This is a genomic window from Candidatus Pantoea communis, from assembly GCF_011752685.1.
Taxonomy (GTDB): domain Bacteria; phylum Pseudomonadota; class Gammaproteobacteria; order Enterobacterales; family Enterobacteriaceae; genus Pantoea; species Pantoea communis.
Window position 1 is genome coordinate 1 of the sequence record NZ_VWXC01000006.1, and the last position, 57,671, is coordinate 57,671.

A 57,671-nucleotide genomic window follows, 5' to 3' on the forward strand; every position below is an offset into this window, starting at 1 on the left:
GAATCGTAACGAGAGACGATATCAAGGGCCTGACTGAGCTGCATAAAAAAATCCGGAAACGAAGCGTTTCCGGATTCTTACACAGCCACTGGATCGTTCAACTGATCCTTAACTGATCGGCATTAGGTATCACCGGCCCATTTTTTTAAGCAAGGAACAACTTACGCAACGTATGCGGCACCGCATCTTCGGCGTTGCTGCCAATGACTTCCAGCGTCGGCAAGGTATCTTTCAACCGCTGATGCGCATTACGCATGATGCAGCCTTTACCCGCCATACTCAGCATTTCCACATCATTCATGCCATCACCAAAAGCGATGCACTCTTTCAGTGAGAAGCCAAGCTGCTTTGATACTGCTTCTAGCGCGTGACCTTTCGATACGCCACCCGCCATCACTTCCAGACAGGTCGGCAGTGAGAAGCTGACGTTAACGCGATCGCCCCAGCGCGCTTCGATCGCCAGCTCCAGCGGCACCAGACGTTCGGGATCGTCGCAGGTAAAGAACACCTTGCTGATGCCGTCGGTTTCAAGCATGCCCGGCTGATAAACCTGATAGTTGAACACTGACTCACGGAAATAGTCCTGCTCCTCCGGGCGATGACGGCTCATATACCACTCATCGTCGCGATACACGTGCGTCAGGATATGCTCATCGTGGTACTGCAGACCGTAAAGCTCGCTGGCGATGTCGGCGTCGAGGTTATGGCTAAACACCAGTTCACCGTCTGCGTTGTGCACGCGAGCCCCGTTGGAAGTAATCATGTACGCCGGAATGCCAAGGTTATCGCGCATCTGGCCTACGTCGATATAGTGGCGGCCGGTGGCGAAAACGAAGTGGACATCTTGCGCCACCAGTTCCTGCAGCGTGGTACGGGCAAAAGGTGTCAGGCGGTGTTCCGGTGAGAGCAGCGTGCCATCCAGGTCGGATGCGACGATGTGGTACATGTAAACCTCTGGTATTGATGTCGGAAAATGAGTTAAACGTGGCGCTCGAAAAAATCGACCACCAGGTTGAGCGCTTCAGCGCGCATGGCGTCTGTTTCGAACAAAATCTCGTGACGCGCGCCTTGAATCACATACGGCACGGTGCCTTCGCAGGGATGTCCCGCGTCAGCCATCGCCGTACAAAAAATATCTTGTGCGCGGTTATCCACCACATCGTCTTCGCTGGCCTGTAACACCAGGGAAGGCGTGGTGATTTTCGCCGCCTGGCTGATGATACTGCGTCCGGCATAGACGCCTTCGCGCACCCAATGATAGGTCGGGCCACCGACGCGTAGTCCTGGATCGTCCGCGTAAAAACGCAGGTTGCTCCGATAGCGCTCCCGGCTGTGCGTCAGGCGATTAATGCCAAACGGGCTGGCGCGCCAGCGGCCGGTGCCAAGCGCATAGCGTTCGCGAATGGCAGGCAGTTTTTCCGCCCAGTCCAGAATCGGGTGCGCCATCCAGTCAGGCAACGGCAGCACAATGCCAAACATCGGTGCCGAAAATACTGCGGCATGGAACGCCTGCGGCTGACGCGCCAGAAACAGCGCTAAAATCGCGCCGCCCATCGAATGCGCCAGCACGTAGCGTTGCTGATAATGGTTGCTGACCATCTCTTTCAGATACAGCGTTTCTAAGTCGTCAACATAGTGGCTGAACTCCACCACATGGCCGCGATGCGAATCCGCCAGCAAGCGATCGGAGCGGCCCTGCCCGCGATGGTCAATAATCACCACGTCATAGCCGCAGTGAAACAGATCGTAAGCCAGTTCCGGGTATTTGATATAGCTTTCGATGCGGCCTGGAACAATCAGGATGACACGGCGATGTTGCGGTGAGGTGAAACGAACATAGCGAATCTTCAGGTTACCGACACCGGTGAATTCGCACTCTTCACGACGACGCCAGAAGTCGAGCAGCGGACCGGTAGCAAAGGCGGAAAAGCCTTTCTCTCGCCCGAGCCAACGCTGTTTGTGATGCTGCATCCGTCCCCCTGAAAAAAAGCCTCATCGCGCGTCTGTACGCCATAGCGCACCGCGATATTCTGGCGTATTGTGTCACACTTCGTTCACTTCAGGGAATGTCACACATGACCATTGAATGGTGGTTAACCTACCTGTTGACTACAACTATCCTCAGTCTTTCACCCGGTTCCGGTGCCATCAACACCATGAGCACCGGCATCAGCCATGGCTATCGCGGCGCTGCGGCTTCCATCACTGGCTTACAGCTTGGGCTGGCGATTCACATTGTGCTGGTGGGTGCCGGTTTGGGTGCGCTATTTTCACAATCGATCATGGCGTTTGAAGTGCTGAAGTGGGCAGGCGCCGCCTATTTGGTGTGGCTGGGCATTCAGCAGTGGCGTTCCGCAGGCGGTATTGATTTGGATGCCGTGGCAAAAGCGATGCCGCGTCGTCGTTTGTTCAAACGCGCCATTCTGGTGAATCTCACCAACCCGAAAAGCATCGTGTTTCTCGCCGCGCTGTTCCCGCAGTTTATTCAGCCACACCAGCCGCAGTTGATGCAGTATCTGGTGCTCGGTGTCACCACCATCGTGGTCGATATTATCGTGATGATTGGTTACGCCACGCTGGCAACCCGTATTGCGGGCTGGATTAAAGGGCCAAAGCAGATGAAGCTGATGAACCGCACCTTTGGTGGGCTATTTATGGCCGTTGGTGCGTTGCTGGCGAGTGCGCGCAGAATCGCGTAAGACGTTTTAAAAACTGCGGCACCAAGGTGATAAACCTTATTGCCGCAGCTATTTCGAGGTGGTCAGTGTGCAAGTTCTGAAGCACAGATGCTGAACGTAAAGCGCGCGAACACTGCCCGGTGCCGTAATGGCAAGTAAACCCGATTTAACGCGAGATAATCAGGTGAATGCCGAATCCGGCAAACAGCACACCCGCCATCCCATCGACCCACTTCGCCATACGCTGATACTTATCACGCATCCACGGTAGTGCAAAAATCGCCGCGACCAGTGTGAACCAGGCAAAGGTCTCGCCGATAATCAGCAGAAACAGGCCCCAGCGTTCCATCGCGCCCACATCGTTGCCGACAAACAGTGAGAACACGCTGCCGAAATAGATAATCGCTTTCGGGTTCGACAGATTAGTCAGAAAACCTTTCAGGAAACTCATGCCTTTTTTTGGCAGCTCCACCACCGGCGCATCAACCTGCGGGGCTTTATGCTGCTGACGTGCCGAGCGCAGGAGTTGCCAACCCATCCACAGCAGGTACAAACCACCGCCCACCATGATGATTTCATGCAGCCAGGCCATTTTTTGCAGGATCAGATGCAAGCCCATCAGCGCCACACCGGCCCAGATTACGATTCCCAGCGTAATGCCCAACACGCCCATCATCGCCTCTTTACGTGAACGGCTGGCCGCCGTTTGCGACACAAAGAAGAAGTCCGGGCCGGGACTCATCAGCGCAACCAAATGCACCAGCGCGACGGTGGCGAATAACATCAACATGGTTTCTTTCCTTTACTCTTCATCGACATGTTCTTTGATCATCACCAGGAACGGTTTACCAAAACGTTCCAGCTTGCGATGACCGACACCGTTCACGCTCAACATTTCTGACGCGGTAATCGGCATTTGCTCCGCCATCTCAATTAATGTGGCATCGTTAAACACCACATACGGCGGAATATTGGATTCGTCGGCAATCGCCTTACGCAATTTACGCAGTTTGCCAAACAGCGTGCGATCATAATTACCGCTGTGCACTTTTGGTGAACTGCTGCGGCTCTTCACCGTGACGATACGCGGCACCGCCAGCATCAGCGGCACTTCGGCTCGCAGTACCGGACGCGCTGCCTCCGTCAGCTGTAAAGCGGAGTGCATGGCGATATTTTGCGTCACCATACCAAGGTGGATCAGCTGACGCAGCACGCTGACCCAATGCTCCTGGCTCTGCTCACGACCAATGCCGTACACCGGCAATTTGTCGTGCCCGTTATCGCGAACGCGGTGGTTAGTGGAACCGCGCAGCACGTCGACAATATAGCCCATACCGAAGCGCTGGCCGGTACGATAGATGCTGGAAAGCGCCTTCTGCGCCTCCACCAAACCATCATAGCGACGCGGAGGATCAAGGCAGATATCGCAGTTGCCGCACTGCTGCTGACGCCCTTCACCAAAGTAGTTGAGCAGCACTAAACGACGGCAGGTTTGCGCTTCGGCAAACGCGCCCATCGCATTGAGCTTGTGACGCTCAATGTCCTGTAACGGGCCCGGCGCTTTCTCCTCCAGACATTTACGGAGCCACGCCATATCCGCCGGATCGTAAAGCATCATCGCTTCTGCGGGCAGGCCATCACGCCCGGCGCGGCCGGTTTCCTGATAGTAGGATTCGATATTGCGCGGAATATCGAAGTGCACCACGAAACGCACGTTAGGTTTGTTAATGCCCATACCAAACGCCACGGTGGCGACCACGATTTGTAAGTCATCGCGCTGGAAGGCTTCCTGCACGTGCGCACGCTGAGCGCTGTCGATACCGGCGTGATACGCGCCGACACTCAGCCCACGGCTTTGCAAACGCGCAGCCGTGTCTTCCACCTTGGCACGGCTGTTACAGTAAATAATGCCGCTCTTACCGCGCTGCTCTTGCACGTAGCGCAACAGCTGATCGGTGGGTTTGAATTTCTCCACCAGCGTGTAGCGAATATTCGGGCGGTCAAAGCTGCTGATTTGAATCAGCGGATCGTCCATCTGCAACAGATGAGCGATGTCATTACGCGTGGTTTCGTCAGCGGTTGCCGTCAGCGCCATCACCGGCAGATCCGGGAAACGCTGACGCAGTTGACCAATCGAGCCATATTCCGGGCGGAAATCATGGCCCCATTGTGAGATACAGTGCGCTTCATCCACCGCCAGCATCACCGGATTCCACTGGTGCAGGCTGTCGAGGAAGTTATCCATCATCAGGCGTTCAGGCGCGATATACAGCAGTTTCAGCTTGCCAGTACGGCAATCCGCAAAGACCTGTTGCTGCTGCTCACGCGTTTGCGTCGAGTTAAGACACGCCGCTGCCACGCCGTTGGCCAGCAATTGATCGACCTGATCTTTCATCAGTGAGATCAGCGGTGAAACCACCAGCGTCAACCCTTCGCGCACCAGCGCCGGGATTTGATAGCACAGCGATTTCCCGCCGCCGGTCGGCATCACCACCAGACAATCACGCCCGGCAAGAGCGGTTTCGATGATGGTTTGCTGACCGGGACGAAATTGCTGGTAGCCGAAGGTATCTTGTAATACCTGCTGCGCCAGCATTTCCTGATTAAGCACTGCCGATGTTGCCACGGTAATCCTGTTTTTCTGACTGGTTAGAACAGATCGTTAAGTGTTACGCCCACGCCAAAACGTGTCTGGCGGTGGTTATAGTCGATAAGCGATTCACCATACCCGCTGAACAGCTGGGTGTAAAAGCGCACATGTTCAGAGATAGGATAGCTCCAGGCAAAAGTCGCGCCGCCGTAGCCGCTGTTCCAGTTGTAATTACCTTCCACACTGAAAATACTTTCACCCATTTCATAACCGAGCTTGGCGCGATAGTAGCCCATGTACTTGGTGATGTCGGGGTTATCATCGTTATTTTCATTTTCTGGAATGCGATACCAGGGTTTGATTTCCGCGAGGAAGTTACCGTTCTGTGCCATCAGACGCGCATAGACGCGGTTCCAGCTGCGTGAAGTCGGATCGCTGCGGCCGTTCGACTCGTGGTTCAGACCGGTTTCAATATCACGCAGTGTCCAGCCGGCAAAGGTGTAATCCGTTGCCCAGCCAAGGAAAATCTGCGGCTCATAGTTGGTTTCACGGAACGGCGATGAGGCTCCACGGTTAGAGAGCTGCCACCATGAACGTTGCGTATAGGATGCGGCCAGTACCGAATTATCACCCAGAATGCCACGCCACAGCGGGAACGCCAGGCTGAGCTGAAATTTTACTTCATCGTTTTTTGCTTTGTCCGCCCAGTTGTACGAAGAGATCGCCTCTTTGTTCATGTCGCTGGTGTAGGTGTAGAGCAAATAGTTGTTTTCGTAAGGATAAAGCACGAACGGGTTATCGTGTTTCTCCAACAGGTTCGCAATAATACTGCCCTTCACTGCCGGGGCGTCATGCACCTCTTTTATGGTGGCTTCATCAGCCTGTGCCAGCGCAGGTATCATCAAAGCTGCGGTCAGCAACGCGTATAGCTTACGCATAACATTCTCCAGGGAACTGCGTGTTGTCATTATTAGGCCCATGTTCAAAAAGCACGCCATTCTACACGCAAAGAGACAGGTTGATCAGTGCCGATTTCTGAAACTGGAAAGCCGCGCGAACGCGGCATAATATACACAACTCTTTAACATCTTAAGGCAGAAAACATGTCATCCCCGTTGCTGTCACAGCAGGAAGCTCGCCGCTTGATTGGCGAAATCTTTGTTTATCACATGCCCTTCAACCAGGCGCTGGGTTTAGAGCTGGATCGACTCGAAGCGGATTACGCCGAGTTGGGCTTTGCCAACAAAACCATGCTGGTCGGCAATGCGGCGCAGCAGATTTTGCACGGCGGCGTGATTGCCTCAGTACTGGATGTCGCCGCCGGTCTGGTGTGCGTCAGTCATGCACTGTCGCGTCAGGAAAGCATCAGCGAAGAGGAACTGCGTCAGCGTCTGTCGCGCATGGGCACTATCGATATGCGCGTTGATTATTTACGTCCCGGACGCGGCGATCGCTTTGTCGCCACCAGCAGCCTGCTGCGCGCCGGCAATAAAGTGGCGGTAGCGCGAGTGGAACTGCACAACCAGCAGGGCGATTATATCGCCACAGCAACCGCCACCTATTTGATTGGCTAGTTACCTTTTTTGGAAAGCATGATGGATACGCAACAAACGCGTCAGGGCATTGGCTATGCGCTCGGCGCTTATTTTATCTGGGGCATTGCGCCAGCCTACTTCAAGCTGGTGAAAGAAGTCCCGCCAACAGAAATCATGACGCATCGCGTGATTTGGTCGGCACTGTTTATGCTGGTGCTGATTACCCTGAGCCGCAGCTGGCAGCAGGTACGCACAGTGCTGGCTCAACCAAAGAAAGTGCTGCTGCTGGCCGTCACTGCCGTCACCATTGGCGGCAACTGGCTGCTGTTTATCTGGGCAGTGAATAATCAGCATATGCTGGAAGCCAGCCTCGGCTACTTTATCAACCCGCTGATCAACGTAGTGTTTGGCATGCTGTTCCTGCGCGAGCGCTTCCGCCGCTTGCAGTGGCTGGCGGTGTTGCTGGCAACGATTGGCGTACTGGTGCAGCTGTGGCAATTTGGCTCGCTGCCGATTATTGGCCTGGGACTGGCGCTAAGTTTTGCCGTCTATGGTTTGCTGAGAAAGAAAATTCAGGTGGATGCGCAGAGCGGCATGCTGATCGAGACCGCATGGTTATTCCCGCTGGCGGCCATCTACTTGTTTGGCTTTGCTGACAGCGCCACCAGCCACCTCAGCGCCAATCCAATGAGCCTCAATTTCAAGCTGATCGCGGCGGGCATCGTCACCACGATTCCGCTGATGCTGTTTGCCGCCGCCTGTGCGCGTCTGCGTTTGTCGACCGTGGGCTTTTTCCAATACCTCGGTCCCACGTTGATGTTCCTTTTGGCCGTGCTGTTCTACGGCGAGAGCCTGACGCCGGACAAGATGGTCACCTTCGGCTTTATCTGGCTGGCACTCGCCGTATTTATCGCTGATGCAATCGCGTTCTCAGCTCGCACCCGCGTGCGCGTAGCGTGAGATAAAGCGCGCGATAGCCGGGCCGGTCAGCAGGATGGTGAACAGGCGTAAGGTCTGCAACGCCATCACAAACGCGATATCGACCCGGCTGCCCGCCGCAATAATCGCCACGGTATCCAGCCCGCCCGGGCTGGTTGCCAGATACGCCGTCATCAGATCGACGTGCAGCACCTGCGTCAGCATCCACGCCAATCCACCACACAGCAGCATCAAGCCGAAAATCGACACCAGCATTTGCGGAAGGGTGCGCAGCGCCAGCAGGAAGATCGGGCGCGTAAAGCGCAAACCCACGCTCCAGCCAATCAACGCATAGGCCAGCGCCAGCAACCACTCCGGCACCTGCAAAGTGGCGACATCGGTGCCGTGGAGCGTCGCACCAATCAGCGCGGGCAGCAGCAGCGCACCCGAAGGGATATGCAGTTTTTGTCCCAGCCAGGCGCCCGCGAACATCACCACCAATGTCAGGATGAAGCTGCTTTGTAAAGCAGGGAACCATACCAGCTCCACTGCACCACCGTTGGTGCCCAGCCCAATGCGCGCCACCACTGCCGCCGCAGTCGCCACAAACAGCACGCGCAGATACTGCATAAACGCCACTAAGCGCACGTCCGCACCGAAATCACCGGCCATCGCCACCATCGCAGAAGCGCCGCCGGGAGACGATCCCCACGCACCGGTTGGCCCTGGAAGGTTGCTAAAGCGCACCAGTAGAAAACCTGACAAACCGCTGGCCGCCAGCGTAAGCACCAACACCGCCAGCACCACCGGCCAATCCGCTAACAGCGGTGAGAGAATAGCCGGTGACAGTGTTTGCCCGATCATGCAACCCAACACCGCTTGTGCGAGCACAAACAAACGTTTGTCGATGCGTACGGTGGCGCCAGAAAGGCCCATGACGGTTCCGACGATCATCGGACCTAAAAGCAGTGCAGCAGGAAGGTGAAACAGCTGGAGAATGATCCCCAGTACTAACGAAGCAATCAGCAGAATGGTCCACTGCTGTCGCAAAGAAAAACGCGCCATAGGGTGGAAATCAGAAAGTGAGAAGTGACAACAGCCTACGCAGAATTGTGATGCAGCGCCAGTTTAAAGGGCCGCAAATGCGGCCCCGAAAAGGTTACAACCAGTTTTTCCGTTTGAAATAGAGGTACGGCGCCAGACCGGCAAGGATCATCAGCGTAATCGCGCCAGGATAACCAAAACTCCATTTCAGCTCAGGCATAAACTCGAAGTTCATCCCGTAGCTGGATGCCACTAGCGTGGGTGGCAGGAACACCACCGACACCACTGAGAAGATCTTAATGATGCGGTTCTGCTCGATGTTGATAAAGCCCATCGCCGCCTGCATCAGAAAGTTGACCTTCTGGAACAGCGATTCGTTGTGCGGCAGCAGGGATTCGATATCACGCAGGATCTCACGCGCCTGCTCCAGCTGATTGCCTGGCAGACGGGCTTTACGCACCAGGAAGTTCAATGCACGTTGGGTATCCATCAGACACAAACGCACTTTCCAGCCGATATCCTCCAGCTCCGCCAGACGCGACAGCGCCTGATCGTACTCTTCGCCCTGTTGCCCTTCCATGATCACGCGGCTGAGTTTTTCCAGCGCGCTATAGATGTTCTCGATCTCATCCGCCAGCTGTTCGATTTTCGTCTCAAACAGATCCAGCAACAGCTCGTAGGCGTTGCCATCGGTCAGCGTCTGGTTGCGCGCACGCATACGATACAGACGAAAAGCCGGCAGCTCGCGCTCGCGTAATGTATAGAGGCGATCTTCACGGATGGTGAATGCCACGGTGGAGTTGCCAGCGTGGTCTTCCGCATCTTCAAAGAAGAAGAAGGAGTGAATGTGCAGACCATCTTCATCTTCGAAGAAACGTGCGGAGGCCTCGATGTCTTCCAGCTCCGGACGCGTCGCCAGGCTTTGACCCAGCTCGGATTGCACACGATCACGCTCAGTGTCGTCGGGCTCGATGAGATCGACCCACACCGAGGTGTTGAGTGTGTCGTTGTTATCTTCCAGTTCGATGCGCGTCAGGCGATCGCGTTCGAGTTTAAAAGCGCTCAGCATAGCAATACTCCCCATTGCAGACTTAATGGGACAAGGCGGCACACCGTGATGCCGAAGGCAAAACGGGCACGGCAAAGCCTGAACGCGGAAACTTTCGCTTCAAGGGTAAATCAGTGCTGACTCGTGCGACGAGAGTGTAAAGGGAGGTCGCTGATAACCGCTAAGGCTACCCGCGTATAGAGGTAGCCTTAGATGTTATTCCTGTTAAACAGGCGGTTGAGCCAGCATCGACTGGGCGCGTCCAAGGCATTGTCCTCTCATGATAATAGTGCGCGCATGTTACGCTGAGACGAAAAAGTCGTCAAGGTAACGCAACGGCGCTACACCGTTTCCAGACGCGCGTACGCCGCCACCAGCCACTTGATGCCCTGGCCCTGAAATGCCACCTGCAAGCGGCTGTGTTCACCGCTGCCTTCGAGGTTGATGATGGTGCCTTCACCGAATTTGGCATGGCGTACACGCTGGCCCAGCGCGAATCCACTGTCGTTTTCCGTGATTGGCGTGCCCATGCGTTGATGGCTCACCGGACGGCTGACGCTGGCGCGCAGACGCACTTCCTCGACGCACTCTTCCGGCAATTCGCCGATGAAGCGCGATGGACGGTGATACACTTCTTTACCATAAAGGCGGCGAGTTTCGGCGTAGGTCAGCGTGAGCTTCTCCATCGCGCGCGTGACGCCAACGTAGGCAAGACGACGCTCCTCTTCCAGACGTCCGCCTTCATCCAGCGACATCTGGCTTGGGAACATGCCCTCTTCCATACCCACGATAAATACCTGAGTGAACTCAAGACCTTTCGCCGAGTGCATGGTCATCAGCTGTACCGCATCCTGCCATTTGTCGGCCTGACCTTCACCGGCCTCCAGCGCCGCATGCGACAGAAACGCCTGCAGCGGCATCAGATCTTCGTCCTCGTCCTGATAGCTGAACTGACGCGTTGCCGTCACCAGCTCCTCTAAGTTTTCGATACGTGCCTGGCCTTTTTCGCCCTTTTCCTGCTCGTACATGATCCACAGGCCGGAATCCTTGATCACGCGATCGGTCTGCACATGCAGCGGCATGTCGGCAGTTTCCGTAGCCAGTGAATCCACCAGCTCGCAGAAGCGTTGTAGCGCGGAAGCCGCACGTCCCGCCAGGGCTTTGTTTTGCAGCAGTTCACGCGTCGCTTGCCACAGCGTTAATTGCTGTTCGCGCGCGGTCTGGCGCACCACATCCAATGTGCGATCGCCCACGCCGCGCACTGGCGTGTTCACCACGCGCTCAAACGCGGCATCGTCATTGCGGTTCGCCATCAGACGCAGATACGCCAGCGCATCTTTGATCTCCTGGCGTTCGAAGAAGCGCATGCCGCCGTAAATGCGGTACGGCATGCTGCCTTGCAACAGCGCTTCTTCCAGCACGCGCGACTGGGCGTTGCTGCGGTAAAGAATGGCGCAATCCTGCAGCGCGTTGCCATTCTCATGCCAGGTTTTGATGCGGTTGACCACGAAGCGCGCTTCGTCTAATTCGTTAAACGCGCAGTAGAGGGATATCTTTTCGCCGTCACTGCCATCGGTCCACAGCTCTTTACCGAGGCGACCATTGTTATTGGCGATCAGCGTGTTGGCCGCTTTCAGGATGTTATTGGTCGAGCGGTAGTTTTGCTCCAGGCGAATGGTTTCCGCGCCAGGGAAATCCTGCAGGAAGCGCTGGATGTTCTCGACCTGCGCGCCACGCCAGCCGTAAATCGACTGATCGTCATCCCCGACGATAATCACGCGACCAGTATCGCCCGCCAGCATACGGATCCACGCGTACTGGATGTTGTTGGTATCCTGGAATTCGTCCACCAGCACGTTGCTAAAACGCTCGCGGTAATGATTCAGGATATGCGGCTTGTTCAGCCACAGCTCATGCGCACGCAGCAGCAGTTCGGCAAAATCCACTAAGCCCGCGCGATCGCAAGCCTCCTGATAAGCCTGATAGATGCGCAGCCAGGTTTGTTCGATCGGATTACCGTAGCTTTCGATGTGTTTTGGACGCAGCCCTTCATCTTTTTTGCCGTTGATGTACCACATGCCCTGGCGTGCAGGCCACTGTTTCTCATCAAGGTTCATGGCTTTGATCAGACGCTTGAGCAGGCGCAGCTGATCGTCGCTATCGAGAATCTGGAAATCCTGCGGCAGATTGGCATCAAGATGATGGGCACGCAGTAAACGGTGCGCCAGGCCGTGGAAGGTACCAATCCACATACCGCCCTGACTGGTGCCGATCAGTTGATCGATACGATGGCGCATTTCAGCCGCCGCTTTGTTGGTAAAGGTCACCGCCATGATCGAGTAAGGCGAGCAATTCTCTACCGACAGCAGCCAGGCAATGCGATGCACCAGCACGCGCGTTTTGCCACTGCCTGCCCCGGCCAGCACCAGCAGATTGCTGCGCGGCGCGGCGACCGCCTCGCGCTGTTTGTCATTCAAGCCGTTAAGCAGATCAGAAACGTCCATAAGCACCGTTTTGCCAAAATAATAAAAGGAGGATTGAGAAATGCGGTTTCTCAGCATTCAGTCAACGCACCATTTGTAGCGGCGCTATTCATCGCAAAATGAAGGGTGCCGCTACGATTTGTGCGTCAGGAAATGCCTGCCATCATCCAGCCATTAGCTGGATGAACATACAGCATTATAGCAGCGAGGTCAGCGATGCCAACTGATGAATTTCGACGTGCGGCAGCAAACGCGCATCATCAATCTTCATCAGATTGCCATCGCGTAGGTTGATCCAGCAGGCTTGCATGCCCGCGTTTATTGAACCGACCACATCGGTGGTGAGATCGTCGCCCACATGAAGAATATGCTCAGGTGCGATGTTCAAACGCTCAGCCGCCAGCTGATACATATCCTGCCACGGCTTAGCACGGCCGTGCGGGCCGGCGCGCAGGGCGAACTGGAAGTAATGGTTGATCCCCAGTTTTTCCGGACAGGCATTGCCGTTGGTGATCGCCACCAGCGGGACGCGCTCGCCCAGCCACGTCAGCGTTTGGTGCGTCTCATCTGGCATCTCGACTTCGCTGCGCCACTGATGGAACACGCCCATCACTTCGCTGGCACCGGCGCGGGCTTCAGCAGCGGATAAGCCAATATTGATCATTGCCAGCTCAACCGAGCGGCGGCGCCACTCAGACACGTCGTGGTAAATTTCCGGCTCACGCGCCAGCAGTTCGTCACGTAGCGCCTGATAATCAGCGGGGGTGAATTCACGCAGTGCCGGATGGAAGGCCTGCAACGCGGCGTGGGATTCGGCGGTGGTTTTACGGATCACCGGATGGTTGTCATACAGCGTATCGTCGAGATCGAAAGTGATCGCTTTGATCGGGCCCAGCGGGCGGTAGAACTTCATTCAGACTTTCCTCGTTTAGCACGTGGATGCGCCGCGTCGTACACGGTCGCCAGATGCTGGAAATCGAGATGGGTATAGATTTGCGTGGTCGACAGATTAGCGTGCCCGAGCAGTTCCTGCACCGCGCGCAGATCGCCACTCGATTCGAGTAAATGGGTCGCAAAAGAGTGGCGCAGTTTATGCGGATGAATATGGTTGGCCACGCCCTGCTTAATGCCCCACTCGGCAAAGCGCTTTTGCACGTTACGCGCTGAAATACGCGTGCCGCGACTGGAGACAAACATCGCATCATCCTGCGGCGCGAAGCTTGCACGCAGTGGCAGCCAGTGTTGCAGCCAGGTCACCGCCGTGCCACCAATCGGCACACGTCGCTCTTTACTGCCTTTCCCCAACACCCACACTTCACCGGCGTCAAGATCGACATGACGACAATCCATGCCCACCAGCTCCGACAAACGTAAACCGCCGCCGTACATGGTTTCCAGCATCGCTCGGTCGCGCACCGCCAGCGGATCGTTCAGGTCGATCTCCAGCAGTTGGTTAACCTCGTCGACATCCATATTTTTTGGCAGATGACGAGCATTGCGCGGCGTGGAAATGCCTTTGGCTGGATTGGCACTCAACATGCCCTGGCTGACCTGCCAGTCAAGAAAACTGCGCAGTGCTGACATACGTAATGCCAGACTGCTGGGCCCGAGTCCGGCACGACGGCTGCGAGCCGCCAGCTGACGAACCTGTGCGGGCTCCAGTTGTGCCCATGAGGCGATCTTCATCTCATCGGCCATCGCGGTCATCGTCTGCAACTGGCGGGTGTAATTCTTTTGCGTCAACGGGCTGAGCTGGCGTTCGACTTTCAGATAACGCAGAAAGCCCTCAACGGCTGGCTGCAACGGGCTGACGTCACTCATGCGCGTTCAATCCAGCGAGACAGCAGATCCGGCAGCATTTGCGCCAGATGCTGTAACAGCAAAGTGCCCATGCCCGCTTGATAATGCTGGTTGTCGCGGCTGCTGAAAATTAGTACGCCAAGCTCGCCGCGTTCGCCCATCAGCGACATCGCCACCGACCCGATGGCTTTCGCCTGAGGCAACAACAGCAGTAACTCCGGGCCATTCAGGCTGCCAAGGTAATGATGTTCAGCACCAAAGCGTTGAATACGCAGCGGCTCAAAAGCCTGACGAGAAAGACCCAACTGGGTGAAATCAGAAGGTGCGCCGATGTGCCAATGGTCGTTGAACACCCGCACATTGGCGCCGGCCAGACCCAACTCACGCGCCCAACGGTGCAGACGCGTTAACATTTCCTGCAGGCTGTCCGCCGCGGCAAGATGGCCTTGTAACCCCAGCAGACGATCGAACAGTTGATGGTTGGCCGTAGCCTGCTCCATCAACAGCGTGATTTCCTCTTCCAGCTGCTGGATGTGGTTGCGCTGACGCGCCATGTGCCACTCTACCAGCGATACGCTGCCGCGCACCGGGTGCGGCACCATCATCTGTTCAACCTGGCGCGCATTGCGAATAAAGAAATCGGGGTTCTGGCGCAGGAAGGCGCTTACCGACTGATCGTCCAGCAAAACCGCGCTGTCGGTTTGCTCTTCGACATTTTTCATAGATGAATAAACCCATCGTAGACGTGTGTGGCTGGCCCGGTCATAAACAGCGGCTGACCCGCTCCTTTCCAGGCGATATGCAGCGTTCCGCCAGGCAAATCAACGCGAACTTTTTCCGCCAGAATGCCTTGCTGAATGCCGCAGGCAACGGCTGCGCAAGCGCCGCTGCCACAGGCCTGGGTTTCACCCGCGCCGCGTTCATACACGCGCAGACGAATGTGTTCAGGATTAACCACTTCCATAAAGCCCACGTTGACGCGCTCCGGGAAGCGTTCGTGGCTTTCCAGCAGCGGACCGAGGGTTTCCACGGCGGCCGTTTTCACACTCTCAACCTGAATCACACAGTGCGGGTTGCCCATCGACACCGCACCAAACATCACGGTCTGCTCCGCAACACGTTGCAGATACAGGCTTTCCGCTTTATTGGCGCGCAGCGGCACCTGTTGCGGATCGAAGTTGGGTTCACCCATGTTGACACGTACCAGCTCATCGCTGGTCACGCTCAGCACCATGCGACCGGTTTGCGTACTCACGCGAATGTCGCTTTTGTTGGTCAGCCCTTTCAGGCGCACAAAGCGAGCAAAACAGCGCGCACCGTTACCGCACTGAGCCACTTCGCTGCCATCGGCGTTGAAAATTCGGTAATGAAAATCGAGATCCGGATCATAAGGCGGTTCGACGATCAGCAGCTGATCGAAACCGATCCCCAGATGCCGATCCGCCAGACGGCGAATCAGTTCCGGCGAAAAAAAGACGTTTTGCGTCACGGCATCCACAACCATGAAATCGTTGCCGAGACCGTGCATTTTCGAGAACTGCATTTTCTGCTCCGCCGGATTACTCATAGAGATTAGTTCGCCTGTGAACCCGATTTGCTGGTGACCAAACCGTTAACGTCAGCATTCTGTGCCGCTTTTTGCTGCTGTTCGGTGACCTGCTGGTTTTGTTTGGTCGGCTGATCTTTGGGCGGGAAATACAGCGGTCCTTTCAGGCCACAGCCTGCGAGGCTGACCAGTGCCAGCGCCATACCCAGCTGACTTATCATATGTCTCATTCTGTCTGCTCTTCCTGTCCTTAAGCCTTGGCTGCTTATCATCGCAGTTGACGTTGTAAAAGCAACAGGAAATACCCGCAAATCCGGGCGCATGTCAGAGGAAAAGCCAATCCCACCACGCGAACGCAGGCGGGATCAGTGCATTTGGTAGCGCGGCTGGAAATCGCCGTTGTCGTTATCGGGCTGCGTCGCACAGAGCTGTGTCAGCGTCTGGCTGCGGAATGGAATCACCTGGAAGCGATCGCCCGCGTGCACAATCTGGTAGAACTGCGGCAGGTTGAAGTTGATAAAGCTGGAGCCATAGGTGAAGCGGTCATGCGACGAGGAGTAAAAACGGCTCACGTCACGCACCAACTCTTCTTTGCTGCCTTCACAATGGTGATAAACCTCAACGCGATTGGTTTCGTCGAGGATATAAATGTTGAAGCCGCGATCGTCATTGGTGTCTTCAAAGAAGAACTGAATGATGCCTTCGCTGGCATAGCCGTTCACCACCGGCGGTAATGGCGTCTGATTCGATTCCACTTTGATCGACAAACCGTGCAGCTTGTTGTTGGAAATTGCGCCGTAGAACTCGACCGCATTTTCCAGTTTCTGCACCGAGACGCTCATGCGCTCGAAGAACAAGCCCCACGTCTGGCCCGCCATGCGCAGCGCTTTAAAGCGGCCTGGCTCCTGACGGGTACTCGACAGACGCAGCTCAATGCACTCAGACACCAGCTGCTGCACGCGGGTACGAATCAAACCGCGCAGATGCTGGCTGTAGCAGAACACTTCCACCGTATCCGGCGGTGCGGCGTCCTGATGCATTTTGCCGAGAATGGTTTTCAGCGCTTCGATCATCGCCTGCTCACCGCTGAAGTGCAGCGTACGCACTTCATTCCATGAGTTGCGGTACAGCAGATCAATGCTACCAATCAGGCACTGTTGCTGCTGGCCGAAGCTGAACACATCCAGCTTGCGGAAATCAAAGTGCACCACCTGATTGCGGAAGGCGGAGGTCGGATCGTGTTCGAGGTTAACGATAATCGCCAGATGACGGATTTCGCACGGGCTGTACAACGCTTTTGGCGTCGGCGCAGGTACACGCAGCGGGAAGTGGCTCGACACATCGTTCACCAACTCCTGCAAACGCGGCAGATCGCAGAATTCGTTGCCCTTCATATGTAAACGCGTTTTGCTGGTCAGCAAACCGTTGAACCACGCCCACGCCACTAACTTGTTCAGGTAGCGGTTATATTCCAGCGGCTGATGGCTGATGATCGAACTCATGTCCGGCGACTGGTTGTAAAGATACCAACCGGCGCGATTGGCGCGACCTTCCGGCACATGAATAAAGGTCAGATTATCTTCCGACAGGTCAGGCGAAATCTGTGGGTTCACCAGCGTCACTTTGCCCGGCAACGCTTCAAACGCGGCATACAGTTTACGCGTCAGCACGCCGATATCCTGCGGGCTGGCACTGACGCTTAAATTGTTACGACGGGCAAAACGGATCAGGTTGCGATAGCTCTGCATCATCGCATCCAGCAACTCGTTGTGCGCTTCACGCACACGCTCAATTTTCCACTGGGCGCGGTTATCCAATACCGCAATTTTCTCTTCATCCCAACCCCACTCTTTCACCAGCTGCGAAAGAATCTCGCGACGCCAGCCTGAGCGGTGATGGTGGTGATCGTCACTCGAGAGCTTCTCACACACTTTTAAATAGAAACATCGACGCACCAAATCGAGGCGCGCCATGTCATCGACGCTGGTCAGATAGCGCGTCACACGCTCCAGCATCATGCAATAGGGGTCGAGGCCGAAGCAGACGATTTCGCCATCGTGCAGGCGCTGTTTGATATCCATCGCCAGCAATTGCGTGTTCGGGTATTCCCAGCTGTACGCTTCTAACAACAGGGTTTTCAGCACCGCTTTGTACGGTGAATCGATGCTTTTATACAGCTGCCACAAGCTGGCGCCGAAGTACTCTTCGGCTGACAGCGTGCCGAGACCGCCGAGATCCAGCCACTCATTCGGCGTCAACACGCCTTGAGAATAGAGTGACATCACGTAATCGTCGTAATGGTGCTCTTCTTCGCCGGGCACCATGTTCCACAGGATGCGTTTACCCGCCATACGCACAGCGGTACGGTAGAACTCATCCAGCAGCAAAATATGTTGGGTAGAACCGCAGTCTTCACCACCGAGGCTGCCGCTCTCATTGTGGCGGAAACGATTCTCGTCGATCAGGAAGAAACTGACTTCCACACCCATCGACACACACCATTTCTGCAACAGGGTACACTTGCGCTGCAGATTGAGGCGCTCTTCATTATCCAGCCAGGATTGATGACACACCCAGATGTCGAGATCGGACACGCTGTTCTGACCGACAGACGAGGTACTGCCCATCGAGTAAATGCCGGTAATCGGACGTTCACCTTTGACCGCAGTGCTGAGATCCAGAGACTGATCGCCTGCCAACTGTTGCAACAAATGCTGTTGGTTTTCATCAGGCGTGAAGAAGCTGACACCGTGGGGAACGCTACCGTCAAGGTAGCCCGGCATCAGCGGGTGATGATAGTGCAGTAATGTTGGCAGCAGACTGTAGACTTGCTGGAAGGCAGGTCCCATAGCAGCCAGTGCGCGATCAACGCGCAGCTGGTTAATTGCATCCAGTCTCTGTTTCAGTGTCTCAATGTAGAGGTACAAGACGTTTCGCCTGATTGTCCCAGTGTTAAGCACCCTGTTTCCAAAACCTGCCGCTTAATAATAAAGATGTTGGGCAAATTATTGCTGGAAACGTGATCAATCTAACACCTGGAGGATTGACCGTAAAGAAAGTTGCGCTACATGACAGTTTAGCACGTTCCCCATGTAGCCCTGCTTTTTCGGACTTAGACGTCAGAAAATGACGCAATAATGCGTAACAACTGACATCGAGGCCTTTTCAATCCGTTGAAACTGACAGCATTCCCCTATCAATGATAGGATAATCGATGAACGATCAAAATGGTTAACAGCATGTTAAACAAAATTTTCAGAATTGCTACCAGACAAAGTCCCCTTGCTTTATGGCAGGCACAATATGTCCAACAGCGCCTGATGGCAGCACATCCGGGCGTGCAGGTTGAGCTGGTGCCTATGGTCACCAAAGGCGACATCATCCTCGACACACCGCTGGCTAAAGTCGGTGGAAAAGGCCTGTTTGTTAAAGAGCTTGAACTGGCAATGCTGGAAAACCGTGCCGATCTTGCGGTGCACTCCATGAAGGATGTGCCGGTGGATTTCCCGGAAGGCCTGGGCCTCGTCACCATCTGCGAGCGTGAAGACCCGCGTGATGCCTTCGTTTCCAACCTGTATAACAGTATTGATGAACTGCCACAGGGCGCGATTGTGGGGACGTCCAGTCTGCGTCGTCAGTGTCAGCTCAGCGCGCGTCGTCCCGATCTGATCATCCGTTCGTTACGCGGGAACGTGGGCACCCGTTTAGGTAAGCTGGATGCCGGAGAATATGACGCCATTATTCTGGCCGCGGCAGGCCTGAAGCGCTTGAACCTCGACGACCGCATTCGTCAGGCGATGCCCGCTGAAATCTCGCTGCCCGCCGTGGGCCAGGGCGCCGTCGGCATCGAATGTCGCCTTGATGATCACGAACTGATTACCTTATTGCAGGCGCTGAATCACGCCGACACCGATGTTTGTGTGCGCGCTGAACGCGCGATGAACACACGCCTCGAAGGCGGTTGTCAGGTACCGATCGGCAGCTTTGCCGTGCTGGAAGATAATCAGCTATGGTTACGTGGCTTAGTCGGCTCACCGGATGGCCAGCAAATGGTGGTAGGTGAACGCCGTGGTCCGCGCGAAAACGCCGTGCAAATGGGGATCTCCCTTGCAGAAGAGCTGCTGGATGGCGGCGCCCGCGACATTCTGCGCGACGTTTATCAGGGGCAAACGCCTGCATGACCATTCTCGTGACCCGCCCGGAGCCCGCTGCCAGTGAACTGGTTTCGCGTCTGCGAACCCTGGGAAAACTGGCGTGGACTCTACCGCTGATTGAATTCACGCCGGGTCGCGATCTGCAACAATTGCCGCAAAAACTGGCGGCTTTACGGCCGGGCGATCTGGTGTTTTTGCTGTCGCAGCAGGTGGTGTTGTTTGCCCATCCAGCGCTACAGCAGAGTGCCCTCACCTGGCCCGAAACACTCGACTACTATGCGATAGGGCGCAGCACCGCGCTGGCACTGCATACCGTCAGTCATCTGAAAGTAGACTATCCTCATGCGCGGGAGACCAGCGAAGAGTTAGTGCGCCTCAACCGTCTGCAGCAGGTAAAAGGCAAGCGTGCGCTGATTTTGCGCGGCAGCCCAGGCCGTGAGTTACTGGCTGAAACCCTGCTGGAACGCGGCGCCGAGGTGGAATACTGCGAGTGCTATCAACGGTGTGAAAAGTATTATGAGGGCGCGATTGAGGGTCGTCGCTGGCGCGATCGCGGAATTACCACGCTGGTGGTCACCAGCGGTGAGATGTTACAACAACTGTTTGCACTGTTTCCGCCGATCGATCGTCGGGAATGGTTATTGCACTGTCGACTGGTGGTCGTCAGTGAACGTTTGGCTACTCAGGCCGCCGAATTAGGCTGGCAGGATATTGAGGTAGCCGATGGTGCTGATAACGATGCGCTGCTGCGCGCGTTACGCTGAACTTAACAATGGGATGAGCCATAATGACGGAACAAAAAGCCTCCTCCGCCATGGTTGAAGAAACCACCCCTGCGGACACTTCCCCCACGCCAGACGGTAAAAAGCCTCGCGAAAAAAAAAGCGATGGCAAAGTACTGAGCGCGGTGGCGATTGTGATTGCGCTGGCGATTGGCGCGGGACTTTACCTCAATGGGAAACATCAGGCCGATTTACAGGCTCAGACAAACCAGAACCTGAGTGAACAGCTGAGCGCCCTGCAGCAGCAACTGGGCAGCGACAAACAGCAGCTGACGCAACAACTGGACACCGCGAACACAGCGTTGCAGGAAGCGCGGACGCAGCAGGACAACAGCGCCAAAGAGCTGGAAACCCTGCGCGATAAAGTTGCGACGATTTCCGGCAATGACACCCGCACCTGGCTACTGGCGCAAGCGGACTACCTCGTGAAACTGGCGGGTCGCAAGCTGTGGAGCGATCAGGATGTCACCACAGCAGCCGCGCTGCTGAAAAGCGCCGATACCAGCCTGGCCGATATGAATGACCCGAGCGTGATGAACGTGCGTCGTGCTTTAACGCAGGACATCAGTTCTCTCTCAACGGTGAGCCAGGTCGATTACGATGGCATCATCCTCAAACTCAATCAGTTGTCGAACGGCGTCGATAATCTGCGTCTGGCTGACAATGACAGTGATGATTCACCGATGGATGCCGATGGCGGAGAGCTTTCCAGCTCGCTGCACGAATGGCGTCAAAACCTGGTGAAGAGCTGGCATAACTTTATGGATGATTTCATTACCATCCGCCGCCGTGATAACACCGCACAGCCGCTACTGGCACCGAATCAGGACGTTTACCTGCGTGAAAACATTCGTTCACGTCTGCTGATTGCCGCCCAGGCTGTGCCACGTCATCAGGATGAAATCTACAAACAGTCGATTGATGCGGTCTCAACCTGGGTGCGCGCCTGGTATGACACCAACGACGCTGCCACCAAAGCCTTCCTCGCACAGCTGGATGAGCTGAGTCAGCAAAACATCTCAATGGATGTGCCGGATACGCTGGAAAGTCAGGCGCTGCTGGAAAAATTGATGCAGACGCGCGTGCGCAACCTGCTGGCGCAGCCATCGGTTCCGGCTGATCAACAGGGAGGCTAAGCATGCTGAAAGTATTGGTGCTTTTCCTGCTGCTGATCGCAGGCGTGGTATTGGGGCCGATGATTGCTGGCCACCAGGGCTACGTGCTGATTCAGACCGATAACTGGAACGTGGAAACCAGCGTCACGGGACTGGCAATCATCCTGATTCTCAGTCTGCTGGTGATTCTGTTCATTGAATGGATTTTACGCCGCGTGTTCCGCACCGGTGCACGCACGCGTGGTTGGTTCACTGGACGTAAACGCCGCAGCGCGCAGCGTCACACGCAGAGCGCGCTGATGAAGCTGGCGGAAGGTGATTACAAGCAGGTTGAAAAACTGCTGTCGAAGAATGCCGATCACGCCGATCAGCCCGTGGCTAACTATCTGCTGGCAGCCGAAGCGGCGCAGCAGCGTGGTGACGAAGTGCGTGCCAATCAACATCTGGAACGTGCGTCTGAGCTGTCCGAGAACGACACCATTCCGGTTGAAATCACCCGCGTACGCCTGCAACTGGCACGTAATGAAGATCACGCCGCCCGTCATGGCATTGACCGATTGCTGGAAGTCGCACCGCGTCATCCGGAAGTGCTGCGTCTGGCTGAACAGGCTTATATTCGCACCGGCGCATGGGGCGCGTTGCTGGATATTCTGCCCTCCATGCAGAAATCTCAGGTTAACGATGAAACCCATCGTGAGGCGCTGCAACAGCAAGCCTGGCTAGGCATGATGAATCAGGCCATGGCCGATCAAGGCAGCGAAGGCCTGAAGAAGTGGTGGCAAAACCAGAGCCGTAAAACGCGTCAGGAAACGGCGCTGCAGGTGGCGATGGCGGAACATCTGATTGAGTGTGATGACCCGGATACCGCACAAAGCATCGTGCTGGAAGGATTGAAGCGCCAGTATGACGATCGCCTGGTGCTGTTAATGCCACGCATTAAAAGTGGCGATCCGCAATCGCTGGAGAAAGCGCTGCGCCAGCAAATCAAACAACATGGCGCAACGCCGCTGCTGCACAGCACCTTGGGCCAGATGCTGATGCGCCACGGTGAGTGGCAACAGGCCGCTGAAGCTTTCCAGCAGGCACTGGCACAACGCCCTGATGCTTTTGATTATGCCTGGTTGGCCGATGTCTATGATCGCCTGCATCGCCCCGAGGACGCTGCTCAAATGCGCCGTGAAGGTCTGCTTCTTACCTTAAAAACGAATCCAAACGTTTGATTTAACGATTGTTACTTTTGTGCACGCCGGGCTTGTCCCGGCTTTTTTTTGCCTGAAGAGTAGCGGCGTGAGGGTAAATCGCAGATAAAAAAACACCTGCCATAAGCAGGTGTAAGATCAGGTCGTTCAGACAACTGATGGTATCCGACTCAACGTAATGTCCTTCTTACTGCAGTAAAGCGTGCGCAATAACTGCCAGGCTGGACAACGGATACCGTAAGGGGCTCTGCATCATTCCCAGGTTTATGTAGCATCAGCAAACATAAGAGGTGGAATGAGCATCTACAGGATTAGTATTGCATAAGCCGTGCCAGAATTGCAGATTAAGAGATAAGTTATTTTAAATCAGCAAGATAACCGTACAGCCTCACTTCAGGCTGAGAAGTGCGTCGTTATTTCGCAACACTCCCCTCAATAACTGTCTCCTCTCAACGACAACCAATGCAAGGAACTGTCAGCCCATTTAAAATCAATGGTTTATGAGTCTCATTATGACGACAACAGCCAGTGGCGTGATTTAAGAAGCCGCATGGTGTTGAGAAGCCGGGATGCTGAGTTGCTGAGTTGCTGAGTTGCTGAAAAGGATAAGATCAGTTTAGGGAAAGATAAAACGAAAAAAGCCTGCTTTTTCAAGCAGGCTTTTCGAATATGGTCGGCGAGAGAGGATTCGAACCTCCGACCCACTGGTCCCAAACCAGTTGCGCTACCAAGCTGCGCTACTCGCCGATTTTTTCTGTATCTTATTTCTTCACGCTACCGCGTAATTTTGCCTGGTGCGAAGGGAGGGACTTGAACCCTCACGTCCGTAAGAACACTAACACCTGAAGCTAGCGCGTCTACCAATTCCGCCACCATCGCGTGCCCAGCAAAATTTGGGGTGGCTAATGGGACTCGAACCCACGACAACTGGAATCACAATCCAGGGCTCTACCAACTGAGCTATAGCCACCATAATTCTGGTGCGTAAGCATCTCTGCTTACTATTTTCACTGCATAACGCGGTTAAAACCAACCACCGAAGCTCTTGCGCACAAACTAAATGGCGCGCCCGACAGGATTCGAACCTGAGACCTCTGCCTCCGGAGGGCAGCGCTCTATCCAGCTGAGCTACGGGCGCGTAGCGCCGTTGCGGATGGGCATACTACGGGCTTGACCTCATACTGTCCAGCGCTTTTTTATAAAAAAAACGCGTTTGATTACGCTTTGTGCATTCCGTCGATTATTAATGCAGTTTTGCTGCCTGCACTGATGATATTGCTGAATAAATCGGCGATATCAAAGATCGCCACGCCAATGATAGCGCAAATATTTCAGCAGTTTTAACTGGCGGCGCCAACGCGATGGCTGCCGAATCAAACGATAGAGCCATTCCAGACCTAATTTCTGCCAGATTCGCGGTGCACGCGCAACGTGGCCGGTGAAAACGTCGTAGGTACCGCCCACGCCCATATACAGTGCATGCGGCCAGTGCGCGCGGCAATCACGCATCAGCAACTCCTGACGCGGCGAGCCCTGCGCCACCGTGACAATCTGTGCACCGCTGGCCGCAATGCGCGCAAACAACGCTTCACGCTCTGCCGGGGCAAAATAGCCATCCTGACTGCCGACGATGTTCACATTCCACTGACGACGCAGTTTGTCACAAGTTTCATCCAGCACCGCCTGACGACCACCAATCAGAAATACCGGAATGCTGCTGCGGCCCGCGCGCTCCATCAGGGCTTCCCACAGATCGGCACCGGCGATGCGGTTCACCTGCAACTGCGGATACTTCTTACGTAAGGAGCGCACGATGCTGATGCCATCCGGATATTTGAATTCCGCTTCAGCAATCAGTGCACGCAGTTGCGCATCCTCTTCCAGCGTCAGCATCTTTTCTGCATTCATCGCCACCAGCGTGCCACAGCGCGGCTGGCCATCCGGCAGCAAGAAGTGCAGGAAGCTGTCCATGTCGTTAAAGGCGTGAAGATCGACACCGCGCAGGTTATAGCGCGGCTTATCGGTTTTCATGAATCATGTTCCCAAAGGTTAAGACAGGCTGTGAACCACCGGCTCGCTGCGCGGGCGAATTAAACCCGCGCGCGCTAACAGCCAGTACAGCAATTTAGCCACCGCCATGCAGGCGGCAAAAATAATGCAAAAGAACACCACGCGCGAACCGAAAGCATCCAGCCCTTCGCGCGCCAGCACGATCATATTGAAGACCGCACCGAAGCAAAAGCTCTGCAGAATCGCCCCGCTATAACGATTCGAAGCATCACGGCCTTGCAGATAGAGGTTATCGAATCCTTTCATCAGCCAGCCGACGGCAATCGCACCCAGCGGAATAAACCACACGCCGCCCATTACCAGCAACGAACCCAGCAGCGTCGGCGAAATCGCCAGCCCTGAATGGTTGTTCAGCACTTCCCAGGTAAAGTAATTGGCGCTGTTGAGCACAATCGATGGACGGCCAGGCCAGAGCCAGCTCGGGATAAAGACATAAAAGTCACGCCAGATCGGTGCTAAGCCCTGGAAATCAATTTTGTCGTAGTTCTGCAACAACAGCGCGAGGTTTTCCCAGGGGGAGAAGGTATCACGCGTTAAATACAGGAAGGTGTAAAACGCCTCGTCGCCCACCACATCGAGGTTATAGCGGCGCAGGGCCAGCCAGAACATACCCGCAATCGCCATCACACCTGCGCCCACCAGCATCCACAAGGTGATCCAGCCGCGCGTAATGCCAATAAACAGGAACAGGGCGAAGGCGATGATGATATTTGCGCGCGTCCCGCCCACCAGTGCATAGGTCAGTAAACCAAATGCCACCGACACCAGCAAAAACCCTAGCCACTGGCGCTGCGTCGGGTTGAGGAAATAACGAATCAGCATCGCCGGAATAAAGAAGTAGAAGAAGCGTTTGAGCGCTACGCCGGACACTTCGCTGGAGAAAATCTGGTTATACGCAGAGAGTCGGAACAACAGTAACCCGTTGTGCATGAAGAACACCGTGACCGTGCCAATCGCCACGAGCGCCAGTAACAGGCAGGTAAGATGGGTTTCGACTCGGTTCATCCGCAACCAGGGTTTGCGCGGTGCAGCGTTGATCGGCCTCAACCGCACTTTATAACTGACGTAATAAATCGCATAAAAACTGGTCGCGGCCAGCAACGCCTGTAACAGGTACTCCGGCGGTACCACTTCAACATTAAAGCGGAATACCAGCACACTGGTGAGGGGGAACCCGAAATAAAAGGTCAGTAAAAAAAGGATGGTGAAGAACAGATGGAAGTTAAAACGCACCCGTTTAAATTCCCGCCAGGTCAGCGTCAAAATGAAACCTAGCGAGAACAGATAAACCACCAGCAGGCCACTAAACTGCATCAGGCTCATGTTCTCTCCCTTTCACTCAGGCTCAACGCGTTACGCCAGCCAGCCAGATAACCAGGGGCGAAAAAGGCAATCGCGGATTTATCACACTGTGCCAGCTGCCGCTGAGCTTCAGCCACACTCGACGCATCCAGTGCATCTTCACTAAAAAGAACCGGCAACCCTTGTTCGCTGAGGTCGCGCCAGAACGGATTTTTGCGGTTCAGCACAAAGGGAATATTGGCCTGAATCAGCAAACATAACGTGCCAATGCCTTGCTGGCGCTCGAACATAAAATAGCCGAGCTGACAGTCGCTGAGCAATTGCAGATAGGTGTCAAAATCTATCTTGTCGCGCAATAAGGTTACCTGACCTTGGGGGAACAGGCGCTGCGCGTCCGTGTTGATCTCTTCTATGTACTCATGATTATTTTCCGGGTAGCCCAGCGGGACCAGTATTTTCACCCGATCGCCAAACTGCGCTCGAATCGCCTGCAAGCCTTCAATATGGTTGTTGCTGCGATCGCCTGAGTTACCCAACAGCACGGTGAAATCACCGCTCGTGCTACCGCCCGGCACTGCGGCATTGGGCATGCGTGTTGGGAAATAGAGCAGTGAAGTGGGCACACGCGGATGGCGTTGTTGAAAAAAGTGCAAATCCCCACGCGTTGCGAACACGTGAGCAATGCGACGCTGTGCCAGGCGGCGCAGCAGATAAAACAACTGATACTTCAGGCCACGCCCTTCTTCATACAAATCAGCGCCCCAGATATGCCAGAACGCCTGCTCACGCCGTAATTTACCGCTGAGCAAAGCCAGCCAGATTTGCGGATTGAATTGTCCATGAAAGAAGAAGCGTTGCGTACGATCAGCCGCACGGGACATTACCGCCTGTGCAAGTGCGCGCTTGCTGGGATAGCTTTCGATTTGCAGCGCGGTATAAGCTTGCAGCGCTTCAGGCGTTGAAGTCACCACCATAAACTGGCGCGGTCCAGCACCCGACAATTCGGTGCTCATCACCTCATCAAAGAAGCGCAACACCGTATGGTTATGATGTGGGATATCCGATCCCAGCACGTGAAATAAAGTCATTTTTTTCGGCAATAAATCATAAAGGCGCCACAGCAAAGGGCGAAGTAGAGCACGTAAGTCGCCATATAGGCTTGTGCGGCTCCGGCGGTTCCATGCAATGGAATCAGCCAATGTGAGAACGCGGTTAGCAGCACAAACTGGCTGATTTCCGTCAAAATATAAAAGCGCAGTGAAGCTTTAGCGATCACCAGATATCCGAAAACATAGGCGCCAACTTTAAAGACGTCACCGCATAACTGCCAGATAAACAGGTCCCGCATCGCGGTAAACTGCGGTGAAAACAGCAGCCAGATGGCAATGTCACGCAGTAACCACACGCAGAAACTCGCAGCCGCCACTGCCGGTAACACAAAACGCAGCGCACGCCCAATTTCACGCGCAATCTGCGGCTTACTTTCCAGTCGCGCCAGCGTCGGCAGTAACCAGACACTAAAAGTCGCCGTGATAAATTGCAGATAGGCATCGGAAATACTGGTCACACCCTGCCACAGGCCTACCTGCGCCCACCCCTGCTGTTCGGCCAGCAGATTACGCATCATCACCCACGCCACTGGCAGGGTCACGGAGGTGATAAGCGCCATCAGGGTGAATTTTGCCAGATTTCGCGCCAAATCCGGCTGCCAGCTCGGTGTTAACCAGCGCAGTGGCAGCACCTGACGATGACGGCGCAGTATCAGCAGTGCCGGGAACACCAACAGTGCAGGCACCAGCGCTAAACCCACCAACGCTCCGGCATATCCGCCCAGCCACCAGCACAACACATAACCCAGCACGCCCACCAGACTACCGATAATCAGCGCCTGCGCATTGCCGCGCGCATCGCGAAAACCCTTGAGCAAGGCCAGTGTCAAATTGGCCCAGGCAATGCCAAACTGCAGAAAAGCCACGATGCGCACCACGTTGGCATAGTCGTCGTGACCAAATAGCGCATGACTGATCGGCCCCGCTGCCAGCAAGAACACCAGCGCCACCAGCGTGGAGAAGCCAATCACCATGGTGGATGCCGTACCCGTCACGGCACGCAGTTGCTCAGGTTGCTGCTGAAATTGCGCGATGTAGGTGGTCACGCCGTTGAAAATGCCCGCGCCGGCCAATACACCTAATACGGTAATCATCTGGCGAAAGTTACCGGCCTGGCCAACCCCTTCTGGCCCAAAGCTGACCGCCAGCAGTTTCACCACCAGCAGTCCGGCAATGATTTTTACCAACGTCGATGAGGCCGTCCAGACTGAAGCTTTGGCTAACGACATCAGGCAAAGAAACTCAACAGCGAGCTGATAACGGTGCGCTGATTGTTATCCGACAGGTTATAAAACAGCGGCAGGCGCAGCAGGCGCTCACTCTCTTTGGTGGTGAAGCGGTCATCACCGTGGAAGCGACCAAAACGTTCACCGGCTGGCGAAGAGTGCAAGGGGATGTAGTGGAACACCGTGAGGATTTCCGCCTCTTTCATCCAGTTAATCAGTGCCTGACGGTCGTCGCTGTCGCGCAGTTTGATGTAAAACATGTGCGCATTGTGGCGGCAGTTTTCCGGCACCACCGGCAAGGCAATGCGTCCAGCGGCCGCCAGCAGTTGCAGCGCATCATAATAGCGCTGCCACAGGCGCAAACGCTGCTGGTTAATACGCTCAGCCGCTTCGAGTTGCGCCCACAGGTAGGCAGCCTGCAGATCCGCCATCAAATAGCTCGAACCGATATCGCGCCAGGTGTATTTATCCACCTGGCCACGGAAGAACTGGCTGCGGTTAGTGCCCTTTTCGCGGATAATTTCTGCACGCTCCACCAGCTTCGCGTCATTTATCAGCGTTGCTCCACCTTCACCGCCAGCGGTGTAGTTTTTGGTTTCATGGAAGCTAAAGCAACCAATATGACCAATCGTGCCGAGCGCACGCCCCTTGTACTGCGACATCACGCCCTGCGCCGCATCTTCAATCACAAATAATTGATGCTTCGCCGCCAGCGCCATAATGCTATCCATCTCGCAGGCGACGCCCGCGTAGTGCACCGGCACAATCGCACGGGTTTTCTCAGTGATCGCGGCTTTAATCAGCGTTTCATCGATATTCAGCGTATCGGGGCGCACATCGACGAACACGATCACAGCACCGCGCAGCACGAAGGCATTGGCGGTGGAAACAAAGGTGTAGCTCGGCATGATCACTTCATCGCCGGGCTGGATATCGATTAACAGTGCGGCCATTTCCAGCGAGGCGGTGCAGGAGGGGGTCAGCAGCACTTTTTTGCTGCCAAAATGCTGCTCCATCCACTGCTGACAGCGGCGGGTAAATCCACCGTCACCGCAGAGTTTGCCGCTGGCCATCGCCGACTGCATATATTCAAGTTCACTGCCGACGACTGGCGGCGCATTAAATGGGATCATGTAGCTGTCCTGTAAAACCAGTAGGCGGTGCTTTCAAGACGTGCACCGCTGCGTAAATAGAGGCGCATCGCCGTAAGATTGCTAAGCTGGGTCGCGACGCGCAGTCGTTCAAGTTGTCGCACGCGGCCCCAATCCGCTGCCGCCAACAGCAAGCGTTGACCAATGCCCTGCCCTTGCGCTGCGGGTAACACGGCGAGCAGGCCGATACGCGCATCACCGTTCACTTCACGCATCGAGACATAGCCTTGTAATTGGCCGGATTCGTCGCTGGCCACCAGGCATTGATGATCAAAGGTGCCGCGTACCGCGTTTTCAATCCACTGCGCATAGAAACGACCGCTGTCATCGGCGTTAAACCAGGGCGCACGAAAACGGCTTTGGCGAAAGGCATGCGATGCCGCCTCACGCAATGCCGGAATCTGTGCTTCACGCGCGATGCGCACGCCAACCTGGCGCTCGGTGCGTTTGATATTGATGGCCAGATCGGCCTCACCTTCCACCAGCTGAAAACCGTGCTGGCTTAAGGCATCAATGGCGTCGGTGCGCTCGGCGGGCACTTTGGCCTGCCACAACGTATCTGGCTGTTGCAGCGCGTCGGCAAGGGTGAAGTCGCCATCCAGGTCGATACGCGCACTGTTCACGCCAAAGAAATCGCTTTCCCACTCGAGGGGGTTAATACTGACGCGGACGGGCATGGAGAACATCCATCAGGTATTGGCCGTAGCCAGTTTTGGTCAACGCTTGCGCCGCCGCCAGCAACTGTTCGTCACTTAGCCAACCGTTGCGCCACGCAATCTCTTCCAGACAGGCAATTTTAAAGCCCTGACGTTTCTCCACGGTCTGCACAAACATACTCGCTTCAATCAGACTGTCGTGTGTACCGGTATCCAGCCAGGCAAAACCGCGTCCCAGCAACTCGACAGAGAGTTCACCCTGCTCAAGATACATCTGGTTAATCGCGGTGATTTCCAGCTCGCCCCGTGCAGAAGGCTGCACCTGTTTGGCAAACTCCACCACGCGATTGTCGTAGAAGTAGAGGCCGGTTACCGCCCAACGTGATTTGGGTTGCTGCGGCTTCTCCTCGATGGAAAGCGCATTGAAGTCGTCATCAAATTCCACCACACCAAACCGCTCGGGATCCATCACCTGATAGGCAAACACCGTCGCACCGCTACTGCGCGCAGCCACTTTTTTCAGTTTCGGACTGAAGCCCTGGCCAAAATAGAGGTTGTCGCCCAGCACCAGACAGCAGCTGTCATTGCCAATGAAGGACTCACCAATGATAAACGCCTGCGCCAAACCATCAGGGCTGGGTTGCTCAGCATACTCTAGCTGCAGGCCGAACTCGCTGCCATCACCGAGCAAACGCTCGAAGTGCGCGCGATCTTCCGGCGTGGTGATAATCAGGACCTCGCGGATCCCCGCCAGCATCAGCACCGACAGTGGATAGTAGATCATCGGTTTGTCGTAAACCGGCAGTAGCTGCTTTGAGATAGCGCGAGTAATAGGGTGCAAACGCGTACCCGAACCGCCCGCCAGGATGATACCTTTCATCGTTGCTGCTCCTGTATTGCGCCTCAGCGCGGCGTGGATAAACCCAACCGCTCGCCACGATAGCTACCGTTGAGAATCGCCTGCCACCACTGTGGGTTTGCCAAATACCACTGCACGGTTTTGCGAATGCCACTTTCGAAGGTTTCCTGCGGCGTCCAGCCTAACTCACGCGCAATTTTGCTGGCGTCGATGGCGTAACGCAGATCGTGACCGGGACGATCGGTGACAAAAGTGATCAGATCTCGATAGCGCGTCAGATGCGTGGCGCGCTGCTGCGGTGCCAGTTCGTCCAGCAGATCGCACAGGGTTTCCACCACCTCAATATTACGGCGTTCGTTGTGACCACCAATATTATAGGTTTCACCCACTTTGCCGCTGCTCACCACACTGTAGAGTGCTCGCGCATGATCCTCTACATACAGCCAATCGCGAATCTGGCTGCCGTTGCCATACACCGGCAAAGGCTTACCCGCCAACGCATTGATGATAGTCAGTGGAATCAATTTTTCAGGAAAGTGATAAGGGCCATAATTGTTCGAACAGTTGGTGACGATGATCGGCAAGCCGTAAGTGCGTAACCAGGCGCGAACCAAATGATCGCTGCTGGCTTTCGTCGCTGAATAAGGGCTGCTGGGCGCATACGGCGTGGTTTCGGTAAAGAAATCATCGCTGCCATGCAAATCGCCAAACACTTCGTCAGTGGAAATGTGATGGAAGATAAAGCCTTTTTTACGCTCATCCGCCATACCATTCCAGTAATGGCGAGCGGCTTCCAGTAACTGATAGGTGCCCACGATATTGGTTTCGATGAAGGCAATCGGGCCATCAATCGAGCGATCCACATGGCTTTCTGCGGCCAGATGCATAATGCAATCCGGTTGATATTGGGCAATGACACGGTCCAGTTCGGCTCGGTCGCAAATATCCACCTGCTCAAAGGCATAGCGCGCATCATTCTGTATTGAAGCCAGAGAGGCTAAATTGCCTGCGTAGCTGAGTTTATCCACCACCACCACCTGATGGTCGGTTTGCTCAATCAGAAATCGCACCAGTGCGGACCCAATAAAGCCTGCGCCACCTGTCACCAGGAACTGTTTCATCGCCAGACACCTTTGGTATCGATAATCCACTGCTGCGTGATCTCGCTGGCATCGATAGCGCGGAACTGCGCGTGATCAACCAGCATCACGATGATATCTGCTTGCTGCAATGCATCCTGGGTGGAAACCAGAGCCGCTTCATGGGCCAGTTGCGCAGGGATTTCTGCCACATGCGGTTCAACCACCAGCGTGCTGCCGCTGTGCCACTCGGTAATCAGGTGCGCCACTGTCATTGCCGGGCTCTCGCGCAAATCATCAATGTTCGGTTTAAACGCCAGGCCGAAGCAGGCAATCGTCACCTCAGAAGCACGTTTGCCGCTGGCAGTCAGGCAATCCGCCAACTGCTGTTTGACCTGATCTAACACCCACGTCGGTTTCGCATCATTCACTTCACGCGCGGTACGAATCAGACGCGCCAGTTCCGGATTTTGCGCCACGATAAACCAGGGATCGACAGCGATACAGTGGCCACCAACACCTGGTCCGGGCTGCAGAATGTTGACGCGTGGATGGCGGTTCGCCAGCGCAATCAACTCCCACACGTTGATCTTCTGTTCCGCACAAATCAGCGATAGCTCATTGGCAAACGCAATATTCACATCGCGGAAGCTGTTCTCAGTGAGTTTGCACATCTCGGCAGTACGCGCGTTGGTTTCCACACATTCGCCGCGCAGGAAGATGCGATACAGTTCGCTGGCCCGTGCTGAGCACGCAGGCGTCATGCCGCCAATCACACGGTCATTTTCCAGTAGCTCTACCATCACTTTACCGGGCAGCACGCGCTCCGGGCAGTAAGCGATAAACACGTCACAGTTATCACCGTGCTGCGGGAAACGCAGGTCAGGACGTGCCTCCGCCAGCCAGGCGGCCATCTGTTCGGTCGCGCCAACCGGTGAAGTCGATTCGAGGATCACCAAGTCGCCCGTTTTCAGCACCGGTGCAATCGACAACGCGGCTGCCTGTACATAGCTCAGGTCCGGCTGATGATCGCCGATAAACGGCGTAGGTACGGCGATTAAGAAGGCATCCGCAGCTTCGGCTTGCGTGGTAGCTCGCAGAAAACCTGCCTGCACGGCTTCACGCACCACGTCACCTAACTCCGGCTCGACAATGTGAATGTCGCCGCGATTAATGGTCTCGACCGCGCGGACATTGATATCCACGCCGATCACTTTTTTTCCCTTTGAGGCAAAAACGGCCGCCGTTGGCAGCCCAATGTAGCCCAGTCCGATAACGGAAATGGTTTCAAAACGCATAATTATACTCTGTGTTGTTTCAGTGCCTGCAGGATGCGCGAGCAGGCTTGTCCATCGCCATACGGATTGTGCGCGCGACTCATCCTCTGCCAGGCTTCCTCGTCCTGCAGCAGCAGGCTAACTTCCTCGACAATCCGATCAATATCGGTACCGACCAGTTTTACTGTGCCCGCATTCACCGCTTCCGGACGCTCAGTCGTATCACGCATGACCAAAACCGGTTTGCCCAATGATGGCGCTTCTTCCTGAATACCACCGGAATCGGTGAGGATCAGCCAGGAACGGTTCATCAGCCAGACAAACGGCAAATACTCCTGTGGCTCAATCAAAATGATATTGTCGATCCCACTCAGGATACGATTTACTGGCTCACTGACGTTGGGATTGAGGTGCACCGGATAGACGATTTGCGCCTGCGGATGCTGACGTGCAATCTGCGCCAGCGCGCTGCAAATGCGTTCGAAACCGCCGCCAAAGCTTTCACGGCGATGGCCGGTGACCAGAATCAGTTTTTTATCCGCATCAAGGAACGGATAACGTGCTGCAAGACGTGCATTCAGATCGCCATCATCCAGCACCCGATCGCGCACCCATAGCAGCGCATCAATCACCGTATTGCCGGTAACAACGATACAGTCATCCGGCAAATTTTCACGCAGCAGATTCTGCCGCGAACTCTCGGTTGGGGTGAAATGGTAGCTCGCCAGATGACCGGTTAAGGTGCGGTTAGCCTCTTCCGGCCAGGGCGACATCAGGTTGCCGGTGCGCAATCCTGCTTCGACGTGCCCCACCGGAATCTGATGATAAAAAGCGGCTAAGCTAGCAGCAAAAGTGGTGGTGGTATCACCGTGCACCAGCACCACATCGGGCTGAAAATCGGCGAGCACCGTTTTCATCCCCTGCAAAATGCGGCTGGTGATCTCCGTCAGCCCCTGTTCCGGGCGCATGATATTGAGATCGTAATCGGGCTGCAGCTTGAACAGCCGCAGCACCTGATCGAGCATTTCACGATGCTGCGCGGTCACGCACAAGCGCGATTCAAACGCCGGGTCCTGCGCCAGTGCCTGCACCAGCGGGGCCATTTTTATCGCCTCAGGACGCGTGCCAAATACGGTCAGAACTTTCACGTGGCTTCTCTTAATGGCTCGTTGGTGACGTCGGACGAGGACGGCGCACCAGCGCCACACCTGCACCCACCAGCGCGCCAATGACGCCCCACATGATCATCATAAACATTCGGCGCGGACTGTCGCGCGACACCGGCTCTTCAGGCGTACGCAGATAGCGGTAAGTCTGGAAGGGCTTATCCAACTGCGCACCTGCCTGCAACGTGCCCAGCATCGCTCTGTTTTGATCATAGCTCAAATCGTAAGCGGGCCCGCTGGCCTGCAATGTATCGAGCTGAGCCTGCAGCATTTGCTGCCCGAGCAGGAAGCGATCGCTGTCAGGCAGCGCTTCGCTAATGGCCGGTGCACGGTTTTCTTTGATGCCTTGCTGACTAGCGACCTTTAAGGCCTGTTCAATACGTTGACGCTGGCGATCAAACACCGCCTGTGCCACTTCCTGCTGACGAGTGACCTGCGCTTGCAGTTGCGCGCTGCGCGCCTGCCATGCCCCCTTCAATTCCGCATTCAAATGGCGCGCCGCGCGTTCGCTGGCATAGGCGATATATTGGCGCAGCAGGTTATTCGCGTCACCGGCGGTTTCAGCAATCAGCTTAATGTTATCCAGCGTGTTATGCGCCGCATCCGCTGGTGTGAACTGGATATTGGTAATCAAATCATCCAGCAGTGCGGCATCGTTATGCGCGTTGCCACTTTTGCGGCTTTTGAAGTAATCGGTCTGCTGCCAGAAATCACGCCGCGTGTCCCAGGAAGCCAACTGCATAGTGAACTCCTGATAGACCTCATCCATCACCGTTGGGGCGGGCGTGTTGAGATTGAGCGTGTTGTTACGCACATCGAGATTATTGAGGAATTGCTGCTGCACGAAGAAGTCACCCAGCATGTTAACCGTTGGACGATCGGTAACGGCGGTAGTGCTCCATGCTTGTTTCATCAGCATCGAGGCGAGCCATGCCAATAAGGCGAACAGCAGCGCAAAGCCGATAATCCAGCGCTTGCCGCGCCACAGCGTGCAGCCAAGGCCGCGCACATCCAGTTCGTTCTCCACAACGACAGAGGTCATAACAAAAGTCCTTATCGGGGTACTGATCGGGGTAATTTATTTTTTATCTTCGCCACTGCTTTGCCAGCGGCGTTTAATACGACGGATTTTGCGCGCCACACGCCAGGCGTGTTTCAGGCAATAGCCGTAAAGGAAAAAGGCCATCAGGAACAGCACCAGCATCACCCACTCGGGGATGAAGGCAAGGTATTCGCCCAGCACACCAATACCGGCCAACAGCGCTGCAGCCACGGTAATCAGCACAAAGGCCTGACGCGAAGTGAAACCGGCACGCATGATCAAATGGTGAATGTGCTGGCGGTCAGCTGAAAACGGACTCATCCCCTTACGCAGGCGGCGATACATAATCGCCACCATGTCCATCAGCGGAATGGCGATCAGCCACAGTGCCGTGACCGGCGTAATCGGATGGCTCAGACCCTGGGTGGTTTCCAGCAGGATCCAGATAATGGTGAAGCCAATCATGGTGCTGCCGGCGTCGCCCATAAACACTTTGTAGCGGCGACCAATCAGACCCAGATTGAGCAAAATATAGGGGATGGTGGCGGCGATCATGGCGAAACACCACATCGCAAGACTGGTTTGCCCGTCGAAAAAGAGGATGATGCCCATGGCGGCAAAGGTCACGCTGGCCAGCCCACCCAGTAAGCCATCAATGCCATCCACCATGTTAAAGGCGTTAATGGCCGCCCAAACGGCGAACAGTGTAAGTACGTAGCCAAATGGCCCAACAACCAATTCCACCGGACCAATGATAAATCCGAGGCTCAGCAGATACAGTTTTGAGCCGACCATCATCACGATGGCCACCGCCGCTTGTACTAATGCGCGGATTTTAACGCTGATATCGAACCGATCGTCCAGTGCACCCACCAGCACCAGCACCCCTGCGCAACTTAAATAGAGTGCCGCATGGGGTAAATAATAATCTGAAATAGCGAAAGCAAAGCAAATCCCCGCATAAACGGAGATCCCACCCACTAACGGAATGGCGCCATGGTGTCGTTTTCTTGAATTAGGTGTGTCTACCAGCCCAATTTTTTTAGCGGCTTTACGGGCAAAAAATAGGAACACTAAAGTAAACAGAAAAACAAAACCCAGCTCAGTACTCATAGTGAGTAAATTCACGTTAACGCTCTCAGCTAAAATCATCGACAACAATAAGCAAGATTCTTGCCATTGCCGTATATCCTTTGTCCGAATTCTGCCTGCGAAAAGTCTGATTGCTGAAAAAACCAGCACTTTTCTGGCACAATCATCATATTGCTTCCTGACTGGGCTAATCCTAATGCCCATAAATGAAAAACGCCACGTTAAGACGTGGCGTTAGCAATAAATCCTGGCAAATTGTGCGAAAGAATCGCTTCGCTTAGCGATTCAATTTCGCCAACTTACGAACGCTTCATCATATCGAAGAATTCGTCGTTGGTTTTGGTCATCGCCAGCTTATTGATGAGGAACTCCATCGCATCAATTTCACCCATTGGATGGATGATTTTGCGCAGGATCCACATTTTCTGCAGCTCTTCCTGCGTGGTGAGGAGTTCTTCTTTACGGGTACCGGAGCGGTTGTAATCAATCGCTGGGAAGACACGTTTTTCAGCAATTTTACGCGACAGGTGCAGTTCCATGTTACCTGTACCTTTAAATTCTTCGTAAATCACTTCATCCATCTTCGAACCGGTATCAACCAGCGCGGTGGCGATGATGGTCAGGCTGCCGCCCTCTTCCACGTTACGTGCTGCACCGAAGAAACGCTTCGGACGATGCAGGGCGTTGGCGTCCACACCACCGGTCAACACTTTACCGGAAGCCGGCACCACGGTGTTGTAAGCACGCGCCAGACGGGTGATGGAGTCAAGCAGGATAATCACGTCTTTCTTGTGCTCGACCAGGCGCTTAGCCTTCTCGATCACCATCTCAGCGACCTGAACGTGGCGTGAAGCCGGTTCGTCGAAGGTGGATGCGATGACTTCGCCTTTCACCAGACGCTGCATCTCGGTCACTTCTTCCGGACGCTCGTCAATCAGCAGCACCATCAGCACGCAATCCGGATAGTTGTACGCAATGCTCTGTGCGATGTTCTGCAGCAGCATGGTTTTACCGGCTTTCGGTGGCGCCACGATCAGACCACGCTGACCGCGACCGATCGGCGATGCCAGATCCAGTACGCGAGCGGTCAAATCTTCGGTTGAGCCATTACCGCGCTCCATACGCAGACGATTGTTTGCGTGCAGTGGCGTGAGGTTTTCGAACAGAATCTTATTACGCGCGTTTTCCGGCTTGTCGTAGTTAACTTCGTTAACTTTCAACAGCGCAAAGTAACGTTCACCCTCTTTTGGCGGGCGAATTTTACCAGAAATGGTGTCACCAGTGCGGAGGTTGAAGCGGCGGATTTGGCTGGGAGAAACGTAGATATCATCGGGACCGGCGAGGTAGGAGCTGTCTCCAGAGCGGAGGAAACCAAATCCGTCCTGCAATATCTCCAGCACACCATCACCAAAGATGTCTTCGCCACTTTTCGCATGCTGTTTAAGGATAGAGAAAATAATATCCTGTTTACGCATACGCGCCTGGTTTTCCAGACCCATATTTTCGCCGAGGGTAATCAGCTCAGAAACCGGCGTGTTCTTTAATTCGGTAAGATTCATAGTGAGGGTTCTTAAACTCGGGGTAATTCTCGAAATGATTGTCGTGGGTGGTATGGCAAAAATTCCATGCCGTTAATGGCTCTTTTTCAACTCTGCTCGACGATTATCGTCTGATGTGGCGATAGGAAACGAAGAGATGGTCGAAAGGTGATGCCGAATGTGCTAGTCATCAGATTGCCAAACCACGATAACGTTCAATGCGAGCAGGGTCTGACAAGGGAAAACTTTAGATGCAAACTACAAGGTAAGTGCGTAATGCAGTGAGGTCAACTTAACACGCCTGAAGGGAGACGTCCAGCAGTGGCGAAAAAATTCACCACTGCGGAACAACACCGCGCCGGGCTTAGGCCAGGTTAGCGTTCAGGAACTCTTTCAGCTGGCCTTTAGACAAGGCGCCTACTTTGGTCGCAGCCACTTCACCGTTCTTGAACAGCAGCAGTGTCGGGATACCACGAATGCCATATTTAGGCGCAGTGCCCGGGTTGTCATCAATGTTCAACTTGGCGATGGTAAGCTTACCGTCGTACTCTTCTGCGACTTCGTCGAGAATTGGGGCGATCATTTTGCAAGGACCACACCATTCAGCCCAGAAATCTACCAGAGTGACACCGTCGGCTTTCAGCACGTCAGTGTCGAAACTGTCATCGGTCAAGTGAACGATTTTATCGCTGCTCATGTTTAACTCCAAAGATTGTGCCTGGCGAATTGGCGTAAAATATACCAACGTAGGTTGACTTTATTTCATCGGATACGCTTTCGTAAAGCGCTAGTAAGCTGATATTCTACCACACTATGAGCAAAACACACTTAACTGAACAGAAGTTTTCCGACTTCGCCCTGCACCCACAGGTGGTTGAAGCCCTTGATACCAAAGGCTTTTCTAACTGCACGCCTATTCAGGCGTTGGCACTGCCTTTTGCGCTTTCAGGGCGTGATGTTGCGGGTCAGGCGCAAACCGGTACCGGCAAAACGATGGCGTTCCTGACGTCAACGTTTCATCATCTTCTTTCTCATCCAGCCGCTGAAGGCCGCCAGATTAATCAGCCACGTGCGCTGATCATGGCCCCGACGCGTGAACTTGCTGTGCAGATCCATGCCGATGCAGAGCCACTGTCGAAACTCACGGGTCTGAAACTGGGTCTGGCTTATGGCGGTGACGGCTACGACAAACAGCTAAAAGTGTTGGCCGATGGCGTCGATATCCTGGTGGGCACCACCGGTCGCCTCATCGACTATGCGAAACAAAATCACATCAACCTCGGCGCCATTCAGGTCGTGGTTCTGGATGAAGCCGATCGCATGTTCGATCTTGGCTTTATTAAAGATATCCGTTGGTTGTTCCGCCGCATGCCGCCGGCCACCCAGCGTCTGAGCATGTTGTTCTCGGCGACCCTCTCTTACCGCGTACGTGAACTGGCGTTCGAACATATGAACAACGCTGAATACGTGGAAGTGGAACCGGAGCAGAAAACCGGCCACCGCATCAAAGAAGAACTTTTCTACCCTTCGAATGAAGAGAAGATGCGTCTGCTGCAAACCTTGATCGAAGAAGAGTGGCCCGACCGCGCCATCATCTTCGCCAACACCAAACACCGCTGTGAAGATATCTGGGGCCATCTGGCCGCGGACGGTCACCGTGTAGGTCTGCTGACGGGCGATGTGGCACAGAAAAAACGTCTGCGTATTCTGGATGACTTCACCAAAGGTGATGTGGATATTCTGGTCGCGACTGACGTTGCGGCGCGAGGTCTGCACATTCCTGCAGTGACCCACGTGTTCAACTACGATCTGCCTGACGACCGTGAAGACTACGTGCATCGCATCGGTCGTACCGGCCGCGCGGGTGCCAGCGGACACTCCATCAGCCTGGCGTGCGAAGAGTACGCACTGAACCTGCCAGCGATTGAAGAGTACATTGGTCACGGTATTCCGGTGAGTAAGTACAGCAGTGAAGCACTGATGAGTGAGCTGCCTCCGCCGAAACGTCTGCAGCGCAGCCGTTCTGGCAACGGCCCACGCCGTGGCGGGAACAACAGCAACCGTCGTAGCGGTGCGCCGCGCAATAACAACCGTAAACGTTCGAGTTAAGCACACCATGCTGAGCGCATCGTCACTTTATGCTGCGATTGATTTAGGCTCTAACAGCTTTCATATGTTGGTGGTGCGCGAAGTGTCCGGCAGTATTCAGACCATTGCGCGTATAAAGCGTAAGGTACGTCTGGCTGCCGGTCTGGACAAAGCCAATCACCTCTCCGCCGAGGCGATGCAGCGTGGCTGGCAATGTCTGAAACTCTTCTCTGAACAGCTGCAAGATATTCCCCCCGAGCAAATCCGTGTGGTCGCCACGGCTACGCTGCGTATTGCTGAAAATGCCCAGGACTTCCTGACTCACGCCGAAGAAATTCTTGGCTGCCCGGTGAATGTCATCAGCGGCGAGGAAGAAGCACGCCTGATTTATCAAGGTGTTGCCCACACTACCGGAGGCTCCGATCAGCGCCTGGTGGTGGATATCGGCGGCGGCAGCACCGAGCTGGTCACCGGCGAGGGTTCGCACGCGACCACGTTGTTTAGTTTGTCGATGGGCTGCGTCACCTGGCTGGAACGCTACTTTGGCGATCGTCACCTGGCGAAAGAGAATTTCGAGCAGGCTGAATTAGCGGCCCGTGACATGATTCGTCCGGTCGCGGCGGCACTGCGCGAAAAAGGCTGGCAGATCTGCGTCGGTGCTTCTGGCACCGTGCAGGCACTGCAGGAAATTATGGTTGCGCAGGGCATGGATGAACGCATCACCCTGAGCAAGCTGCAGCAGCTAAAACAGCGTGCGATCCAGTGCGGCAAGCTGGAAGAGCTGGAAATCGAAGGATTGACACTCGAGCGCGCGCTGGTATTTCCGAGCGGCCTGTCGATTCTGATCGCTATCTTCCATGAACTAAGCATCGACAGCATGACGCTGGCCGGTGGCGCACTGCGTGAGGGGTTGGTGTACGGCATGCTGCATCTGCCGATTGACCGCGACATTCGTAGCCGCACGTTGCAAAACGTCCAGCGCCGCTTCTCTATCGATGTGGAGCAGGCAAGCCGCGTGCGTCAGCTGGCTGAAAGCTTTTTCCGCCAGGTGAGCACTGTCTGGAAGCTGGATAACCGATGTCGCGATCTGCTGCTGAGCGCCTGTTCAATTCACGAAATAGGCCTGAGCGTCGATTTCCGCCAGGCACCCCAGCACGCCGCTTACCTGATTCGCCATCTCGATCTTCCTGGTTTTACGCCCGCACAGAAAAAAATGCTCGCCTGCCTGCTGCAAAATCAAAGTGGCAGTATCGATCTCGCTTTACTGACGCAGCAGAACGCTGTGCCACCGCGTATGGCGGAACGCTTAAGCCGTTTACTGCGTCTGGCGATTATTTTCTCCAGCCGTCGTCGCGATGACACGCTGCCCGCAGTGCGTTTACAGGCGGATGATGATGCGCTGCACCTGACACTCCCTGCTGGCTGGCTGGATGCGCATCCGCTGCGTGCCGAGTTGCTGGAACAAGAGAGTCATTACCAGTCTTATGTGCACTGGTTGCTGACTATCTCTTAATTAAACCTGCTGCGCTTGCTGATGCTGCGTTGAAAAGCTCCCGTCAAATGCTCATTGACGGCATGTGAACTCCGCTTTGCCGGGAACTTTTCGTCTTGCCTCCGCTACGCTCGCAACGGTTCTCGCTACAGGCCTGGCCTGAACGAACGGCGGGGGATTTACCCCTTCTTCGCATTCTCCAGCATCGCACGTAAACCCGCGACGCGCGTCTGCCCGGTTTTCACCCGCTCCTCGGCGCTGACCACTTTTTTCTCGCGTTCCCACACCACATCATCCTGCGGCAGCTCCATCAGGAAGCGGCTCGGTTCCGGACGCACCAGTTCGCCATACTGACGGCGTTCACGGCACAGGGTAAAGGTCAGCTCTTTTTGCGCGCGGGTAATCCCCACATAGGCCAGGCGGCGTTCCTCTTCGATGTTGTTCTCATCAATGCTGCTCTGATGCGGTAACAACCCCTCTTCCATACCGACCAGATAAACATACGGGAACTCCAACCCTTTGGAGGCGTGCAAGGTCATCAGCTGCACCTGATCGCTCTCATCATCGCTCTCGCCGCGTTCCATCATGTCGCGCAGCGTAAAGCGCGTCACCACCTGCGCCAACGTCATCGGCTCATTCAGCTCATCGCCCTCCAGCATCTCCGTCATCCACTGGAACAGCGTATTGACGTTTTTCATGCGCATCTCAGCGGCTTTGGGGCTGGGCGAGGTCTCAAACAACCAGCTTTCATAATCGACACCGCGAATCAGATCGCGTACCGCATTCACTGGCTCGCGCTCCGTCAGCTGGATAATCTCATTCAGCCATTGGGTAAAGCGCTGCAGATGCTCCAGACCGCGCCCGCTCAGCGTCTGTTCCAGCCCCATATCGAAGCTGGCATTGAACAGACTTTTGTTGCGCAAGTTGGCCCATTCACCCAGCTTCTGCAACGTGGCAGGCCCAATCTCACGGCGCGGCGTGTTAACGATACGCAGGAAAGCACTGTCGTCTTCCTGATTGGTCAGTACGCGCAGATAAGCCAGCAAATCTTTGATTTCCGGCCGTGAGAAGAACGAGGTGCCGCCAGAGATGCGATAAGGAATACGGTTCTGCATCAGCTGCTTTTCAAAAACGCGCGACTGGTGGTTGCCGCGATAGAGAATCGCATAATCTTTGTAGGCGGTTTTATTAACGAAGTGATGGGCAATCAACTCACCGGCGACCCTTTCGGCCTCATGATCTTCATTGTTGGCACTCAGCACCTTCAGCTCGCTGCCCTCACCCAGCTCGGAGAACAGGCGCTTCTCAAACACATGCGGATTATTGGCAATCAGGATGTTAGCTGACTTCAGAATGCGCTGGGTTGAGCGATAGTTCTGCTCCAGCTTCACCACTTCCAGCGCCGGGAAATCCTCTTTCAGCAGCACCAGGTTTTGCGGTCGCGCACCACGCCAGGAGTAAATTGACTGGTCATCATCACCGACCACGGTGAAACGCGCCCGCGCGCCCACCAGCAGTTTCACCAACTCATACTGGCTGGTGTTGGTATCCTGATACTCATCCACTAATAAATAGCGAATACGCTGCTGCCAGCGCTCACGCACTTCCTGATTGCGTTGCAGCAACAGCGTCGGCAGCGCAATCAAATCGTCGAAATCCAGTACGTTGCAGGATTTCAGATGCTGGTCATACAGTTGATAGCAGTGGGCAAAAATCTGGTCGCGCTGGGATTTGGCCAGGCCAGCCGCACCCTGCGGATCGACCAGATCATTCTTCCAGTTGGAAATGGTGGAGATCAGTTGCTGCAACAGCGTTTTGTCTTCCTCCAGCCACTGTTTAGTGAGGTCTTTCAACAGCGCCAGCTGATCTTGATCGTCGAACAGCGAGAAGCTCGCTTTCATTCCTAACGCTTTGTATTCACGTTTGATTATCTCCAGCCCCAACGTATGGAAGGTGGAGATCATCAGGCCGCGCGCCTCTTTACGTCCAAGCGTTTGTGCGACACGCTCTTTCATCTCGCGCGAGGCTTTATTGGTGAAGGTGACGGCCGCGATATGGCGCGCCTGATAGCCACACTCGCGGATCAGATGGGCGATTTTATTGGTGATGACGCGGGTCTTACCCGAGCCTGCACCGGCCAGCACCAGGCAGGGACCGGTGACAAATTCGACAGCACGTTGTTGGCCGGGGTTTAAACGCATAACGGAATATCACTCGACTAATGAAAAGGAGATCCCCTGACGATTTCGCATGGCAGGAATATGGACAGGTGAGCGACTCCCGGAAACTGACTCAATCAGTCACCGTATCAAGCATACGCAGCCAACGCACCTGCAATTTGAAGTAGGACGGGGATATAATGCGCCGAACATTATACATACATACAGAGACACCAACATGGCGAAAACCGCGGCAGCTTTGCACATCCTCGTCAAGGATGAAGCGCAGGCCAAATCCCTGCTGGCCCAGCTGGAAAAGGGCGCAAACTTCCAGCAGCTGGCAAAAAAACACTCCACCTGTCCATCGGGACGTAACGGCGGCGATCTGGGTGAATTCCGTAAAGGCCAGATGGTGCCCGCCTTTGATAAGGCGGTGTTCTCCTGCCCGCTATTGCAACCTTACGGGCCGGTGAAAACCGCCTTTGGTTATCACATCATCAAAGTGCTGTGGCGCAACTGATCACTTTTTACTTTTCATCTGCTGCAACACGTTGCTGCACTGGTTGGCATCTGTATCACTGGGTGAAATCAGTGCCAGCAGTGCGGCGGCCGGCGCCACCACTGCGCCCAGCGCCACCGCAGCAGCGCCACGTGCGATCAGCGGCCCGGCTTTCACTCCCGCATCCGGATTTTTGAAGGTGCCACGCACATACAGTGGCGATCGCAAGGTGATGATACGAATGCCTTTGCTCTCTGGATTAATGGATAAGTCCATCCTTTCATTGGCAAAGTTAACGTTGCCGGTGACATTAATCACCGCATTCTCCGTATCCAGCACAAACACTTTCGGCGTGGCAAGACCCTGACGGATATTGAGATCGGTGGCGGCACAGTTGATGCGCACCTCATCATCGCCAAACAGTTTGCCGACCACATAATTACCGACATTCAGGCCGGCAATTTCCATCAGACTACGGCTGATCAATCCGTCATTCATCAGCAGTTTCAGCTCGCCGTTGCTGGTCCCCAGAATATCCGCCACCGAGTTGCCGGTACCGCTCAGGCTGGCATCGCCGTTTAACTGACCCAGGCTACGCTGCATCGCCGTGACATTCGGGAACAGCTGACGCAGTTGCAGCTTACGCGCATGCAAATCCGCGCGACCGCGCATCGGGCTTTTATCCCCTTCCAGATGAATGGTGGAGTTGATACTACCGCCCGCCATGCCGAAGCGCAGCGGATCGAGCAGCAGGTCACCGTTTTTCAACTGCAGATGGGTATAAAGGTCGCTAAGCGGCAGCTTGCTGCTGTGTTCGATGCGTTTTCCGCTGAATTTCACATCCGCATCCATCACGTCCCAGCTTTTGGTATCAAACTTGTCATGTGGCAGCACGCGATCGGCCGGTTGAGTCGAAGCGTCACCACGCTGGGCTTTAGCCTGCTGGGTTTTCTCACTGCCCTTGCCCGAATTTACGCCAATCAGCGGGCCTAAATCCGCCATGCGCAACTGGTTCGAGGTTAATTCTCCGGTCAACGTTGGACGCGGTTTCACCTGGTGATAAGCCAGCGAGCCGTGAATATCGCTATCGCCAATATGCCCATTGAAGTTTTCGTAACGGAACAGCGGCCCTTTCTCTTCATTGAAGCGCGCGATCAAATGGCCGTCAGTTTCGTACGGCGGCGTATCAGGCAGCAGCACGCCGGTTAAACCGTACAGATTCGCCAGCGTATCGCCAGCAAAGCGCAGACGCACATCCAGCCCGCCGAGATTTAAAGGATCCTGCAACGTCCCGTCAACGCGCACGCGCGTGGTGCCGTTGCGCACATCCACCTGCAGTGGGAACGGTGTGGTTTTGCTGCGCAACGAGAGCATGCCGCCGATCTTGCCGTCGCCAGTCAATTTCTGATCGTTGTATGTCCCCTCCGCCTGCCAGCCAAAGACAAAATCGCCCGCGCCTTTCTGCTGGTCGTTACCGCCCGCTACCTGCGCGTAAGGCACCGGTTTGCCCAGTGGATTAAGGGTGACGGTCACATCGGCTTTATTGATGGCATCGCGATAACGAATCTGGCCTTTATCGAACAGGATATTATCGAGGCGGAAAGACCAGGCAGAAGGCGGCGCATTAGCATCGCTGTTCTCGCTGCTGGCTAAGTTGAAGGTCCAGTTATTCTTTTTATCCGCAGTCTGCACCAGCCGCGCATCGGGCAGCTGCATTTTAATCCACGGCAAATAAACCTGTTTATGCAGGAGCGCCAGCGGCGCAAGCGTGGCTTCAACGCGCTGCAAATGCACCATGGTGACATCGGGAATATTCGGCGGATTGCCCAGCATAATGTCATCGGCATGCACCTGCGGCCACGGCACCCAACTGCGCCAACCGGGTTCTTCGCGATTGCGCACCCAGGCAACACCCAGATCACCCCGAATGGCGAAAGGCCGGTTTAACTCAGTGGAGATTTTTTGGTTGATGGTTGGCTTCAGGCGGTTCCAGTCAAACGTGGCGATAATCACCACCACCACCACAACCAACAACAATAAAATCCCGAAAACCCAACTCAGGACTTTTCCCGTACGTGACATTCTGCTTCCTCCTTGCCCTCAACGTCTCACATAACTGTAGTCGAGACGTTGCGGATCGGGATCAGGGAAGCTCGAGCGCCAGGGATTCCAGCGTGCTGAAGGGAACAGGCCGCGAGAAGAAATAGCCTTGTGCCGCCATTGCAGGTGAATTGCGTACCTGCTGCCACTCCTCTTCGGTCTCCACGCCTTCAACAATAACGCCGTTGCAATAGCGATTGATCAACGCCAGCAGCATGGAGAACAGCGAGCGGCCTTCATCGGTAGAGCGCAGCAGCATGAACAGCTCGCGCGACAGTTTAATGTAGTCATAGCGCAGCTCAGTCAGCGCAGAGAAGTTTGCCATGCCTGATCCAAAGTCATCGAGCCACAGCGGGCCCAGTTCAGGCATCTTCGCCACCATCTCTTCCTGCGGCAATGCATGGTGCTCCGTGAGTTCAAATCGCACCCAGGGGAGTTGCGTAATCAACTGGCGGATATCGTCATGCTGTTCAATGGCTAACAGCGTCGGACCATCAATATTCACCGAGGCCACCAGCTGACGCTGACTGAAAAAGTGTGACCACTGTAATAACAGCTCAAGCTGTTCCTCGACGACATCAAGGCGCTGCGCGATAGTCAGCGCATCAAAATAGGTTTCGGGCGACAACCTTTTCTCTGGTGCGGATGGGTGTGTCACCGCAGTCAGTAATTCAATAGCCAGTAAACGGCCGGAGACCTGGTAAATCGGCTGGAAAGTATAGAATCGTTGGCACTGCTGCCAGAAGAAACGCGTTTCCTGTTGTTGCTCCAGTTCAATTGAAATAGGCAGCCGATGACTTAACTTGTTCATCACCATGGTTTTTTCCTGGTAGGTGGTGGGTGCCTGCAAATTGTTTCTCAGCGGCAAGTATCGGCGAGTAACACGATAACTTTATTGGTCTCAGCCACCTCACGAGCAGTTGAGTGTATCAGCGCGTTTCAGGCTTAATCGGCAAAACAAGCGGCGCTTTGTCCGTTAAATCGCCGTGGAAAGTGGGTGCAGCCACCTTAAGTTAAATTAAAACATCGTTTTAAAAACCATTGACAGCTGCCATACCAGACGCGAGACTCGAGGGCAGAATTCACTACAGGCCGAAGACCATGACGCAGAAGAACATTGCCATCATTGGCGAATGCATGATTGAGCTGTCCGAAAAAGGTGAGAACATCAAACGTGGCTTTGGCGGCGACACGCTAAACACGGCGGTTTATCTGGCACGCCAGTCAGATAGCCAGCAGTTGCGGGTGGACTATGTCACCGCGCTGGGCACCGACAGTTTCAGTGACCAGATGATCGCTGCCTGGCAGCAGGAGCAGGTGCACACCCAGCTCATTCAGCGTCTCGACAATAAAATGCCGGGCCTCTATTTCATTGAAACCGACGAACACGGCGAGCGCACCTTCTGGTATTGGCGCAATGATGCCGCTGCGCGCTTCTGGCTGGATGGCCCAGAGTCTGACGCGATTTGCGCCCAGTTGGCCCACTACGATTACCTCTATCTCAGCGGTATAAGCCTGGCGATTCTGCCGGCCACCAGCCGAGAGAAACTGATGGCACTGCTCAGCGCCTGTCGCCAAAACGGTGGCAAGGTCATTTTCGATAACAATTACCGTCCACGTCTGTGGGCAGACAAATCCAGCGCGCAACAGGCTTATGCCGAGATGCTGCATCACACCGATATCGCCTTCCTGACGCTGGATGATGAGCACCTGCTGTGGGGTGAACAGCCGCTGGACGCAGTGATTGCACGCACGCGCGAAGCCGGTGTGCAGGAAATTGCCATCAAACGCGGTGCCGATTCCTGTTTAGTAGCGATAGGCGATGAGCCGTTGCGTGAAGTGCCCGCCATCAAGTTGGCAAAAGAGAAGGTGATCGACACCACGGCCGCAGGCGACTCCTTCAGCGCCGGTTATCTGGCCGTACGTTTAGCCGGAGGGAGGGCAGAAGATGCGGCCGCGCGCGGTCATCTCACCGCCAGCACGGTGATCCAGCATCGTGGAGCCATTATCCCTTTAAGCGCTATGCCGCAGTAACCCCCTTTCAGCATTTCCCAGCGGCGCTATTTCAGGCACGACGCCTGGCGCCGCTGGATATCCGTTGGCACGATGCATGGCGCCAATCGTTCACTTTGCCGCTGTTGATTTGATAATCACGACTTACACAATGCACAGGATAATTTGCCTTAAATCCCGAGATTACACTGTGAATTTTAACTAACCTCGCCAGCGATCCACCTTTGGCTCATATCCGCCGACGCCAGTTTAGAAACCCTTACCATATCAATTTAAATTCAATAGATTACGGACAGAAATCGGGCCGCCAGGCATAGTCCGAAACTGCAGAAATGGTGGGTTTTCGGCTGGACGCCAGCGCGAAAACAGACCATGTTTTAATCAACAACAGCAGGACGCTGTTAATCCGGCCGCGAACAAAATAATGACAACACGACTCGCTCAGGACTGATTTATGCACACAGAAATCATTAATATCTGGCCACACGGTGATGCGCCAGGCGCGAGTGATTCGCGCGCTCAACCGCAAATCGTCGATCTCGCCAAAGAGTACGAACCCTATGACCGCGCCGCGACCGGCGTGCTTTGCCCTGAAATGGCAATCTGGCACCCGGAAACCTCCAACGGCATTACGCTGCTGGTGGCGCCCGGCGGCGGCTATCAGCGAGTGCTGATTGACCGTGAAGGCAGTGCCCTCGCCACGTTCTTCACATCGATGGGGTATACGCTGGCAGTGATGACTTATCGCCTGCCCTACGATGGCCATCACGAAGGTCCCGATGCCCCACTGGCCGATGCACAACGTGCGGTGCGCGTGTTGCGCGATCGTGCGCAGCGCGGCATGAACGGCAAATACATTGTGATGATGGGCTTCTCAGCGGGTGGGCACGTGGCTGCCAGCCTGGGGACGCGCTTTGGTGAGAAAATTTATCCAGTGCAGGATCAGGCCGACAGCTTCTCGCCACGTCCAGATGCCATGGTGCTACTCTATCCGGTGATCAGCATGCGCGACGGTCTGGCACACGAAAGCTCGCGCACTCGCCTGCTCGGCGCATGGCCGGATCAGAGGTTGATTGATGCGTATTCCATGGAAACGCGCGTACATGCGCAGACACCGCCCACGCTGCTGATTCACGCTAGCGATGATGACGCGGTTTCGGTGAACAACAGCATGGTGTTTTTCAGCGCCCTGCGTGAACACAAGGTGCCGGTGGAAATTCACTTTTATCAGAAAGGCGGCCATGGATTTGGCATTCGCGGCGTCGCGGATCTGCCCCTCGCCAGTTGGCCGATGCTGGTCACCGAATGGCTCCGCGCTAAGACATAATCCCCTTCATAATTTGAACCGCAGCGGCGCTGGCTGCACGCAGTCACCCCAGTCACTGGCTGAAGTCAGTGACTGGCGATGAACATACTTGCCGCCTTACTGCAGCTCAAATGATTTCAGGGATAATTCATGCCCTGAAACGCAGCGACGTGGCTGCATGAACGTGATGTTCAAAAGCGCCTCAAGGCGCTTTTGTGCTGCTACTCAAATTATTTTGGCGATCTCATATGCCATGAGTCATAAGACTTGATGACTCGGCCATGAATTGTAAATCCTGCGTCATGACGAGGGTTGAGCCGGGTCGGTCGCGCTCGCGCTGCCGTTACTTTCCGGTTTGGCTTCATCTGAAGCCGCCGGTGCCGCAGGCGCATCCGGTACTTTCATCACTTTATCCCAGCTGTCCTGCAACATCTTCACATTGGTCTCAGCTTCACCTTGTGGTTGAATCAGCACCATCGTCAGTTCCTGCGTCAGCTGCTGGCGCAATTCCTGATTCAGCTGGTCACGCGTCAACCCACTGAGAAACGCCTGACGCAGCTTTTGATACTGCTCCGGCGCGATATCCACCACCGCATTCTGCTGCGAGCGCAGACGCTGCCCCATCAAGATATCGGTATCTGTGCGCGCATAGGTGGCGAACAGCTTATTCAGTTCCAGCAGCTTCTGCGCCATCAACGCATCAAACTCATCCTGCGGTAAACCTTTATCTCGCACTGCCGCTAGTTCTTTCGCCACCTGGTTCATGTTCTGCGCCAGCGATGCGTTCGGACTGTCCATGTTGATGGAACACTGCGCACGCTGGTAAAGCACGCGGCAATCAAAGCCCACCTGCACGCTCTGTGCTTTGCTGTCCGCCAGCGCGCGTTGCACATGCCAGAACAGCGCTTCACGCGCCAAATCACTCTGCCAATAGTGCTGTAAGTTCTGTGAGTCACGAATCGGTTGCCACGGCGTATCCCACACCAGCGACAGGCGATCCTGACTCATCCCGCCATTCACCAGATTGACGGGCTGATGCGGCAAAGGAGAGAGCGTAGGCAGCGCTGCGGGCGCAACCCGTTTACCCTTCAGCGCGGAGAAGGTTTTGTTGATTTGTTCTGCCATGCTGCGACTGTCAACGTTGCCCACCACATACAGGGTCATGCCATCCGGCGTGTACCACTGCTGATAGAAACTGTTGAGCTGTGCAATATCCACCGGCGCACGCGGCTGCTCGCCCGGATCGTGCGCCAGCATCGCTGAACCCTTCAGGCGATAGCGCCACCAGACATCCTGGGTATTTGGCGGCCAGGTGGCAATCGGATCGGTCGCGGTCAGCGCGGTCGAAACCACCTGCTCATTAATGGTCATTTTCCCTGCGGTCGCCGCCAGCCAGTTCAGCGCTTCTTTCAGCAGCTCCGGGCGGTTGTTGGGCAAGCTCAGGTTGTATTGGGTGTAATCGTACGATGAGATCGCTGGCGGCAACGGGCGTTGCGGATCCATGGCTTGCTGCCACAGTGCACGCTGTTGATTGGTATCCAGCGCGGTGTTGTGCACCATTGCCAGACGCGGTATCAGATGGCTGAAACCGGTTTGCTGAGCGCTCTCCACCAGTGAACCGGTGTTAACAATCAGACGTAATTCAATACGATCGCTTGGACGTTGTGGCGTGGTGAGTAACTGCCAGCTAAAACCATTGTCCAGTTTGCCTTCCTGCCACGCGGGATCGGGCTGGAGTGTCTCGGCGTGCGCGCCAAAGCCGGATGCCGCAAGGATTAATCCGCCAACCAAAAGTCGAATTCTGGTGCCCTGCATGTGAACCCCTACATAAACAGATCAACGCTCGTTATCGCGACATGTACGGTCACATCTTTGGTGACCGGCGCGGCCCATAGCCGCCACGTTTAATGAAGAACAGACTCTTTGACCACAGGAAGGTCAGGATGTCGCGCAACGAGGTAAAAAATCGGGAAAAAAATCAATGGGGTTTATTATGCAAATGCCCGCTGTCAGGGCAAGCGACAGCGGGCATTTCTCGGGAAATTAACGCAAATAGACGATCAGACGCTGGTTTGTGAGGCGTTATTGACCTTTTTCGCTGAAGAAAGCGTCGCTTTCATCTGCTTCTCATCCAGCTGACCGACCCACTTCGCCACCACCACCGTCGCCACGCCGTTACCCACCAGGTTGGTCAATGCACGCGCTTCGGACATAAAGCGGTCGATACCCAGAATCAGCGCCAGACCCGCTACCGGCAAATGTCCGACTGCAGACAAGGTGGCCGCCAGCACGATAAAGCCACTGCCGGTCACGCCCGCTGCGCCTTTTGAGGAGAGCAGCAGCACCACTAACAACGTGATCTGGTGGAAGATATCCATGTGCGCATTGGTGGCCTGGGCAATGAATACCGCCGCCATGGTCAGGTAAATCGAGGTGCCATCAAGGTTAAAAGAGTATCCCGTTGGAATAACGAGACCCACCACCGATTTCTTACAACCCAGCTTCTCCATCTTGTCGAGCATACGCGGCAGCGCAGATTCAGATGAAGAGGTACCCAGCACGATCAGCAGCTCTTCTTTGATGTAGGCGACAAATTTGAAGATGTTGAAGCCGGCCCAGCGTGCAATCAAACCTAACACCACCACCACAAACAGCACGCAGGTGATGTAGAAGCAGATGATCAGCTGACCGAGCTGCACCAGTGAGCCCACGCCGTATTTACCAATGGTAAACGCCATGGCACCGAAGGCACCGATCGGCGCAAGGCGCATAATCATATTGATAACGCCGAAGATCACTTTGGAGAAGCTCTCAATGACGTTGAACATCACAGTACCGGCGTTACCCAGACGATGCAGAGCAAAACCAAACAGAATGGCGAACAGCAGCACTTGCAGGATATTACCGCTGGCAAAGGCACCGATCACACTACCCGGGATAATATCAAGCAAGAAGGCAACAACACCCTGTTCTTGCGCCTGTTGGGCGTAAACCGCCACGGCTTTGGCATCCAAAGTCGCGGGATCAACGTTCATCCCCGCGCCCGGCTGCACCACATTAACCACGACCAGTCCAATAATCAGCGCGATGGTGCTGACAATTTCAAAGTAGAGCAGCGCAACTGCGCCAGTCCGTCCAACTGCTTTCATGCTCTCCATGCCGGCAATACCGGTCACCACCGTACAGAAAATCACGGGGGCGATGATCATCTTGATCAGCTTAACGAAACCATCGCCAAGCGGCTTCATTTGCGCGCCTAACTCAGGATAGTAGTGGCCTAACAGGACGCCGATGCCGATGGCAACCAGCACCTGGAAGTAGAGGCTTTTGAACAGTTTCATAACAGGTGTCCAGGTATAGACGGAATTCACCGCCGTTATTATGGAGAACGCATGCGGCAAGCCGCCTGGAAGCGAAAAACCTTACCGATTGCGGGAAAATAACACTCCGATAACAGGATTAATATACCCTTACATTCCTTACAAAAGTTACAAAACTCTAACTATGAACTGAAACGCTTCAGCAAACTATCTGACTGCAATTTCGTTAGGAAAATCAATAAACAATGTGATTATTCAGGATGTGACGAGCTGTCAAGCCAGCGTTGGTTGAAGACGTTAAGAGGGAGCGCTTCAGCGTATAAGTAGCCTTGCCCTATAGTAATTCCGCGTGCCAGCAGCCAGTCTCGCTGCTCATCGGTTTCCACGCCTTCAGCAATAACATCAAGATGAATGATGTCCGCAATCGCCGCGACAATACGCACCATGGTGTCATCATCCGGTAGCGCCGCGACAAAACTGCGGTCCATCTTCAGCTTGTTCACCGGCAGCGCTTTAAACTGATGCAGGTAATTGAGATTGGAGTAACCCATGCCAAAATCATCCAGCGCCACGGCCACGCCGGTTTGCTGCAGTGAACGCAGCAGCGAAATCGCTTGCTCGGCATCGCCAATCTGCGCGGTTTCGGTAATTTCCAGCACGAAATTGCCGGGTGCAATACGATGGCGCTCCAGCAAGCCTTGCAAATGGCTCACCATGCTGGGGTCACGCAACTGAACTGCCGATATATTGACGCTCAGCGGAATATTGATGCCCAGCTTCTGCCACGCGGCAAGGATGCGGCAGGCTTCTTCAAACACCCAGCGCCCAATCGCGGAAATCACCCCAATCTCTTCCGCGCTGGCGATAAACTCTTCTGACAAACCATAGCTGCCATCCGGCATACGCATACGCAATAGCGCTTCCGCGCCCGCCAGCTCACCGGTTTGCATATTGATTTGCGGCTGCAGATAAAGTGCAAATTGACCATCCTGCAACCCCTGCAGGATATCGTGCTCCTGCGTCAGGCGTTTTTGCGCCCGCTCAGTCAGCGCCGGATCAAAGAACAGAATCTGGTTTTTGCCCTGATGACGCGCCGACATCATTGCCGAGGTCGCGCGGTCGAGTTGCTCGCTGGCACTGACGACACTGTCATCATGCAGCGCCAGGCCAATACTGGCGTTTGGACGCAGCTGAAGTTGATGCAGGTTCACCGGCTGGTTAATGCGAATCATCAGGTTGCGCGCCAGACGCATGGCGCGGAACGGGTTGTGCGCGCGCTTCATCAGTAGCGCGAAATCACTGGGTCCGGTTTGCGCCAGCAGGGTGTGGTCGTCAACGGTGCTACGAATCTTCTCCACCAGCGTCAGCATCAGGGTGTCGCGCTGTTCATCACTCAGTACACCATTAGCTTCCTGCAACGTTTCAATACGAATCACCATCAATCCCCACGGCTGACGGCTATGGCGATGGCTGGCGTGCTGATCCAGTAACGCCAGGAACAGGGCACGGTTGGGCAGGTCGGTCACGGCAAAATGGGTGGTCATGCGACTCATCTCATCATGAATCGACTCCAGCACCTGTTGATTGCGGTTGTAGCTGCGGATCAGCATGCCGATTTCATCGTCGCGATGATTATGCGGCAGGTCGAGCTTGTGCGTGAGAATGGCCTGCGGTGGCAACTCCTGCAAATCACGCGACAAACTTCTCAAAGGATGGACGATCAGGCGATTGATACACCAGCTAATCGATACCGAAAGTATCAGCGCCAGCAGCAAATAGGTGGTAATCATGGTGGAGAGCGTGCTGAGCAGGAACTGGTATACCCGTGAGGAGTCGGCCTGCAGCACCAGATAGGCGATAGGCTTCGGCAGTCCAGTACGTTCTACCGAATAGAGCGGTAGTGTAATTTGCACCGGCAGTTCAAACAGACGTGCCACGAAGCGCGGCACCGGTTTTTCCGGCACAAAATCGGCATGCAGCGCCTGAAACGCATTCGGCAATACCACATCGGCACGAGACAGGATGCCCGCCGGTTTCAACGTATTCAGGATGCGTTCAGCTTGCGGAATATCGCCTTTCAGAACGGCTTCTGACAGCGGCTGGCGCACCGTGTGCGCGATATTTTCCATCTGCTGGGCGTAGTCAATCCTGCGCTGCTGCACAAAGTGGAATAACTGGATGACGATAAAAATGCTGATGGTCACCATTGCCACGGCGGACACCGTTGCCATCTGTTTTATCGTTAACGAGCGACTGACGCGCAACAAAACCCTCTCCCAACCACTTAAATCGACTATGTATACCCTAAATTATTCAAGGTGCAGGCAGGCGGCAAGGGAATGAATCCCCAGGAGCTTACTCAGGTAAGTGACTGGGATAAATGAGCACAGCCAACGCACCTGCAACTTGAAGAATGACGGGTATAGATGAAATGCGCAGCGAGTATATCGCAGGTCAGCATTTTTATGCGCCGGGATAAAGTCGAAAAAAGGCAGGAAGGGCGAGATAAAGTGGTGATTAGGAATTGTGCACGTTAAAGTCGCGGCGCAAAGTTTGCGCCGCGACCCCTGCTATTGCGGATAAGGCACCCAATCGCCGCCGTTCAGACGAATCCAGGGTTTACCCTGATACATCATCACCACCGCATTATCATTCTCGGACACCACCGGTGATTGCGGCAAATTATCCGCTAACACCGACATATTGACGTTCGGCGCGTTAAACACCTGACCATCCACCACACGGGAAATGATTTCGGAAATCGCCAGCAGACTGGTCGGCGTATCAATGCTCAACGGCTGCCCCTGATGCGGCGCTTTCATCCCGACAAACTTAATGCCCACCGGCACATGCGTAATGCTCGGGCTGGGAATATCACGCAGACCAGACATCTGCATTTTATCGCCCTGCAGCGCAGCACCGTGCTCCGGTACCACCAGCACCATCACGCGGCGTCCTGATTTCTCCAGATTGGTCAGGAATGTATCCAGCTGATCAAACAGCATTTTAGCGCGCGGCTGCCAGTCAGCGGTGCGCGTGCTGCCGAGTTCGCGCGTGCCGTCATGCAACGGAATCAGGTTATAGAAGGTGGCACTGCGCGCATCGCTGCTTTTAGTCCGATCGTCGAGCCAGCGCTGCATCAATTGCCCGTCATTGAACACTGGCGAACCATCAAAGGAGGTCAATTCTGGCGCAATTCCCGCTTGTGACATCAGCGGTGCCTGCAAATTGCCCTCTTCACGCAGCTCTTTGAGATAGTTACCAAACACGCCGGTATGATCCATCATCAGTTCCTGCTTAAAGCCCAGTTTCGCCAGGTTATCAAACAGGTAACAGCGCTGATCGGTGGCCTTATACAGATTAGAGTGTGAAGTCTGGCCACAGCTGGCACGCAGCAAACGAATCCCTGCCGGACCGCTGTAGCCGGTGGCAGAGTTGTAGTTGTCCAGCAGGATATCAAAATGCTTCCATAACGGATGGTCACGCAATTGTGCTACATCCATGTCCGACCATGACAGCGAACAGATGTTGATCACCAAAATATCAAACGGCTGAGAGTCCGCAGGCAGCGCATCCGGGAAATGGGTGGCGCGCTGGCGCTCACTGTCGTAGAAACGATTGAGCCAGGAGGTCAGATTGGCACTGGTCGGGGGTGCAGACTGGTCCAGTCCCTCCGGTGCTTTGGTCGCGGCTGGAGGGTTATTCAATGCCACTTCCGGTGTCGCCGCTTTGGTTGGCAGCAGATTCATCGCCGGTCCGGCAATGGTCAGCACGTTAAGCCAGATCAGCATCAGAGAAACCAGCACCGTGACGCGGATCCACTGCGCCACGAACATATAGATCACCAGCAGCACAAAGCCTGCGCCAATCATTTGCCAGTTGATAAAGCGCTCCAGCAGATCGAGCAGATAAGCTGAGGAGAAGCCTGCGACCTGGCTACCCTGGCTCATGATCGATTCCAGTCCCGGCAGCCAGGTGTCATGCCAGAACAGCGCAAAGCCAATCGGCAGTGACACCCAGTGACGCACACGATGCAAACGACGTGACGGCAGCGGGAACAGCAGCCACGCCAGGAACACCAGATTGCTCAGCGCATGAAAATTAAGGTAGCCGTACCACAACAGACCAAATTTGATCAGGAAGTAGAAATTCCAGCCGCCGAGACCGCGCCACCACGAAGCGTGCAGCGTCGAAGGTTTGTTATCACTCATTACGGTTTGGTATCCGTTTTAGCA

Annotated in this window: 48 protein-coding genes and 4 tRNA genes (1 of these 52 running past the window's edge); 12 read left to right on the top strand and 40 right to left on the bottom strand. The window is 54.9% G+C overall.

Translation table 11 applies throughout. The features are described from left to right. Positions 1–145: 145 nt before the first annotated feature. Complete coding sequence (yigL, locus tag F3J37_RS09790) at positions 146–946, bottom strand: sugar/pyridoxal phosphate phosphatase YigL (protein ID WP_160868709.1); 801 nt, start codon at positions 944–946, stop codon at positions 146–148. Positions 947–978: 32 nt separating this feature from the next. After that, positions 979–1,971: a lysophospholipase L2 gene (pldB, locus tag F3J37_RS09795; RefSeq protein WP_166933211.1), complete on the bottom strand. Its 993-nt coding sequence runs from the start codon at positions 1,969–1,971 to the stop codon at positions 979–981. Positions 1,972–2,075: 104 nt separating this feature from the next. On the opposite strand from pldB, the gene rhtB reads away from it, so the two are divergent. Continuing rightward, positions 2,076–2,699 carry a homoserine/homoserine lactone efflux protein gene (rhtB, locus tag F3J37_RS09800; RefSeq protein WP_034827889.1) on the top strand — a complete coding sequence of 208 codons (624 nt, stop codon included), beginning with the start codon at positions 2,076–2,078 and terminating at the stop codon, positions 2,697–2,699. A gap of 145 nt (positions 2,700–2,844) precedes the next feature. Here rhtB and rhtC read toward each other — a convergent pair whose 3' ends face one another. The 3 genes from rhtC to pldA are packed head-to-tail and all read right to left on the bottom strand — an operon-like array spanning position 2,845 to position 6,206. After that, entirely contained in the window at positions 2,845–3,468 is a 624-nt protein-coding gene (rhtC, locus tag F3J37_RS09805; protein WP_034827887.1) for a threonine export protein RhtC, read from the bottom strand. A 12-nt stretch (positions 3,469–3,480) separates the two neighbouring features. Continuing rightward, positions 3,481–5,304, bottom strand: a complete 1,824-nt coding sequence (gene recQ, locus F3J37_RS09810) for an ATP-dependent DNA helicase RecQ (protein ID WP_058960360.1) — start codon at positions 5,302–5,304, stop codon at positions 3,481–3,483. A 23-nt stretch (positions 5,305–5,327) separates the two neighbouring features. Continuing rightward, positions 5,328–6,206, bottom strand: coding sequence for a phospholipase A (pldA, locus tag F3J37_RS09815; RefSeq protein WP_034827877.1), 879 nt, complete (start codon positions 6,204–6,206; stop codon positions 5,328–5,330). 165 nt (positions 6,207–6,371) lie between these two features. On the opposite strand from pldA, the gene F3J37_RS09820 reads away from it, so the two are divergent. Together F3J37_RS09820 and rarD are read left to right on the top strand one after the other, a co-directional pair. Next, complete coding sequence (locus tag F3J37_RS09820) at positions 6,372–6,842, top strand: thioesterase family protein (RefSeq protein ID WP_045815824.1); 471 nt, start codon at positions 6,372–6,374, stop codon at positions 6,840–6,842. Positions 6,843–6,863: 21 nt separating this feature from the next. Beyond that, positions 6,864–7,763: an EamA family transporter RarD gene (gene rarD, locus F3J37_RS09825; protein WP_166933213.1), complete on the top strand. Its 900-nt coding sequence runs from the start codon at positions 6,864–6,866 to the stop codon at positions 7,761–7,763. On the opposite strand, the gene F3J37_RS09830 is transcribed toward rarD, so the two are convergent. The 9 genes from F3J37_RS09830 to F3J37_RS09870 form a co-directional block, all read right to left on the bottom strand. Beyond that, positions 7,734–8,786: an AbrB family transcriptional regulator gene (locus F3J37_RS09830; protein ID WP_166933215.1), complete on the bottom strand. Its 1,053-nt coding sequence runs from the start codon at positions 8,784–8,786 to the stop codon at positions 7,734–7,736. The two genes, rarD and F3J37_RS09830, sit on opposite strands and share 30 nt — an antisense overlap. A 94-nt stretch (positions 8,787–8,880) precedes the next feature. Continuing rightward, entirely contained in the window at positions 8,881–9,834 is a 954-nt protein-coding gene (corA, locus tag F3J37_RS09835) for a magnesium/cobalt transporter CorA (RefSeq protein ID WP_034827871.1), read from the bottom strand. Between the two features lie 320 nt (positions 9,835–10,154). Then, positions 10,155–12,317 (bottom strand): DNA helicase II, encoded by a 2,163-nt coding sequence (uvrD, locus tag F3J37_RS09840; RefSeq protein ID WP_058960397.1) that lies wholly within the window; start codon positions 12,315–12,317, stop codon positions 10,155–10,157. Between the two features lie 175 nt (positions 12,318–12,492). Then, positions 12,493–13,209 carry a 5-amino-6-(5-phospho-D-ribitylamino)uracil phosphatase YigB gene (yigB, locus tag F3J37_RS09845; RefSeq protein WP_058960364.1) on the bottom strand — a complete coding sequence of 239 codons (717 nt, stop codon included), beginning with the start codon at positions 13,207–13,209 and terminating at the stop codon, positions 12,493–12,495. Next, positions 13,206–14,117 (bottom strand): tyrosine recombinase XerC, encoded by a 912-nt coding sequence (xerC, locus tag F3J37_RS09850; protein WP_058960365.1) that lies wholly within the window; start codon positions 14,115–14,117, stop codon positions 13,206–13,208. Before xerC ends, yigB begins: the two co-directional genes overlap by 4 nt. Continuing rightward, positions 14,114–14,818, bottom strand: coding sequence for a DUF484 domain-containing protein (locus F3J37_RS09855; RefSeq protein WP_034827865.1), 705 nt, complete (start codon positions 14,816–14,818; stop codon positions 14,114–14,116). The genes xerC and F3J37_RS09855 overlap by 4 nt, the downstream gene beginning before the upstream one ends. Further along, on the bottom strand, positions 14,815–15,639 hold the full coding sequence (gene dapF, locus F3J37_RS09860) for a diaminopimelate epimerase (protein ID WP_166933384.1): 825 nt from the start codon (positions 15,637–15,639) through the stop codon (positions 14,815–14,817). Before dapF ends, F3J37_RS09855 begins: the two co-directional genes overlap by 4 nt. A gap of 29 nt (positions 15,640–15,668) precedes the next feature. Beyond that, positions 15,669–15,872, bottom strand: a complete 204-nt coding sequence (lptM, locus tag F3J37_RS09865) for an LPS translocon maturation chaperone LptM (RefSeq protein WP_166933217.1) — start codon at positions 15,870–15,872, stop codon at positions 15,669–15,671. A gap of 135 nt (positions 15,873–16,007) precedes the next feature. Next, positions 16,008–18,569, bottom strand: a complete 2,562-nt coding sequence (locus F3J37_RS09870; protein ID WP_097118518.1) for a class I adenylate cyclase — start codon at positions 18,567–18,569, stop codon at positions 16,008–16,010. A 312-nt stretch (positions 18,570–18,881) separates the two neighbouring features. On the opposite strand from F3J37_RS09870, the gene hemC reads away from it, so the two are divergent. From hemC to hemY, 4 genes are read left to right on the top strand one after another with little or no spacing between them, the layout of a single operon-like run. Continuing rightward, positions 18,882–19,823: a hydroxymethylbilane synthase gene (hemC, locus tag F3J37_RS09875; RefSeq protein WP_058960399.1), complete on the top strand. Its 942-nt coding sequence runs from the start codon at positions 18,882–18,884 to the stop codon at positions 19,821–19,823. Beyond that, positions 19,820–20,560, top strand: a complete 741-nt coding sequence (hemD, locus tag F3J37_RS09880) for a uroporphyrinogen-III synthase (RefSeq protein ID WP_166933219.1) — start codon at positions 19,820–19,822, stop codon at positions 20,558–20,560. The genes hemC and hemD overlap by 4 nt, the downstream gene beginning before the upstream one ends. Before the next feature lie 23 nt (positions 20,561–20,583). Beyond that, positions 20,584–21,714 (top strand): uroporphyrinogen-III C-methyltransferase, encoded by a 1,131-nt coding sequence (gene hemX, locus F3J37_RS09885; protein ID WP_166933220.1) that lies wholly within the window; start codon positions 20,584–20,586, stop codon positions 21,712–21,714. A 2-nt stretch (positions 21,715–21,716) separates the two neighbouring features. After that, entirely contained in the window at positions 21,717–22,913 is a 1,197-nt protein-coding gene (gene hemY, locus F3J37_RS09890; RefSeq protein WP_166933222.1) for a protoheme IX biogenesis protein HemY, read from the top strand. 649 nt (positions 22,914–23,562) lie between these two features. On the opposite strand, the gene F3J37_RS09895 is transcribed toward hemY, so the two are convergent. The 18 genes from F3J37_RS09895 to trxA all read right to left on the bottom strand — a co-directional run bounded on the left by F3J37_RS09895 (position 23,563) and on the right by trxA (position 39,156). After that, positions 23,563–23,639 (bottom strand) — tRNA-Pro (locus F3J37_RS09895). Positions 23,640–23,684: 45 nt separating this feature from the next. Then, positions 23,685–23,771, bottom strand: a tRNA-Leu gene (locus F3J37_RS09900). Positions 23,772–23,786: 15 nt separating this feature from the next. Next, a tRNA-His gene (locus tag F3J37_RS09905) sits at positions 23,787–23,862 on the bottom strand. A 91-nt stretch (positions 23,863–23,953) separates the two neighbouring features. Further along, positions 23,954–24,030, bottom strand: a tRNA-Arg gene (locus F3J37_RS09910). Positions 24,031–24,188: 158 nt separating this feature from the next. Beyond that, on the bottom strand, positions 24,189–24,923 hold the full coding sequence (gene wecG, locus F3J37_RS09915) for a lipopolysaccharide N-acetylmannosaminouronosyltransferase (protein WP_166933223.1): 735 nt from the start codon (positions 24,921–24,923) through the stop codon (positions 24,189–24,191). 18 nt (positions 24,924–24,941) lie between these two features. Beyond that, entirely contained in the window at positions 24,942–26,285 is a 1,344-nt protein-coding gene (gene wzyE / locus F3J37_RS09920) for an ECA oligosaccharide polymerase (protein WP_166933225.1), read from the bottom strand. Then, positions 26,282–27,352, bottom strand: a complete 1,071-nt coding sequence (gene wecF, locus F3J37_RS09925) for a TDP-N-acetylfucosamine:lipid II N-acetylfucosaminyltransferase (protein WP_166933226.1) — start codon at positions 27,350–27,352, stop codon at positions 26,282–26,284. Before wecF ends, wzyE begins: the two co-directional genes overlap by 4 nt. Next, the gene (gene wzxE, locus F3J37_RS09930; protein WP_166933228.1) at positions 27,349–28,602 is read right to left on the bottom strand and encodes a lipid III flippase WzxE; all 1,254 of its coding nucleotides are present in this window, start codon (positions 28,600–28,602) and stop codon (positions 27,349–27,351) included. Before wzxE ends, wecF begins: the two co-directional genes overlap by 4 nt. After that, entirely contained in the window at positions 28,602–29,732 is a 1,131-nt protein-coding gene (gene rffA / locus F3J37_RS09935) for a dTDP-4-amino-4,6-dideoxygalactose transaminase (RefSeq protein ID WP_166933230.1), read from the bottom strand. Before rffA ends, wzxE begins: the two co-directional genes overlap by 1 nt. Then, entirely contained in the window at positions 29,729–30,427 is a 699-nt protein-coding gene (gene rffC / locus F3J37_RS09940; RefSeq protein WP_034827844.1) for a dTDP-4-amino-4,6-dideoxy-D-galactose acyltransferase, read from the bottom strand. Before rffC ends, rffA begins: the two co-directional genes overlap by 4 nt. Then, complete coding sequence (rfbA, locus tag F3J37_RS09945; protein ID WP_097118511.1) at positions 30,405–31,286, bottom strand: glucose-1-phosphate thymidylyltransferase RfbA; 882 nt, start codon at positions 31,284–31,286, stop codon at positions 30,405–30,407. The genes rffC and rfbA overlap by 23 nt, the downstream gene beginning before the upstream one ends. 23 nt (positions 31,287–31,309) lie before the next feature. Continuing rightward, entirely contained in the window at positions 31,310–32,386 is a 1,077-nt protein-coding gene (gene rffG / locus F3J37_RS09950) for a dTDP-glucose 4,6-dehydratase (protein WP_166933232.1), read from the bottom strand. Then, positions 32,383–33,642: a UDP-N-acetyl-D-mannosamine dehydrogenase gene (gene wecC / locus F3J37_RS09955; protein ID WP_166933233.1), complete on the bottom strand. Its 1,260-nt coding sequence runs from the start codon at positions 33,640–33,642 to the stop codon at positions 32,383–32,385. Before wecC ends, rffG begins: the two co-directional genes overlap by 4 nt. Before the next feature lie 2 nt (positions 33,643–33,644). After that, positions 33,645–34,769: a non-hydrolyzing UDP-N-acetylglucosamine 2-epimerase gene (gene wecB / locus F3J37_RS09960; protein ID WP_166933235.1), complete on the bottom strand. Its 1,125-nt coding sequence runs from the start codon at positions 34,767–34,769 to the stop codon at positions 33,645–33,647. Between the two features lie 10 nt (positions 34,770–34,779). After that, entirely contained in the window at positions 34,780–35,829 is a 1,050-nt protein-coding gene (gene wzzE, locus F3J37_RS09965) for an ECA polysaccharide chain length modulation protein (RefSeq protein WP_166933236.1), read from the bottom strand. Positions 35,830–35,865: 36 nt separating this feature from the next. Beyond that, positions 35,866–36,942: a UDP-N-acetylglucosamine--undecaprenyl-phosphate N-acetylglucosaminephosphotransferase gene (gene wecA / locus F3J37_RS09970; protein WP_034827962.1), complete on the bottom strand. Its 1,077-nt coding sequence runs from the start codon at positions 36,940–36,942 to the stop codon at positions 35,866–35,868. A 278-nt stretch (positions 36,943–37,220) separates the two neighbouring features. Beyond that, positions 37,221–38,480, bottom strand: coding sequence for a transcription termination factor Rho (gene rho, locus F3J37_RS09975; protein ID WP_034827837.1), 1,260 nt, complete (start codon positions 38,478–38,480; stop codon positions 37,221–37,223). Positions 38,481–38,823: 343 nt separating this feature from the next. Beyond that, complete coding sequence (trxA, locus tag F3J37_RS09980; protein WP_003851963.1) at positions 38,824–39,156, bottom strand: thioredoxin TrxA; 333 nt, start codon at positions 39,154–39,156, stop codon at positions 38,824–38,826. A gap of 116 nt (positions 39,157–39,272) precedes the next feature. On the opposite strand from trxA, the gene rhlB reads away from it, so the two are divergent. Both rhlB and gppA read left to right on the top strand, forming a co-directional pair. Next, positions 39,273–40,568, top strand: coding sequence for an ATP-dependent RNA helicase RhlB (rhlB, locus tag F3J37_RS09985; RefSeq protein ID WP_166933238.1), 1,296 nt, complete (start codon positions 39,273–39,275; stop codon positions 40,566–40,568). A 7-nt stretch (positions 40,569–40,575) separates the two neighbouring features. Then, a complete protein-coding gene (gene gppA, locus F3J37_RS09990; RefSeq protein ID WP_097118507.1) occupies positions 40,576–42,060 on the top strand; it encodes a guanosine-5'-triphosphate,3'-diphosphate diphosphatase in 1,485 nt (494 codons plus the stop codon). Positions 42,061–42,218: 158 nt separating this feature from the next. Here gppA and rep read toward each other — a convergent pair whose 3' ends face one another. Then, on the bottom strand, positions 42,219–44,240 hold the full coding sequence (gene rep / locus F3J37_RS09995; RefSeq protein ID WP_166933239.1) for a DNA helicase Rep: 2,022 nt from the start codon (positions 44,238–44,240) through the stop codon (positions 42,219–42,221). Positions 44,241–44,436: 196 nt separating this feature from the next. Between rep and ppiC the strand changes: the two genes are divergently transcribed. After that, a complete protein-coding gene (gene ppiC, locus F3J37_RS10000; RefSeq protein WP_034827827.1) occupies positions 44,437–44,718 on the top strand; it encodes a peptidylprolyl isomerase PpiC in 282 nt (93 codons plus the stop codon). On the opposite strand, the gene F3J37_RS10005 is transcribed toward ppiC, so the two are convergent. Together F3J37_RS10005 and pdeH are read right to left on the bottom strand one after the other, a co-directional pair. Continuing rightward, positions 44,719–46,779 (bottom strand): AsmA family protein, encoded by a 2,061-nt coding sequence (locus F3J37_RS10005; protein ID WP_166933241.1) that lies wholly within the window; start codon positions 46,777–46,779, stop codon positions 44,719–44,721. A gap of 61 nt (positions 46,780–46,840) precedes the next feature. Then, positions 46,841–47,614, bottom strand: a complete 774-nt coding sequence (pdeH, locus tag F3J37_RS10010) for a cyclic-guanylate-specific phosphodiesterase (RefSeq protein WP_166933242.1) — start codon at positions 47,612–47,614, stop codon at positions 46,841–46,843. 284 nt (positions 47,615–47,898) lie between these two features. On the opposite strand from pdeH, the gene kdgK reads away from it, so the two are divergent. Both kdgK and F3J37_RS10020 read left to right on the top strand, forming a co-directional pair. Further along, on the top strand, positions 47,899–48,831 hold the full coding sequence (gene kdgK, locus F3J37_RS10015; RefSeq protein ID WP_166933244.1) for a 2-dehydro-3-deoxygluconokinase: 933 nt from the start codon (positions 47,899–47,901) through the stop codon (positions 48,829–48,831). Between the two features lie 433 nt (positions 48,832–49,264). Further along, a complete protein-coding gene (locus tag F3J37_RS10020) occupies positions 49,265–50,137 on the top strand; it encodes an alpha/beta hydrolase (protein ID WP_166933245.1) in 873 nt (290 codons plus the stop codon). 279 nt (positions 50,138–50,416) lie between these two features. Here the strand turns inward: F3J37_RS10020 and F3J37_RS10025 are convergent, their stop codons facing one another. From F3J37_RS10025 to bcsF, 5 genes are all read right to left on the bottom strand, one after another. After that, positions 50,417–51,931 carry a M16 family metallopeptidase gene (locus F3J37_RS10025; protein WP_166933247.1) on the bottom strand — a complete coding sequence of 505 codons (1,515 nt, stop codon included), beginning with the start codon at positions 51,929–51,931 and terminating at the stop codon, positions 50,417–50,419. Between the two features lie 245 nt (positions 51,932–52,176). Further along, positions 52,177–53,457, bottom strand: coding sequence for a dicarboxylate/amino acid:cation symporter (locus tag F3J37_RS10030; protein ID WP_034827821.1), 1,281 nt, complete (start codon positions 53,455–53,457; stop codon positions 52,177–52,179). Positions 53,458–53,687: 230 nt separating this feature from the next. Then, positions 53,688–55,700, bottom strand: a complete 2,013-nt coding sequence (gene hmsP, locus F3J37_RS10035) for a biofilm formation regulator HmsP (protein WP_182057602.1) — start codon at positions 55,698–55,700, stop codon at positions 53,688–53,690. Positions 55,701–56,006: 306 nt separating this feature from the next. Next, positions 56,007–57,647 (bottom strand): cellulose biosynthesis protein BcsG, encoded by a 1,641-nt coding sequence (gene bcsG / locus F3J37_RS10040; RefSeq protein WP_166933249.1) that lies wholly within the window; start codon positions 57,645–57,647, stop codon positions 56,007–56,009. Then, on the bottom strand, positions 57,647–57,671 hold the end of the coding sequence (gene bcsF, locus F3J37_RS10045; RefSeq protein ID WP_038643825.1) for a cellulose biosynthesis protein BcsF. The gene runs 164 nt beyond the window's last position; the window shows 25 of its 189 coding nt (coding positions 165–189); its start codon lies off the right edge, out of view — the gene reads right to left on this strand; the stop codon is at positions 57,647–57,649. The genes bcsG and bcsF overlap by 1 nt, the downstream gene beginning before the upstream one ends.

Excerpts from the sequence above, each read along its gene's own strand:
- wecC (WP_166933233.1), bottom strand. The coding sequence starts at position 33,642 with ATGCGTTTTGAAACCATTTCCGTTATCGGACTGGGCTACATTGGGCTG.
- rffG (WP_166933232.1), bottom strand. The coding sequence starts at position 32,386 with ATGAAACAGTTCCTGGTGACAGGTGGCGCAGGCTTTATTGGGTCCGCA.
- rhtB (WP_034827889.1), top strand. The coding sequence starts at position 2,076 with ATGACCATTGAATGGTGGTTAACCTACCTGTTGACTACAACTATCCTC.
- rep (WP_166933239.1), bottom strand. The coding sequence starts at position 44,240 with ATGCGTTTAAACCCCGGCCAACAACGTGCTGTCGAATTTGTCACCGGT.
- wecF (WP_166933226.1), bottom strand. The coding sequence starts at position 27,352 with ATGACTTTATTTCACGTGCTGGGATCGGATATCCCACATCATAACCAT.
- wzzE (WP_166933236.1), bottom strand. The coding sequence starts at position 35,829 with ATGACCTCTGTCGTTGTGGAGAACGAACTGGATGTGCGCGGCCTTGGC.
- hemY (WP_166933222.1), top strand. The coding sequence starts at position 21,717 with ATGCTGAAAGTATTGGTGCTTTTCCTGCTGCTGATCGCAGGCGTGGTA.
- uvrD (WP_058960397.1), bottom strand. The coding sequence starts at position 12,317 with ATGGACGTTTCTGATCTGCTTAACGGCTTGAATGACAAACAGCGCGAG.
- wzxE (WP_166933228.1), bottom strand. The coding sequence starts at position 28,602 with ATGTCGTTAGCCAAAGCTTCAGTCTGGACGGCCTCATCGACGTTGGTA.
- rho (WP_034827837.1), bottom strand. The coding sequence starts at position 38,480 with ATGAATCTTACCGAATTAAAGAACACGCCGGTTTCTGAGCTGATTACC.
- rfbA (WP_097118511.1), bottom strand. The coding sequence starts at position 31,286 with ATGAAAGGTATCATCCTGGCGGGCGGTTCGGGTACGCGTTTGCACCCT.
- F3J37_RS10020 (WP_166933245.1), top strand. The coding sequence starts at position 49,265 with ATGCACACAGAAATCATTAATATCTGGCCACACGGTGATGCGCCAGGC.
- rhtC (WP_034827887.1), bottom strand. The coding sequence starts at position 3,468 with ATGTTGATGTTATTCGCCACCGTCGCGCTGGTGCATTTGGTTGCGCTG.
- ppiC (WP_034827827.1), top strand. The coding sequence starts at position 44,437 with ATGGCGAAAACCGCGGCAGCTTTGCACATCCTCGTCAAGGATGAAGCG.
- lptM (WP_166933217.1), bottom strand. The coding sequence starts at position 15,872 with ATGAGACATATGATAAGTCAGCTGGGTATGGCGCTGGCACTGGTCAGC.
- xerC (WP_058960365.1), bottom strand. The coding sequence starts at position 14,117 with ATGAGTGACGTCAGCCCGTTGCAGCCAGCCGTTGAGGGCTTTCTGCGT.
- pdeH (WP_166933242.1), bottom strand. The coding sequence starts at position 47,614 with ATGGTGATGAACAAGTTAAGTCATCGGCTGCCTATTTCAATTGAACTG.
- wzyE (WP_166933225.1), bottom strand. The coding sequence starts at position 26,285 with ATGAGCCTGATGCAGTTTAGTGGCCTGCTGGTGGTTTATCTGTTCTCG.
- wecA (WP_034827962.1), bottom strand. The coding sequence starts at position 36,942 with ATGAGTACTGAGCTGGGTTTTGTTTTTCTGTTTACTTTAGTGTTCCTA.
- rffC (WP_034827844.1), bottom strand. The coding sequence starts at position 30,427 with ATGCCCGTCCGCGTCAGTATTAACCCCCTCGAGTGGGAAAGCGATTTC.
- trxA (WP_003851963.1), bottom strand. The coding sequence starts at position 39,156 with ATGAGCAGCGATAAAATCGTTCACTTGACCGATGACAGTTTCGACACT.
- rarD (WP_166933213.1), top strand. The coding sequence starts at position 6,864 with ATGGATACGCAACAAACGCGTCAGGGCATTGGCTATGCGCTCGGCGCT.
- rffA (WP_166933230.1), bottom strand. The coding sequence starts at position 29,732 with ATGATCCCATTTAATGCGCCGCCAGTCGTCGGCAGTGAACTTGAATAT.
- bcsG (WP_166933249.1), bottom strand. The coding sequence starts at position 57,647 with ATGAGTGATAACAAACCTTCGACGCTGCACGCTTCGTGGTGGCGCGGT.
- F3J37_RS09855 (WP_034827865.1), bottom strand. The coding sequence starts at position 14,818 with ATGAAAAATGTCGAAGAGCAAACCGACAGCGCGGTTTTGCTGGACGAT.
- yigL (WP_160868709.1), bottom strand. The coding sequence starts at position 946 with ATGTACCACATCGTCGCATCCGACCTGGATGGCACGCTGCTCTCACCG.
- corA (WP_034827871.1), bottom strand. The coding sequence starts at position 9,834 with ATGCTGAGCGCTTTTAAACTCGAACGCGATCGCCTGACGCGCATCGAA.
- F3J37_RS10025 (WP_166933247.1), bottom strand. The coding sequence starts at position 51,931 with ATGCAGGGCACCAGAATTCGACTTTTGGTTGGCGGATTAATCCTTGCG.
- pldB (WP_166933211.1), bottom strand. The coding sequence starts at position 1,971 with ATGCAGCATCACAAACAGCGTTGGCTCGGGCGAGAGAAAGGCTTTTCC.
- kdgK (WP_166933244.1), top strand. The coding sequence starts at position 47,899 with ATGACGCAGAAGAACATTGCCATCATTGGCGAATGCATGATTGAGCTG.
- F3J37_RS10005 (WP_166933241.1), bottom strand. The coding sequence starts at position 46,779 with ATGTCACGTACGGGAAAAGTCCTGAGTTGGGTTTTCGGGATTTTATTG.
- yigB (WP_058960364.1), bottom strand. The coding sequence starts at position 13,209 with ATGAAGTTCTACCGCCCGCTGGGCCCGATCAAAGCGATCACTTTCGAT.
- F3J37_RS09820 (WP_045815824.1), top strand. The coding sequence starts at position 6,372 with ATGTCATCCCCGTTGCTGTCACAGCAGGAAGCTCGCCGCTTGATTGGC.
- gppA (WP_097118507.1), top strand. The coding sequence starts at position 40,576 with ATGCTGAGCGCATCGTCACTTTATGCTGCGATTGATTTAGGCTCTAAC.
- wecG (WP_166933223.1), bottom strand. The coding sequence starts at position 24,923 with ATGAAAACCGATAAGCCGCGCTATAACCTGCGCGGTGTCGATCTTCAC.
- F3J37_RS09830 (WP_166933215.1), bottom strand. The coding sequence starts at position 8,786 with ATGGCGCGTTTTTCTTTGCGACAGCAGTGGACCATTCTGCTGATTGCT.
- dapF (WP_166933384.1), bottom strand. The coding sequence starts at position 15,639 with ATGCAGTTCTCGAAAATGCACGGTCTCGGCAACGATTTCATGGTTGTG.
- F3J37_RS10030 (WP_034827821.1), bottom strand. The coding sequence starts at position 53,457 with ATGAAACTGTTCAAAAGCCTCTACTTCCAGGTGCTGGTTGCCATCGGC.
- hemX (WP_166933220.1), top strand. The coding sequence starts at position 20,584 with ATGACGGAACAAAAAGCCTCCTCCGCCATGGTTGAAGAAACCACCCCT.
- rhlB (WP_166933238.1), top strand. The coding sequence starts at position 39,273 with ATGAGCAAAACACACTTAACTGAACAGAAGTTTTCCGACTTCGCCCTG.
- pldA (WP_034827877.1), bottom strand. The coding sequence starts at position 6,206 with ATGCGTAAGCTATACGCGTTGCTGACCGCAGCTTTGATGATACCTGCG.
- hemC (WP_058960399.1), top strand. The coding sequence starts at position 18,882 with ATGTTAAACAAAATTTTCAGAATTGCTACCAGACAAAGTCCCCTTGCT.
- hemD (WP_166933219.1), top strand. The coding sequence starts at position 19,820 with ATGACCATTCTCGTGACCCGCCCGGAGCCCGCTGCCAGTGAACTGGTT.